General features: G+C 55.6%; 50 protein-coding genes (2 of these 50 only partly in view). 12 read left to right on the top strand and 38 right to left on the bottom strand.

What is annotated here, in order from left to right; all coding sequences use genetic code 11:
• The 26 genes from ACMVME_RS09655 to ACMVME_RS09530 form a co-directional block, all read right to left on the bottom strand.
• A protein-coding gene (locus tag ACMVME_RS09655; RefSeq protein WP_414743416.1) for a hypothetical protein crosses the window boundary here: on the bottom strand, positions 1-282 show its 5' portion. 168 nt of this gene lie to the left of the window's left edge; 282 of the gene's 450 nt are visible here — the first part of the coding sequence; it begins with the start codon at positions 280-282; the stop codon falls past the left edge of the window.
• Between the two features lie 329 nt (positions 283-611).
• Positions 612-1,373 (bottom strand): ankyrin repeat domain-containing protein, encoded by a 762-nt coding sequence (locus tag ACMVME_RS09650; RefSeq protein WP_074439206.1) that lies wholly within the window; start codon positions 1,371-1,373, stop codon positions 612-614.
• Positions 1,370-2,836, bottom strand: a complete 1,467-nt coding sequence (locus tag ACMVME_RS09645) for a hypothetical protein (protein WP_025203897.1) — start codon at positions 2,834-2,836, stop codon at positions 1,370-1,372. Before ACMVME_RS09645 ends, ACMVME_RS09650 begins: the two co-directional genes overlap by 4 nt.
• 36 nt (positions 2,837-2,872) lie before the next feature.
• The gene (locus tag ACMVME_RS09640) at positions 2,873-4,309 is read right to left on the bottom strand and encodes a serine/threonine protein kinase (RefSeq protein ID WP_414743415.1); all 1,437 of its coding nucleotides are present in this window, start codon (positions 4,307-4,309) and stop codon (positions 2,873-2,875) included.
• A gap of 24 nt (positions 4,310-4,333) precedes the next feature.
• Complete coding sequence (tssH, locus tag ACMVME_RS09635) at positions 4,334-6,949, bottom strand: type VI secretion system ATPase TssH (protein WP_068794714.1); 2,616 nt, start codon at positions 6,947-6,949, stop codon at positions 4,334-4,336.
• Positions 6,950-6,983: 34 nt separating this feature from the next.
• Positions 6,984-8,027 carry a type VI secretion system baseplate subunit TssG gene (gene tssG / locus ACMVME_RS09630; RefSeq protein ID WP_025203894.1) on the bottom strand — a complete coding sequence of 348 codons (1,044 nt, stop codon included), beginning with the start codon at positions 8,025-8,027 and terminating at the stop codon, positions 6,984-6,986.
• Complete coding sequence (gene tssF, locus ACMVME_RS09625; protein ID WP_020883467.1) at positions 8,024-9,895, bottom strand: type VI secretion system baseplate subunit TssF; 1,872 nt, start codon at positions 9,893-9,895, stop codon at positions 8,024-8,026. The genes tssG and tssF overlap by 4 nt, the downstream gene beginning before the upstream one ends.
• Before the next feature lie 2 nt (positions 9,896-9,897).
• Complete coding sequence (gene tssE, locus ACMVME_RS09620) at positions 9,898-10,461, bottom strand: type VI secretion system baseplate subunit TssE (protein ID WP_010432861.1); 564 nt, start codon at positions 10,459-10,461, stop codon at positions 9,898-9,900.
• Positions 10,454-11,266 carry a type VI secretion system accessory protein TagJ gene (locus ACMVME_RS09615; protein ID WP_063215222.1) on the bottom strand — a complete coding sequence of 271 codons (813 nt, stop codon included), beginning with the start codon at positions 11,264-11,266 and terminating at the stop codon, positions 10,454-10,456. Before ACMVME_RS09615 ends, tssE begins: the two co-directional genes overlap by 8 nt.
• Before the next feature lie 9 nt (positions 11,267-11,275).
• On the bottom strand, positions 11,276-12,262 hold the full coding sequence (locus tag ACMVME_RS09610; RefSeq protein WP_020883465.1) for a hypothetical protein: 987 nt from the start codon (positions 12,260-12,262) through the stop codon (positions 11,276-11,278).
• A gap of 16 nt (positions 12,263-12,278) precedes the next feature.
• Complete coding sequence (locus tag ACMVME_RS09605; protein WP_014170545.1) at positions 12,279-13,076, bottom strand: PP2C family protein-serine/threonine phosphatase; 798 nt, start codon at positions 13,074-13,076, stop codon at positions 12,279-12,281.
• Positions 13,073-14,857 carry a type VI secretion system-associated FHA domain protein TagH gene (gene tagH / locus ACMVME_RS09600; protein ID WP_063156541.1) on the bottom strand — a complete coding sequence of 595 codons (1,785 nt, stop codon included), beginning with the start codon at positions 14,855-14,857 and terminating at the stop codon, positions 13,073-13,075. The genes ACMVME_RS09605 and tagH overlap by 4 nt, the downstream gene beginning before the upstream one ends.
• Before the next feature lie 89 nt (positions 14,858-14,946).
• Positions 14,947-15,363, bottom strand: a complete 417-nt coding sequence (locus ACMVME_RS09595) for a hypothetical protein (protein WP_032680802.1) — start codon at positions 15,361-15,363, stop codon at positions 14,947-14,949.
• Positions 15,357-16,346, bottom strand: a complete 990-nt coding sequence (locus tag ACMVME_RS09590) for a hypothetical protein (protein WP_047955750.1) — start codon at positions 16,344-16,346, stop codon at positions 15,357-15,359. Before ACMVME_RS09590 ends, ACMVME_RS09595 begins: the two co-directional genes overlap by 7 nt.
• 71 nt (positions 16,347-16,417) lie before the next feature.
• Positions 16,418-16,900, bottom strand: coding sequence for an Hcp family type VI secretion system effector (locus ACMVME_RS09585; protein WP_014884229.1), 483 nt, complete (start codon positions 16,898-16,900; stop codon positions 16,418-16,420).
• 180 nt (positions 16,901-17,080) lie between these two features.
• On the bottom strand, positions 17,081-17,506 hold the full coding sequence (locus ACMVME_RS09580) for a T6SS amidase immunity protein Tai4 family protein (RefSeq protein WP_032678401.1): 426 nt from the start codon (positions 17,504-17,506) through the stop codon (positions 17,081-17,083).
• Positions 17,503-18,009, bottom strand: coding sequence for a type VI secretion system amidase effector protein Tae4 (locus ACMVME_RS09575; protein ID WP_020883459.1), 507 nt, complete (start codon positions 18,007-18,009; stop codon positions 17,503-17,505). The genes ACMVME_RS09580 and ACMVME_RS09575 overlap by 4 nt, the downstream gene beginning before the upstream one ends.
• A gap of 65 nt (positions 18,010-18,074) precedes the next feature.
• Positions 18,075-19,574, bottom strand: a complete 1,500-nt coding sequence (gene tssC, locus ACMVME_RS09570) for a type VI secretion system contractile sheath large subunit (protein ID WP_014170549.1) — start codon at positions 19,572-19,574, stop codon at positions 18,075-18,077.
• Positions 19,575-19,577: 3 nt separating this feature from the next.
• Positions 19,578-20,102: a type VI secretion system contractile sheath small subunit gene (gene tssB / locus ACMVME_RS09565; RefSeq protein WP_008502644.1), complete on the bottom strand. Its 525-nt coding sequence runs from the start codon at positions 20,100-20,102 to the stop codon at positions 19,578-19,580.
• Positions 20,103-20,177: 75 nt separating this feature from the next.
• A complete protein-coding gene (gene tssA, locus ACMVME_RS09560; RefSeq protein WP_020883458.1) occupies positions 20,178-21,194 on the bottom strand; it encodes a type VI secretion system protein TssA in 1,017 nt (338 codons plus the stop codon).
• A gap of 11 nt (positions 21,195-21,205) precedes the next feature.
• On the bottom strand, positions 21,206-21,922 hold the full coding sequence (tagF, locus tag ACMVME_RS09555; protein ID WP_020883457.1) for a type VI secretion system-associated protein TagF: 717 nt from the start codon (positions 21,920-21,922) through the stop codon (positions 21,206-21,208).
• Between the two features lie 16 nt (positions 21,923-21,938).
• Positions 21,939-25,559 (bottom strand): type VI secretion system membrane subunit TssM, encoded by a 3,621-nt coding sequence (gene tssM, locus ACMVME_RS09550; protein ID WP_068794715.1) that lies wholly within the window; start codon positions 25,557-25,559, stop codon positions 21,939-21,941.
• Between the two features lie 2 nt (positions 25,560-25,561).
• Complete coding sequence (locus tag ACMVME_RS09545; protein WP_014170554.1) at positions 25,562-26,800, bottom strand: DotU family type VI secretion system protein; 1,239 nt, start codon at positions 26,798-26,800, stop codon at positions 25,562-25,564.
• A gap of 17 nt (positions 26,801-26,817) precedes the next feature.
• Entirely contained in the window at positions 26,818-28,161 is a 1,344-nt protein-coding gene (tssK, locus tag ACMVME_RS09540) for a type VI secretion system baseplate subunit TssK (protein WP_020883454.1), read from the bottom strand.
• A gap of 28 nt (positions 28,162-28,189) precedes the next feature.
• Entirely contained in the window at positions 28,190-28,693 is a 504-nt protein-coding gene (gene tssJ, locus ACMVME_RS09535) for a type VI secretion system lipoprotein TssJ (protein WP_014170556.1), read from the bottom strand.
• A 23-nt stretch (positions 28,694-28,716) separates the two neighbouring features.
• The gene (locus ACMVME_RS09530; protein WP_014170557.1) at positions 28,717-29,211 is read right to left on the bottom strand and encodes a hypothetical protein; all 495 of its coding nucleotides are present in this window, start codon (positions 29,209-29,211) and stop codon (positions 28,717-28,719) included.
• Positions 29,212-30,213: 1,002 nt separating this feature from the next.
• On the opposite strand from ACMVME_RS09530, the gene ACMVME_RS09525 reads away from it, so the two are divergent.
• Both ACMVME_RS09525 and ACMVME_RS09520 read left to right on the top strand, forming a co-directional pair.
• Complete coding sequence (locus ACMVME_RS09525) at positions 30,214-32,502, top strand: FdhF/YdeP family oxidoreductase (RefSeq protein WP_068794716.1); 2,289 nt, start codon at positions 30,214-30,216, stop codon at positions 32,500-32,502.
• 23 nt (positions 32,503-32,525) lie between these two features.
• A complete protein-coding gene (locus ACMVME_RS09520) occupies positions 32,526-33,428 on the top strand; it encodes a LysR family transcriptional regulator (protein ID WP_068794717.1) in 903 nt (300 codons plus the stop codon).
• A 17-nt stretch (positions 33,429-33,445) separates the two neighbouring features.
• On the opposite strand, the gene ACMVME_RS09515 is transcribed toward ACMVME_RS09520, so the two are convergent.
• Entirely contained in the window at positions 33,446-34,198 is a 753-nt protein-coding gene (locus tag ACMVME_RS09515) for a phosphate/phosphite/phosphonate ABC transporter substrate-binding protein (protein ID WP_068794718.1), read from the bottom strand.
• Entirely contained in the window at positions 34,191-35,162 is a 972-nt protein-coding gene (locus ACMVME_RS09510) for a fatty acid desaturase (RefSeq protein ID WP_068794719.1), read from the bottom strand. Before ACMVME_RS09510 ends, ACMVME_RS09515 begins: the two co-directional genes overlap by 8 nt.
• 165 nt (positions 35,163-35,327) lie before the next feature.
• Between ACMVME_RS09510 and ACMVME_RS09505 the strand changes: the two genes are divergently transcribed.
• Together ACMVME_RS09505 and gap are read left to right on the top strand one after the other, a co-directional pair.
• Entirely contained in the window at positions 35,328-36,308 is a 981-nt protein-coding gene (locus tag ACMVME_RS09505) for a GlxA family transcriptional regulator (RefSeq protein WP_014170563.1), read from the top strand.
• Positions 36,309-36,386: 78 nt separating this feature from the next.
• Positions 36,387-37,397, top strand: coding sequence for a type I glyceraldehyde-3-phosphate dehydrogenase (gene gap / locus ACMVME_RS09500; RefSeq protein WP_068794720.1), 1,011 nt, complete (start codon positions 36,387-36,389; stop codon positions 37,395-37,397).
• A gap of 70 nt (positions 37,398-37,467) precedes the next feature.
• Here the strand turns inward: gap and ACMVME_RS09495 are convergent, their stop codons facing one another.
• The gene (locus ACMVME_RS09495) at positions 37,468-38,655 is read right to left on the bottom strand and encodes an MFS transporter (protein WP_032678410.1); all 1,188 of its coding nucleotides are present in this window, start codon (positions 38,653-38,655) and stop codon (positions 37,468-37,470) included.
• A 114-nt stretch (positions 38,656-38,769) separates the two neighbouring features.
• On the opposite strand from ACMVME_RS09495, the gene ACMVME_RS09490 reads away from it, so the two are divergent.
• Both ACMVME_RS09490 and ACMVME_RS09485 read left to right on the top strand, forming a co-directional pair.
• Positions 38,770-39,726 carry an AraC family transcriptional regulator gene (locus ACMVME_RS09490; RefSeq protein ID WP_044858527.1) on the top strand — a complete coding sequence of 319 codons (957 nt, stop codon included), beginning with the start codon at positions 38,770-38,772 and terminating at the stop codon, positions 39,724-39,726.
• Positions 39,727-40,088: 362 nt separating this feature from the next.
• Positions 40,089-41,774, top strand: a complete 1,686-nt coding sequence (locus tag ACMVME_RS09485) for an alpha,alpha-trehalase (RefSeq protein ID WP_068794721.1) — start codon at positions 40,089-40,091, stop codon at positions 41,772-41,774.
• 72 nt (positions 41,775-41,846) lie between these two features.
• Here ACMVME_RS09485 and ACMVME_RS09480 read toward each other — a convergent pair whose 3' ends face one another.
• Both ACMVME_RS09480 and ACMVME_RS09475 read right to left on the bottom strand, forming a co-directional pair.
• Positions 41,847-43,949, bottom strand: a complete 2,103-nt coding sequence (locus ACMVME_RS09480; RefSeq protein WP_068794722.1) for a TonB-dependent siderophore receptor — start codon at positions 43,947-43,949, stop codon at positions 41,847-41,849.
• 111 nt (positions 43,950-44,060) lie between these two features.
• Positions 44,061-44,315 carry a GlsB/YeaQ/YmgE family stress response membrane protein gene (locus ACMVME_RS09475; protein ID WP_010432765.1) on the bottom strand — a complete coding sequence of 85 codons (255 nt, stop codon included), beginning with the start codon at positions 44,313-44,315 and terminating at the stop codon, positions 44,061-44,063.
• 207 nt (positions 44,316-44,522) lie between these two features.
• Between ACMVME_RS09475 and ycgR the strand changes: the two genes are divergently transcribed.
• Positions 44,523-45,254 (top strand): flagellar brake protein YcgR, encoded by a 732-nt coding sequence (gene ycgR / locus ACMVME_RS09470; RefSeq protein WP_020883443.1) that lies wholly within the window; start codon positions 44,523-44,525, stop codon positions 45,252-45,254.
• A gap of 37 nt (positions 45,255-45,291) precedes the next feature.
• Here ycgR and emtA read toward each other — a convergent pair whose 3' ends face one another.
• Positions 45,292-45,903, bottom strand: coding sequence for a membrane-bound lytic murein transglycosylase EmtA (emtA, locus tag ACMVME_RS09465; protein ID WP_014170571.1), 612 nt, complete (start codon positions 45,901-45,903; stop codon positions 45,292-45,294).
• Positions 45,904-46,010: 107 nt separating this feature from the next.
• On the opposite strand from emtA, the gene ldcA reads away from it, so the two are divergent.
• A complete protein-coding gene (ldcA, locus tag ACMVME_RS09460) occupies positions 46,011-46,925 on the top strand; it encodes a muramoyltetrapeptide carboxypeptidase (RefSeq protein WP_025203877.1) in 915 nt (304 codons plus the stop codon).
• A gap of 96 nt (positions 46,926-47,021) precedes the next feature.
• Entirely contained in the window at positions 47,022-48,755 is a 1,734-nt protein-coding gene (locus ACMVME_RS09455) for a potassium/proton antiporter (RefSeq protein ID WP_014170573.1), read from the top strand.
• 60 nt (positions 48,756-48,815) lie between these two features.
• Here the strand turns inward: ACMVME_RS09455 and dadX are convergent, their stop codons facing one another.
• A complete protein-coding gene (dadX, locus tag ACMVME_RS09450) occupies positions 48,816-49,886 on the bottom strand; it encodes a catabolic alanine racemase DadX (RefSeq protein ID WP_040017760.1) in 1,071 nt (356 codons plus the stop codon).
• A gap of 9 nt (positions 49,887-49,895) precedes the next feature.
• Positions 49,896-51,194 carry a D-amino acid dehydrogenase gene (locus ACMVME_RS09445; protein ID WP_020883441.1) on the bottom strand — a complete coding sequence of 433 codons (1,299 nt, stop codon included), beginning with the start codon at positions 51,192-51,194 and terminating at the stop codon, positions 49,896-49,898.
• 321 nt (positions 51,195-51,515) lie between these two features.
• Between ACMVME_RS09445 and ACMVME_RS09440 the strand changes: the two genes are divergently transcribed.
• Positions 51,516-53,048 carry a SpoVR family protein gene (locus ACMVME_RS09440; RefSeq protein WP_020883440.1) on the top strand — a complete coding sequence of 511 codons (1,533 nt, stop codon included), beginning with the start codon at positions 51,516-51,518 and terminating at the stop codon, positions 53,046-53,048.
• 67 nt (positions 53,049-53,115) lie between these two features.
• On the opposite strand, the gene fadR is transcribed toward ACMVME_RS09440, so the two are convergent.
• Entirely contained in the window at positions 53,116-53,835 is a 720-nt protein-coding gene (fadR, locus tag ACMVME_RS09435; RefSeq protein ID WP_025203875.1) for a fatty acid metabolism transcriptional regulator FadR, read from the bottom strand.
• 201 nt (positions 53,836-54,036) lie between these two features.
• Here fadR and nhaB point away from each other — a divergent pair, with 201 nt between their 5' ends.
• Positions 54,037-55,575, top strand: a complete 1,539-nt coding sequence (gene nhaB / locus ACMVME_RS09430; protein WP_020883438.1) for a Na(+)/H(+) antiporter NhaB — start codon at positions 54,037-54,039, stop codon at positions 55,573-55,575.
• A 143-nt stretch (positions 55,576-55,718) separates the two neighbouring features.
• Positions 55,719-56,249 (top strand): disulfide bond formation protein DsbB, encoded by a 531-nt coding sequence (gene dsbB, locus ACMVME_RS09425; protein WP_020883437.1) that lies wholly within the window; start codon positions 55,719-55,721, stop codon positions 56,247-56,249.
• Between the two features lie 27 nt (positions 56,250-56,276).
• Here the strand turns inward: dsbB and ACMVME_RS09420 are convergent, their stop codons facing one another.
• The 3 genes from ACMVME_RS09420 to ACMVME_RS09410 all read right to left on the bottom strand — a co-directional run.
• Positions 56,277-56,720: a YcgN family cysteine cluster protein gene (locus tag ACMVME_RS09420; protein ID WP_020883436.1), complete on the bottom strand. Its 444-nt coding sequence runs from the start codon at positions 56,718-56,720 to the stop codon at positions 56,277-56,279.
• A 93-nt stretch (positions 56,721-56,813) separates the two neighbouring features.
• A complete protein-coding gene (locus ACMVME_RS09415; RefSeq protein WP_020883435.1) occupies positions 56,814-57,473 on the bottom strand; it encodes a fumarylacetoacetate hydrolase family protein in 660 nt (219 codons plus the stop codon).
• Positions 57,474-57,520: 47 nt separating this feature from the next.
• Positions 57,521-57,671, bottom strand: partial view of a YcgL domain-containing protein gene (locus tag ACMVME_RS09410; protein ID WP_163304973.1) — the 3' portion only. It continues 125 nt past the right edge of the window; the window shows 151 of its 276 coding nt (coding positions 126-276); the start codon falls outside the window, past its right edge; it ends in the stop codon at positions 57,521-57,523.

Below are 57,671 nucleotides of genomic sequence, written 5' to 3'. Positions count from 1 at the left end.
GAGCAGCACAACTGTGACCTTTAAACCCCATACGCACAGAAAAGACATAGAAAAAATGATCGAATATTGTTTGGCCGTTGCGATAGAAAACAATGACATCGACTGAGAAAGCCATTTAAACGTAAAGCCAATGACAACTGTGGTTACTAACACCAGAACCAACATCATCCCCGCCAGGAGCCACTTTTTCTTGTTAAAAAAATCTTTTCCATTCCAGATAAGCGCTAGTGTCCAAATCATAAAGAAAATAAAGAAAAACCAATGCATTACAATATTTCCCATTTATCCTCTTTAATCTTTTGTCTAAAGGGCAACACACTCAGCAATAACCATTAATCCCGCCATCTGCCTGAGCGGAAATTACGGCCAGCTCAACCCTCACTATCCAAATATGAAAACAATTACAAGAAAGTATCTTCAGGAGCCCTGTCGAATAATTCACCTGCCATTCTGGCGATACGTTCGTGTTGTACCTAAATCAGAGTGCAGATCAATCATTATAATTCCTTATACGTAAGCGCATTTTTACTACCAGAATCAACACGCTCAGTAACCTCAAATTTGGTCCCTGGCTCGAAAAGCACTCTGTTGTTTTAATGGAGATTAAATAATTATTTAGAGGGTTGAGGAGGCCATTTACCCCCCTTCTGGATGAGTTTCTCTTTTATCTCGTTTAATTTTTCGTATTGCTCACTGCCTTGTTCAAGCCCACTCAGCGCATCCGCAAGCGCATTGCTCATCGACCAGCCATTTTTAGCCTTAATTGACGGATCCGCGCCACGATCGAGCAGTAATAAAACATGATCGTATGACTGATTATCCAACGCATCAAACACCAGCGTTTTACCCAGTGAATTGGTTGAATTTACGTCAGCACCACTATTGAGCATTGCTTCCAGCGTCTCTGTATTTTTCGCTTTAATCGACTGGAAGATGATTGGTTCGTGGAAAACTTTATCTTTCACATTGGGTGAAAGACCACCGTCCAGCATCGCGTTGATCCAGTCAGCACTGTCCCCCTTCAGGGCGAATTCAGCAGGACTGCTTTTTCCCTGGGGTCGAGGCTGGAGCGGATCTGCGCCAGCCTTAACAAGCAACGTAATGATCTGCAAATGGGGTAATGTTTTTTTATCATTAATTGCGTTGCCCAGGGCCCAGAAAAGCAGGGTCATATCCTGCTTTCCGGGTTTGTTAAGGTCGCTGTCTGGTGCAAGCGTCTTCACCACATCGACATTGCCTTCTTCAATCGATTTCGCCAGTTCAAGCTGCTGACCGCTGAAGTAATCCTGTGGATTGAGTTCCATATCCTGCTTACACCCCTGAATCATGATTAAAAAACATAACGCCACGAAAGCCATCAAACGTTTTTTCACAACCGACTCCCGATTATCGAAATATCCTCATCCTTCTGTTGCTCAATGCAATCAATCGCCTGATTAATCCCATGGCGATCCAGCGCGCTTCCGGTTCCACCAGCAAGATCGTGGGGTATTCCCGCAGCATTAGGACTCAGCGCAGATATTTCCTCTTTGAGGATCCACGAAGGGACATGCCCTTTCATCATTTTCAGATCTTCCCAAGGGTTAACTTCCTGAATCCTGGTCAGCAGTTCACCATCAACACGATACGCCTGGATATTATCCGTACTGCCTAATATCTTGCCGCCGTATTTTTCTACCGTACCGGCGTTAAGGCCCGAGGCATTGAATGTCCATCCCGCTTTCCCACTAGCCATGGAGGTTGCAGAGGCCAGCCCGCCACCCAGCGAATGTCCGGCAATATCAATATTCTGACCTGACCTTGCCAGCTCCTTACCGATACTCACAGCCTTTTTATAATACTCTGAAGCCATCCCCATACCCTGGGAAAAGTTATTCGACCAGTCAGCACCGTTTTGTACCGGAGCCAGTTCCCCTTTTGTCACCAAGGAGTAAACATTATCAGAGAATGATGCAAAGCCCGGCTCACGCGACCCACGGAACACCACAGTAGGGTTCATATCAGTACCGAACACTTCCGGCTTCGGTTGATAGACACGCGCCAGAAAATTGGGAGAAGTGTCATCGTCAAAGAGCATCGATTTGTTCAAACCATACTTGCCCAGTAGCGCGTCATCATTACTGATATCCTTCCAGCCCTCTGGCACCCCCGGCGTTGTCTCCAGCGGATTCACTGTCTTATAAACATTCTCAGCAAGCTTCGCTTTCTCCACCGCAATATTATTCGCCGCCAGTCGTTTAGCGGCGATCTGCGCATCCGGGTAAAGGCTGTTGCTGCCCTTCGCGATCAGATCCTTACGCGCCTGCCAGCGTTCCGCCTTGGTCATCTGCTGTAGCTGCGAAGCATAGGTTTTACCGTCTTTGCCCGGCGTGGCCTCATCCGGCACCTGTGCCGCTTTGGATTTCACCACCTGCTTCGGCAGTACCGTCGGCGCAGGACGGGCACCGTAGGTTCGCACCATGGTTTCGTAGCGATCGACGATTGTGCTTACCGGATACCAGCCCAGACCGGTAAGCGAGGCCGCCTGCAGTCGGCCATCGGCATTGATATAAAATATCTCCGTTACCGATGACCAGTTACGGAAACTCTCGTCGATGGCAACGATCCTGCCGATATCGAGATCCTGCACGATCAGCTTACGGGTATCGCGTCCTGACTGATAGGGATTCGCCCCGGTGATGGAATGCAGCAAATCGTAACGCGTAAACAGCGAGCGCAGCGAATTGTCGGGAACTGACATTATCCACTGCCCGGCTACGGACGGGCGGATAATTTTCGCGAAAAGCGCTGGCGAGACATTCTCGCTGAAAAGATAGACAAACTTGAGGTTATACATTCGCTCCGTCCTGTTACCAGTCCCTGCTTACCTTACTTACGGATTCACCAGCCAGGTGCCAGGCTTCGCGATATCCAGCGTCTGGGTACGCGTTTTCCCGTTGCCCTGCAGTTCAATTCTGGCCTCGCCCGCAGGTAGCTTGAGCGATGCATAACCGTTATTTGCCGGACGCAGTGTTTTTGGCTCACCGTTCACTTTCAGGGTCTCACCGTCAAGAATACGGATATAGACCAGTGCAACCGGGCTGGCATCCACCGGCGGGGTGGCCGGTTGCGCTGTCGCAGTCGGTGCAGTCTGTTCACTGGCTTTCGCCGTTTCCGGTTTCACATCCGGCGCGTTCGATGCGGTTTCAACGGGGCGTGTCTCAGCAGGGGCCTGCGCCGCCTGCTCTGGCGCATCATGGTCGCCACCGCTAAACAGCATCGCTCCGGCGACGACGCCAACCAGCACGCCCGCGGCAACCATTGCCGGGATTTTGTACCGGTGCCAGTCCAGTGCAGAAGCCGGTGCCTCTTCCTCTACCGGTACCAACATCGTGCCCGGTTTTTTCGCGCTCAATACATCGTCGATACCCGCTACCGGCATCTCAATCAGCGCCGCGAATTCATCGATGGACTGCGGTCGGTCTTCCATGTGCAACGCCAGCGCCCGGTCGATGGCCTGCAACAGCGAGAGGGAATAGCCCTGTGGCTGCAGTTCCACCAGCGGTTTGCAGGTGTCCTGAATTGAGCGCACCACGCTGACCGGCGGCGGTGAGCCGACAATCAGGGTATGCAGCACGGCGCCGAGGGCATAAATATCCGTCCACGGGCCCTGCTCGCTTTCGTTGTCGTCAGTGTACTGCTCGATCGGCGCAAAGCCCGGGCGCAGCATGGTTTCCGTCTCATCAGAGAGATTACCAATGGTGCGGCGCGCAGAGCCGAAATCGAGCAGAACCGGCAGGCCGTTGTCCTGAATCTGGATGTTATCCAGAGAGATGTCGCGGTGCAGATAGCCTTCGTCATGAATTGTCTTAATGGCACCGAACAGCATGGGCAGCATACGACGGATCCAGGCTTCGTTAATCAGCTCCGGCTTTTGTTCGCGCAGACGGGAGAGCGTGGTACCGCTATAGAACAGCGTTCCCATATAGGCCGTATCGTTTTGCACCCAGAAACGCAGCACGTGAAGCAGGTTCGGGTGGTTGAAGCGCGCCAGCAGGCGGGCTTCCTGAATGAAGCTGTTCAGGCCGGCGGAAAACGCTTTGCCAAAACGTTCGCTGCGCAGTACCAGCGTCATATCGTCGCCGCGCACGGCGAGCGAGGCAGGCATAAATTCTTTGATAGCGATAGTGCGTTCGAGCTGATGATCCCACGCGCGATAGACGATGCCGAACCCGCCGCCGCCGATCACCTCTTTAATTTCAAACTCGTTGAAGCGATACCCGACCGGGAGCGCGTTTGGGACAGTCCGATTGTTATCATTATCCGTCATCTTTTACAGTTCTCTTGATGATTATTACGCGGCAAACTGACAGTGAAACTCGCCCTGCTCACAGGTGACGTGCAGACGTCGGTACTGCTCATCGCTGCGGCTGGCGGTAAGTAATATCTGGCTCATCTGAGGCAGCAAGGTGTTTGTCAGAATAGCGTCCACCATGCGGCCGCCAGACTCCACCTCGGTACAGCGCTGAACAATTTGTTCCACCACGCTGTCATCAAACTCGGAAATAATATTGTGATTCTCTAGCAGACGACGCTGAATGCGTTTGAGCTGCAGGCGGACAATCTGCCCCAGCATCTCGTCGCTCAGTGGATAATACGGCACCACCAGCAGACGGCCCAGCAGCGCCGGCGGGAAGACCTCCAGCAGCGGCTGACGCAACGCGCCGCTTAACGCCTCAGGCTCAGGCATCAGTTCCGGATCGGCACACATGGCGCTAATCAGATCGGTGCCGACGTTGGACGTCAGAATAATAATGGTGTTACGGAAATCAATATGGCGGCCCTCGCCATCTTCCATCCAGCCTTTATCGAAGACCTGGAAGAAGATTTCATGTACATCCGGGTGCGCTTTTTCAATTTCGTCCAGCAAGACCACGCTGTACGGGCGACGGCGAACGGCCTCGGTTAACACCCCGCCTTCACCATAACCCACGTATCCTGGAGGCGCACCTTTTAAGGTGGAAACGGTGTGGGCTTCCTGGAATTCACTCATGTTAATGGTGATAACGTTCTGCTCACCACCATAAAGCGATTCCGCCAGCGCCAGTGCGGTTTCCGTTTTCCCCACGCCGGACGGGCCACAGAGCATAAATACGCCAACAGGTTTGTTCGGATCGTCGAGTTTTGCCCGCGAGGTTTTCACGCGACGGGCAATGAGATCCAGGCCGTGACGCTGGCCGATGACGCGCTGGTTGAGGGTGTCAGCCAGGTTGAGCACCGCATCAATTTCGTTTTTCACCATCCGGCCCAGCGGGATACCGGTCCAGTCAGAGACCACCGCCGCCACCACGTTTTCATCCACCGCCGCAAACAGCAGCGGCTCGTCGCCCTGTAAAGCGTTGAGCGCCTGCTGCTGCGCGTTAAGCGCGCTGCGCAGTTCGCCGGTCTCGTCATCACCCGCGGCAAACAGCGCGGCACGCAGGCGGATGATTTCAGTCACAAGAGCACGTTCCTCTTCCCAGCGCTGGGTCAGGGCTTCGCGCTTTGTTTCGTATGTATCGCGCTCGGCGGTCAAGGCTGCGACGCGCTCCGGATCGCCGGCACCCACGCGCGCTTCGCGTCCGGCAATCTCGATCTCCACATCCAGGGCCGCGAGATGGCGCAGGCAATCTTCCAGCTGTGCCGGTGGCGCGCTCTGGCTGACCGCCACGCGGGCACAGGCAGTATCAAGCAGCGCAACGGCTTTATCCGGCAACTGACGCGCCGGAATATAACGATGTGACAGCTTGACCGCCGCGCTGACCGCTTCGTCGAGAAGCAGTACCTGGTGATGCGTCTCCAGCGGTGACACGGTGCTGCGCAGCATCAGAATCGCTTTGGCTTCGTCCGGCTCGTGAACCTGTACCGTCTGAAAACGACGGGTCAGCGCCGGGTCTTTCTCGATGTATTTTTTGTATTCCGCCCACGTGGTGGCACCGATGGTGCGCAGTTGCCCGCGCGCCAGAGCCGGCTTTAACAGGTTAGCGGCATCACCGGTACCCTGCTGGCCGCCTGCGCCAATCAGGGTGTGGATCTCATCGATAAACAGAATGACTGGCGTAGCGCTGGACTGCACTTCATTAATCAGGGCCTGTAGACGCGCTTCGAACTCGCCTTTCATGCCTGCGCCGGCCTGCAGCATGCCAATATCCAGCAGCCAAAGCTGAATATTCTGCAGCGGTGCCGGCACGTCGCCTTCGGCGATACGCAGCGCCAGCCCTTCCACCACCGCCGTTTTGCCAACGCCAGCTTCCCCGGTCAGCAGCGGGTTATTCTGGCGACGGCGCATCAGAATATCGACCATCTGGCGGATCTCTTCATCGCGCCCGACAACCGGGTCAATCTTCCCTTCACGGGCGCGCGCGGTCAGGTCCTGACCATACTGGGCCAGCGTCCCTTGTGCGGCTGGCACCGTACCGGCTGGCGTATCCGCGGCAGCGGCCGCCTGCTGCGTCTCTTTGCTCTGAGCGCAAATCGCATCAAACTGCTCGATCAGCACGTCGACGTTAAGGCGGGTGAACTGCGCCGAGATGCTTTTCAGCACGTTAGCCAGATTCCAGGTTTTCAGGATGCCAATCAGTAAATGTCCGCCGCGAATACGGCTGACGCCATACTTCAGCGAGCCAAACACCCACGCGCGCTCCACGGCGCTGTCGATATGTTCTGACAGATCGGAAACAGAACTCGCGCCACGCGGCAGCGCATCCAGTGCGGCCACGATATCGCGCGTCAGCTGCTGTTCATCGAGGGCAAAATGACGTATCACCTGTTGCAGATCGCCATCCTGCTGCTGCATCAGCTGATGCAGCCAGTGCACCAGCTCAACATAGGGGTTGCCGCGCAGCTTGCAGAACGCGGTGGCGCTTTCCAGTGAGGTAAATAACAGCGTATCCAGTTTGCCGAAAAGCACGGCACGGCTGATTTCTGACATGTTCGGTTCCGTTGATAACAATGCGTTAGAAAAATTATCGCTCTGCGCGATACACCAGATCGCCACGTGGGACAGGCTGAGGCTGAAGGCCCAGCCAGGTGTTGTAACCTAACCGCCCGGCGCTACCGAGCGAGGCACCCTGCACCGCGTCGGCGCGCAGAATAACCCGAGTTTCCCATTCAAATTCTACCCCTGCGTACTGGCGTACCCAGTCGCGCAGTTCAGTGACCCACGCTTCGCCTGGCAGGAAGCGGTTGTACTCTTCCGCGCTCAGTGGGCCGATTTCGATACGAAACTTGTGCTGCACGTCGCGCACCGCAACGCCGAGAAAAGCGGATTCTCCCATCCGCGGCAGTCGACGCCCTTCACCCAACTGCGCCTGTTCCCGCGGCGAAAGCGGCATCCACTGCGCCACGTTCGTGACCAGTTTTACCGGGGCGTGAAAATAGTTGCGCAGGATCTTCTCCAGCCCTTCCGGATCCCGAGCGTGACGTGTCAGGTGTCCGGCGTGAGTAAAACGGGCATGTGCGCTCAGGCTGCCTTTGGTCATCTGCCCCGGCTGGCCCATGCCGATCAAGGATGCCAGGTACCCCTCAAAGCGTTTGTTGTCCGCGCGGTCAAGAGAGACGGCGGGCTGCGCATCAGCCCAGGCACGGTAAAACAACAGCGTCAGGCGATGATGGAACAGATCGGCAAACGCGCTCAGGCTGGTGTCCTGATGATGATGAATACGCTCCCGGGCGTACTCTGTCATATGGACGGGCAGCGGGCCATTTGGACCAAACAGACCAAAGCTGAGGATAGACACCTCGTGCAGCCCGTTCTCTTCACGCTGGCGCACCTGCGCGAGGGTTGACGGCGCAAAGCTCATCGATGGCTGCTGACCGATACGTAACGGTTCAAATTTCGGCAGCGGCGCGCGCCCCAGCGGATAACGTTCACCGCCCTGGGCATCAATGCGTCTTAATAGCTGGAACAGATCGTAGCGCCACGGCGTCTCGCGAACGCCGCGCCAGAAAGCGTCCGGCAACGGCGTCAGGCGATGGACACGCAGCGGCGCGGAGGCGACTTCGCTCATAGTAGTGCCCTTTTCCCCATACGCGGTGCCCAGTAGCCAATCTCACCGCGCTGCTGACTCTTCAGCGTGAATTCAGTAAAGCTGTTGATGGACACCAGACGGGCAAACAGGCGTTCCAGCACGCTGCCGAAAAGCCAGGGGCTGGCGCCGGAAAACGCACGCTCATCCACCGTCAGAGTAATGCCGATCCCGCGCGCAAAGACCACCGGACCCGGCTCCGGGACGCGACGGTGAACCGGCTCCAGCACGCAGTGGCGAACGCCCTCAACCTGACGTGCAACCGGCGTCTCCGCCAGGTTAGCATACAGCCCCAACAGCTGACGCAGGGCGGCGGCGCCCTCTTCGTTTTCGCTGTCCATCAGGCTGAGATAGTTCATCTGCAGCTGGCTGATCAATCGCCAGGTGCTAAACCCTTCGGCCAGAGCCGGACGCGGCGGCGTTGGGCCTTTTCGCAGGGTCAGGGATTTCACCGGCATGGAATCGGCCATGATGAACTGTCCGAGCTCCTGCTGAAGCATCAGCGGCAGGTCGCGGCTGGTGCACAATACTTCCGCGGAGATATAGCGCAGATTTTCCTGCCAGGGTGCATGCTGTTCATCCACCAGCGAAACAAAGACTTCGGAGCCGATATAACCGGTTCGGGTGCCGTAGCGCAGGGCATGTTCAGAGAGCACTCGCTGCTCACGGCGCAGGGAAAAATAGGCGCCGTAGTTGCCCGCATCACCGCTCCAGGTGCTCCAGAAAGGTCGGAATGTCTGGTCATCACGCTGGCCGTCGGCACTGCCGAAGATTTTGTTTACCGCATAAATTTCATAATCCAGGGGACGGATGTTATCCACCACCAGATGATATTCATGCTGGCTCTCGCTCAGCTTCTGCCGCGCCGCCACTTTCGGGAAAAGGTTGATCACCGGCGTGCAATGCATCGCAAGATGGCTGGCATCAACCACCCGCTCCAGCTGCTCATCGCTTTTATCCAGCAGGATGAAAATATCGAACGCTTTTTCATTTTCACAGTGCTGGATAAGCTTGCCCAGACCGCTGAGGCTGATAAAGCGGAACCGTGCCGGAAACGCAAAGTATTCCTGCAGCAGACGATAGCCGTCAAAGTTGCGCAGGTCATCCGGAAGCAGCGCCTGGTCCGGCTCAAACCCTTCCTGTCGTAAGGCATCCGCAGAGAGCAGCTGTCGCTGCGGGTGCTTGCTGACGGTCTGGCAGACAATCCCGGCGTGGTGCTCCATGACCAGCTCAAGCAGCTTGAGCGCTTCAATATCCGGGCCGCTAAGGAAAAACTCCAGACGGTCAAAATCCAGATGCCCAAGATGCTGCGGGCCATCACAGGCAATGCGGATCCGTAACGCGCTGTTGATCCCCCGCTGGCTCAGGCCCAACTGCGCCAGCGGCAGATCGGCAGGCACACCGCCCAGCTCGACCTTATCGATTTTCAGCGGCAGCAGATTAACTTCATGCGCCGTGGTGTAGCTGCAGGTGACCCCGGTCTTTTTCAGCGCCAGGCTGTCCATCATGGTGCCGCGCGGCACCTTAAAACCGTTGCTCAGATCGCCACGCGTGCTGTCGGGCTGGATTTCAGCAATCGCCATTGAGGGGGTTGGCGCGAGATAGTTTGGCGCAATCATTTCCAGCAAACGCTGGGAGAAGCGCGGGAACTCCGCATCCATTTTCATTTGCACGCGGGAGGTCAGGAACGCGAACCCCTCCATCAGGCGTTCGGTATACGGGTCCGCCACTTCGATGCCGCGCATGCCCAGTCGACCCGCGACTTTGGGATAGCGCTCGGCAAATTCAGCGCCCATTTCACGCAGATAGGCCAGTTCACGGTTGTAATATTCGAGCAGTTTACTTTCCATGATCACCCCGCATCTTTCAGTTCAAAATGGCCGTTTTCCAGATCGACATCGGTGCGAAACAGAAACTCCAGCGGGTACGGCACACACCACAGACGCCCTTTTATCTCAATGGACAACACGTTGTGCAGATCCAGTGACGAGGTGTCTGACACGCAGCGGACCTGCAGTCCCTGCGGCAAAATACGCGGTTCAAAGTTAATGATGGCCTCGGTAAGCTTGCGCTGAATGTCGTGCCATTCAATGTCTGACATTCTTTTCCCGGCCAGCGGCGCGACGCCAAAATTAACCACCGAGCGGTTCACATGCGGCAACGCGCTCAGGTCACCGGATGCGTCATGGTTGATGGTGTTAAACAACCACTGCAGATCCCGCAGCACGTTACGGCGCAGGGCGGCGTGGGTAATCAGATTACTGTTGGCGGACTCGCGTTTTTTTTCCGGATCGTTATCGGTGAGGCGATCCAGCAGCGAGGGCTGCATTTTATCGCGCGCCCCCACCTTCTCCTGCTTGCTGCGGGCTTGCCAGCCGCTGCGCAGCAGATCGCCTTCGCCAGCGGGATTACTCATGGGCTCCATCCGCAGCAAACGTCACCAGGTTCAACGACAGCAATGGGCTTTCGCTTTGCTCGCTAAGCCAGGCTTTCTGCCCCATGCCTTCATACAGCGTGCCGTCATTGTCGAGCGGCAGCCACTCGGTGGTGCGCGCGAGCTTAACCGCGTCAGACGCATCCGCTGCGAAAGGATAGCGCGCCGGGATCTGGCAAACCTGTTCGGTACCGTCCGTCAGGCGCACCAGCGCATGACGCCACACCAGGTCAGTCACGCTGGCAGGGGCCTGGAAACGGATCTCGGCGATGGCGTTAAACGGCAGCCAGAAATAACGGCCGTTGACGATGGTTTCACACACGGGCCCCAGACGAGCATCGCCGTCCATCAGCCATGCGAATGCCTGCGTCTCGTCATTCTCAAGCGTGATTTGACCCGCCGTTGCCTGCGCCTGCTCAAGGGCTTCCAGACGCAGCGCCTGAGCACGCTCTCCCGCGTCATTAAGCGCGGCGGCAAGCGTGGTAAGCCACGGCCACTGCGTTTCAGGCATGGCAGGACGAGCCTGCCCCGCCATCACCTGCGCGCGCTGCAGCTCCCCCTGGATGGACTGCTCCAGCAGGGTAACGGTTGGTTTAGCCTGGGGCTTAAGTGCCAGCCAGCTTTTCAGCTGAGTCAGGGCACGCGTCCAGTTACCACTGAGGGTCAAAAACTGCACAAACGCGGCGCGGAGATCGGCATCGGCCGGACGGACTTTGATCTCAGCTTCAAGACGCACCAGCGCGTCACTCAGCGATTCACCCGCCAGGTGTTGATAGAGCGTATTCATAGCCATTCCTTAGTTTGCCGCGCGCCAGGCGCCGACTGCCGGATCGCGCAGCTGAGGGCGCAGGGTGTCAATCAGGACGATATTGAGCGTTGTGCCAGGGGTAACCCAGGCGCCCCAGATTTTTTTCACCGCGGCGATACGCGCCTGCAGTTTTGCATCGTCGCTGGCGGTCTCTCGTGAAATCTCCACGGCCACCGTGCCGTTGCTTTTCCAGCCGTTGAGGCTGCTGTCGTAAGGCAGGATCATCCAGCTCTGGTCGCTGTTGGAGGTGCTGAAAACCATGCGCTCTTTGTTGACGGAGGTGATCAGCGCGTTTTCCGGGTCGGCACTTTGATTCAGTCCCATGACCGGGAAGCCGTGAATGTAGGTCACCGGTATCTCTTTTTGTCCACCATTACGGGACTGTGAGATAACCGTGTGACCACTCAGCCAGCTCCCGTTTCCGCAGCGGGTGGTGTCTGAATCCGGAATAAAGAGCGCCGGAGCAGACGAGCCCCCTTCCCAGAAGGTACGCAGATGGCAGCCGTCCTGAAGGGTAAATTCCTGCCACGGCGTGCGATCGGCAGCAACCGTGTGGGTTTCCGCGTTCTGGTCCGGCGGCAGCAACGCACCGCTGGCCGGAGTACTCACTGGCGCAGTCTGCTGCTGTTTTACCACCAGCGCCCAGTCCTGCGCTTTGCCTGCTGTCCCCTGCGCCAGCGTCGTCCCGGACGGATCGTTCAGCGTCCAGCTCAGTTTACTGACTTTGCTGCACTGGTGTTCCAGCAGCGAGCCCAGACGCGGGACAAAGTTCTCCAGAACCGAAACGTCTTTGTTGCCGTTCGCCACGATACGCAGCGCAATCTCTGACTTACACCAGCTCTGTGGGGTGTTGTCTTTGATGTTATCAATCCAGATATCCAGCTTCTGCGCAGGAGACTGCACAATGCGGAAATTCTCAGCCTGCGCGGTGGACGCCACCGCCAGAAGTGCTAAACCCGATAGCCAAAGTTTCATATCGTTCCTTGTGTGTCTAATCAGTTCCGCAGGGAAGAAATTGTGCTGCGTCAGAAAGCGTATGCAGCAAAGTGGTGTCCTGAGGGTTGCCCATCCATACCGCCAGGGCGGTATAGTTATCCTGAGCATTCCCCTCTTGTTCGCCATTCTTTTGGATGATTTGGTTCATTAAGGTCAGCCACTCTTGTGGCGTGTTAACCATGTGCAGCGACTGTTTCATCTGTTCTTCGCTGACGCCGTGCCAGAAACCGTCTGTACAGAGTAGAAATGCATCTCCGTCTTCGACCTGCACCACATCGCTGTAGCTCGCTTCTGGCCCACCGTTTTCAATACCCAGCGCCAGATAGAGCAGATTGCTGTTGAGGTTATCGGTGTCGTGCCCTGCATCTTTCATCTGCTGAACCAGGCTGTGATCGGTGGTGACATGCCACAGCCAGCCCCGGCGAAACAGATACAGGCGACTGTCCCCGGCATGTGCCCAGTAGGCCAGCCGGTAATCTCTGTCGATAAACAGACTGACCAGCGTGGTGCCCATCCGACGATAATCCTGAACCGCCTGCTGTTCGCTGAGAATGGTGCGATTCGCCGTTTGCACATAGTCGCGAATATGCTGCGCGTTCAGGTGCTTGTCGCCATCAAAACGGGAGATAATACTGTTGCGGGCCAGTTCAGCGGCCACCTCACCGCCCGGCAGACCAGCGATACCATCACAGACGACAAAGCAGGCTGAACGTTCCCCTATGGTTTCTCCCGTCTGATCCTGGTTGCTGGCGCGCGTCCCCTGGCGGGAGAGAGAAGCCGTTGCGATATTCATTTTTCTTCCGATCCGCTCTGTGAGTCTTTGTACTGATTTACCTCCATGTCATAAGCATGAAGGAAGGCTTCGCCAAACAGGGTGTGGAAGTCATCCTCAATCTCGCCTGCCGTTTCACCATAGCTGCGGACAAAGTAGTCCCACAGCGCGGCTTTGCGACTGCCCGGTAGCGCCAGTCGGGAGGTCATCCCGTTCTGCTTCGCCTGCTCTTCCAGCTGTTCCGGGTTGAAGGATTGCAGCATGGCGGCAATGATGGCGCGGATACCGGAGATCATACCCAGCTGATGCGCCTGCAGATCGATCAGCGCGTCACGCACGGATTTTGTCGGCGGCATAAAGCCCGGCATTGGCGTACCGAACATCTGGATCAGAACGGTTTTCCCGGTCGGCAACAGTTTGAACGGGTTGTTGGCATCATCAAGTACCATGGTCATATCGGCTTTTACGCCGCGCTTGAGAATGGAGCGCGAAGAAAGCAGCGCCACGGTGCCCTGAGAGAACATGCCCAGAATTTGCCCCAGCTGACGCATATTTTCACGGTCAAACTGCGGGACGGGCTGCATTTCGCTGAGCCCCATCCCTTCCAGCAGTGCCTCAAGTAATTCGCCCTGCAGTACTTCACCCTTTTCGCCATTATGGGCTGCTGGCGACGCCGCGTTTTTGACCGGGTCAATACGCAAACGCCCTTTAGGTGCCTGGGCATTACTGCGCGCCACGGCCTGCGGGGTTGGCATGGTGAAGCCGGCATAATCCGGTCGCGCCGGCTCTTCTTCTTCCGCGCGCGGCGGCACCTGCGGCTCAGGAGCAAACAGCGGAGAAGCGGCAAGGACGTCCTCTTCCTGTTCTGCTTGCGGCTCTGGCGTCAGTTCTGGCTCAACGACGGTCTCTGGCTTATCGCCGACAATCTCATCCGGATGGGTTAACGGTGCCCCGCCCATCAACCCGAGGGGGTCATCATTTCGTGCGGCAGGTGCGCTGGCACTACCGCCAAACAGTGCCAGCGGATCGAGTTCATCCGTCTGCTCTTCTTGTGGCTGCGCAGGTTTAGCTTCATTGGGCGGCACCAGCGTAGACGGGGTGACGTCGTCAAAAATGCTCTCTTTTTTGAACAACGCTTCGTCACTGAACAGCGTATCCGGATCCACGTTCTTACGCTCAAGCTTTGGATCGCTGTCATTGAACATCGCCAGCGGATCTTCAGCGTTACGCTCAGGTGCGACAGGCTGGGAGAACGGATCGTGCGACGCTGCCGGCTGCGGCTTCGCCCGAGAACTGGAAATGCTGTCGGAGATAGAGAACTCCTGCATCAGGCTATCCCAGATTTCCGACGGCACAGCAGTCGGTTCCGCCTTCCCGCGCGGGGCGGCGCTCGCAGGCTTTGGCTGCGGGGCTGCCGCAGGGGCCGCGGCTGGACGCGCCTGCTGCTGCATGGTCGCCGCCATGCGGCTGACTGGCTGCGTATCATGAATCAGTTCGGTCACTTCGATGCGGTAATCATCAATACCGAGAATGTCCCCATCCTGCAGCTCTACCTGGCGCCCGCGCTCAAGCGGAATGTCATTCAATACCACGCGGGTGACGCTGCCACGGTTAGTGACGCGGCATTCGCCCTGGGCGTCAACGTGAACAATGGCCTGCAAACGCGAGATGGTGCGGTCATTGTCCGGCAATACCAGATTGTTATCCGTACCGCGCCCAATGGTGCCGCCCGGGGCATAAAAATCACAGCTGCTCTGCGGCGGCTGATGACCGGGTTTTGTAGAAATAATCGTGAATCGCATGGCGTATTCCTGCTGGTATGATTAGCGCTCAAACGCTGCCGCTCTCGGGGCGAGAACGGCGGCGTTTGAGGAAGAGAATATCAACAAAACTATTTAATGAAATTTACAAAAAATAATCCAACAATGAGCCATAGAGTGAATATTAATGCCTGCACTTTATAACGACGATGCAGTTTTAGCATCCAGGCAATTTTTTCATCTGGTAATGATTGAATATATTTATAAGCTTCTTCCTGCACCAGCCTGTCGCGAGTAAACTTCATCTTCACGCCCTTATGAAGACGAATAAACCAGATTATTTTTTGATAGTTTGCCAGTGATCCAAAAAAAGAAGCGTAATTTGTTACCAGATCGAGATCATAACCTTTGCGTCTGTAGTCAGAAAGGAGCTGATTATAGTCAGCCTCGTGTTTTTTAAAATAACGAGAACTAAACAGATCCATAATTACAACAACGAGAAACAAACCCACAGTAAGCAATAAAAGTAAATTCTCGAGATTTACCATAATTTATCCATCATATACTCTGTTGCTCCACCTGCTATTTCGCTACCAGCGTATCCACCCGCAGCCGCACCGACAATAGAGCATGCGAGCAATCCTACACCGCCAGTTGCAACTCCCAGCGCAACGCAAACTCCCGCCCCGGCTATGGCACCATATTTGCCACCGTAAATGCCACCAGCAAGACCTGCACCAAAGCTACTGTATTTTTTTACAGCAACTTTTGAGCAACTCTGCTCTCGTCCAACGGTACACGCATTGTAAACTTCATTGGTCGTATTTGCACCTGCAAAGCCTATTGCAAGCCATCCCCCCATTTTAAGAAAACGAGCGGCCTTTGAAGCATTATCAATGTATGTTGAATAACCCCGAATAGAACCAACACCGGCAGTGCTCCATTCATGCACAATTGATCTGCTCGATAAACCTAATGCATGTCTGAGTTCATTATAAGGTTTCATTTTAAGAGTTAATCTGGAAAGTTTATTTAATAAAACATCTAACTCAGAGAACAATCGTTGACGCTCAACAAAAAACTGTTGCCCTATTAATGTCCCTTGCGTTCTGTACTGATTTTGATAGGCCAACTCAATGGATTTTAATTTTTTTTCGATTTCACTGAAGTATTTGTCACCCGCATCAGAAACCACACCAAGGGACTTATCCATAAAGTTTGTGACTGCGGCAATTGTGCCATAGTGCTGAGAGAGGAAATTAGCCTCACCTGAATTAAGATCCGCCAGAGAACTATTAACTTTCTGTTTTGCGATTTGCAGCTGTTTAAGTTGCACTGCATTATTGTTTCCTGGATCATTGACAATTAACATTTGACCAGGTTTGGACCATTGAGTATCGCTATTAATTTGCATAAAATGACGCGCTGCATCGCTATTAGGATTATTAAACAGAAGCCTCGCCTGAAAATCCAACGTCCCGGGCTGCTGAACAATACAATACCCAGGTGCAACCATTGATTTTACGCTCATTACTCGATCTCTTTGCAAAGTTTTGACTAATACGTAGGGCCAGGGAAAAACTCCCCTGGCCACATACGCAATTACGCTTCTTTGTTTTCTTTGATGTTCCAGCCAGCGCTGCTTTCAGCACCTTTACCACCAGCAGTGGTCTGCTCCCAGTACTGCTGTTTCACTTTCGCAGCCTGGAATGCATAGGTCACACCAACGGTGTCGCCGTTGTCTGCACCGGTGTACTGAACAGAAGTTACCAGCACATCTTCCAGCGTGATGCGGGTATATTCAACTTGCTGACCACCCGCTTTGCACACGGACAGTTCAACTTTAGTCAGGTGCTTACCGCTTGCGCAGTGTTTGAGAATTGCTGTAGTGGATTTGTCGATCAGAGCGTTAACGTGCAGATCGTTAAAGTTAACTTTACCGGCACCGCCGCCGCCACCAACACTCATATTACCTGGCTGGGAAGCGCCCCAGGAGAAGGAGGTAATATCAGTCCAGCCGGTGTGGTTAGAATCTTTAGATTCGCCCGTAACACCCTCGACCTTCAGAAACATATCAATAGCCATAATATCTACTCTTCGTGGATGAACAATATTGCTTTCGAAAAAGCACTTATATGGCAAACAGGAAAGCATGGGGCTGAATAAAACCGTCCATATTTTACCTCTGCCTCATATCAAATGACCCGTGTCATTTGACAGTCTTGACATTCCCCCTGAATGCAAGGAAAGAATGTAAAGTCTTTACTACTGCGGATTATCCTGAAGCCAGGTACGGTCAGGATTGCCTATAATTAATTGAGGTACAAGTTTATTAAGTTCGTCACTATGATAAAGACGTAGACAATTTAACGTTACGCCTTTGACATCGGGTTTTATCTCAGAATGAAAGGCATTGGTTGCGCCTTTATATTTATCAATAAGGGCATTAATTTTGTCATTGCCATTTTCAATATCGAAAGGCACCCATTCCAGTAATGCACTACTGCTACGGGCTGCATCCAGAGAAAACTGGCTTTTATCATCTGAAACTTGTGCCAGACAGCGAGAAAAAACAACGTCTTTAACAACTTGCTTATAAGGCATTTTTTTGACAAACAACACCGGATCGTCGGTTGCATAAACAGAGGCGGAACTGGTAAGCAACAGTAGACTGGCAATTATTTTTTTCATGGCAACTCCCAAAAATTGGCTTTGGTCGTCGTGTAATTCGTCTCCGGTGCATTGAAATAACAATGATCCGAACAGGTTAAACCATTCCAGAATGTGGCATGACCTGCGGCGTCACTCCAGCCCTGTACCTCAAACAGAATTACGCCCTTTTTGTTGGCTAATTGTTGAACGGGTAAGGAAGGATAACTCACGACCATGTCAGGTTTACCCCACTGACGCGTCAACCAGGCAATAACATCCTTTACCCGATAGAAGTACCATTTATTATCAGCACCGGATACCGTGAGATTTGCAATACGCGGGACGGGATGCCCGGTATAGTTCAGAACATAACTCATGCGTACGGCACAACTATTTGACCACCCACCCTGATCTTGCGGTATTTCGAAGTTGTGCTTAACCTTGCCGCCGATAATTTGCTTAACTTTGCCGATAGAATCATTTGCATCGTAAATACGTGTTGCCGCCGCCCAGGCAGCAACAAACGAAGGTCTCGCGGTCATATTTCCTCTCACATTTCCATGCTATAAAGCAGGCGCCGGGTAAGGCCTCCCGGCGGCAATCATCATCACGCGTCTTTCGTCTTCAGTGACGGCAGTTTAGAAACCAGACGCAGAGAAACGGTCAGACCTTCCAGCTGGTAGTGTGGACGCAGGAAGAATTTCGCGGCGTAGTAGCCTGGGTTATCTTCAATTTCCTGCACCTGCACTTCGGCAGCCGCCAGCGGTTTACGGGACTTGGTCTCCTGTGAGGAGTTAGCCGGGTCGCCGTCCACATAGTTCATCACCCAGTCGTTCAGCCAACGTTCCATCTCTTCACGTTCACGGAAGGAGCCAATTTTGTCGCGCACGATGCACTTCAGGTAGTGGGCAAAGCGGCAGCAGGCGAACAGGTACGGCAGACGGGATGCCAGACGCGCGTTAGCGGTCGCATCCGGGTCGTGGTACTCAGCCGGTTTCTGCAGAGACTGCGCGCCGATGAAGGCGGCAAAGTCAGAGTTTTTGCGATGAACCAGCGGCATAAAGCCGTTCTTCGCCAGCTCGGCTTCACGGCGATCGCTGATGGCGATCTCGGTCGGGCATTTCATGTCCACGCCGCCGTCGTCGCTCGGGAAGGTGTGACATGGCAGGTTTTCAACCGCCCCGCCGGACTCCACGCCGCGGATTGAGGTACACCAGCCGTACTCTTTAAAGGAGCGGTTGATGTTGGCAGCCATGGCATACGCGGCGTTCGCCCAGGAGTAGCTGTTGTGGTTCGCGCCATCGGTCTGCTCTTCGAAATCGAAGCTGTCGACCGGGTTAGTGCGAATACCGTACGGCAGGCGCGACAGGAAGCGCGGCATCACCAGGCCAAGGTAGCGTGCATCTTCGGATTCACGCAGTGAACGCCACGCGGCATACTCGGTGTTCTGGAAGATTTTGGTCAGGTCGCGCGGGTTCGCGAGTTCCTGCCAGGACTCCATCTGCATCACGCCCGGTGCGGTACCGGTGATAAACGGACAGTGGGCCGCCGAGCCGATACGTGCCATCTCGCCCAGCAGTTCAACGTCCTGCGGACTGTGGTCGAAGTAGTAGTCGCCGACGATGCAGCCAAACGGCTCGCCACCAAACTGACCGTACTCCTGCTCGTAGATTTTCTTGAAGATTGGGCTCTGGTCCCAGCCCACGCCCTTAAAGCGTTTCAGGGTACGACCCAGCTCCTGCTTGGAGATGCTCATAAAGCGGATCTTCAGCATCTCGTCGGTTTCAGTGTTGTTCACCAGGTAGCTCAGACCGCGCCAGGCGCTCTCCAGCTTCTGGAACTCTTCATGGTGAATAATCTGGTTCACCTGCTGAGACAGCTGCTCGTCGATACCGGCAATCAGGTTCTGAATGGTGCGGTAGGTGTCACTGGAGAAGGTAACGGTATTTTCCAGCGCCTGCTGCGCCAGCGTTTTTACCGCACTTTCCACCGCGGAGCGCGCCTGATCGGTTTTCGGGCGGAACTCTTTGTTCAGCAGCGCGCTGAATTCATCCTGGCTGAACGCCTGACCACTCTGCTGCTCGTGTTGTTGAGTCTGGTTGCTCATCGATTATTCCTCGCTACCTTTCGCGCTTTCGTCATTTTTCGGCAACTGGCTCAGAGATTTGAGCAGCGTCGGATCCTGCAGAATTTTAGCGATCAGCTCTTCCGCGCCGTTTTTGCCATCCATATAGGTCAGCAGGTTGGAGAGTTGAGTACGTGCTTCCAGCAGCTTGTTCAACGGTTCAACCTTGCGGGCTACCGCGTCCGGCAGGAAGTCGTCCATGCTGTCGAAGGTGAGATCAACGTTGAGCTTACCTTCGCCGGTCAGCGTGTTATCCACCTGGAACGCCACGCGAGGTTTCAGCGCTTTCATGCGCTCGTCAAAGTTATCAATGTCGATTTCGAGGAATTTACGCTCATCGACTGCCGGCAGGTTTTCCACCGGTTTGCCGACCAAATCGGCCATGACGCCCATCACAAACGGCAGCTGAATTTTACGTTCTGCACCGTAGATCTCTACGTCGTACTCGATCTGCACGCGGGGGGCACGGTTACGTGCGATGAATTTCTGCCCACTGTTACTCATTGCCATGATGTTCTCCATCAAAGATGCGCGGTGAAGGTGAAACGGCAGGCTCCATGCCTGTCGTCATAATGCCAGGACGCGTTATTCGCGGCGTCCAAAGATGTTTTCCAGTTGGTTAACGCCGTCTGGCGCCAGGTCGCGAATAATGTCCATAAAGTTAAGTTCTGACAGCCGCTGCACCCGTTCAATCATCAACGGTGCGGGGTGGCTCGGTTCGTACTGCGCAAAATACTGTTTGGCTTTCTCCAGCATCAGCTGTGCATCGGCGCGGCTGGTGACCTGCACGCTGCGCCAGTCTGTAACCTGCTGAACGGGTTGTGCGACCGCCGGTTGAGGTTCAGCGCTGAGCTCAGCCTGTGCCTCCCGGTTGGGCAGCAGCTTGCTGATGTCGGTCACCTGACAGGCGCTGGCGACCAGCCCGACGGTTTTCAGCAGCTGTTCCATCTCCGGAACGCCGCTTTCACCAAGATGGCCGGTGAGCAACTCACGAATGGCCAGCAGCCGTTCGTTAATCACTATCACCGCCGACGTGCCCGGCTGATCGCCGCGGGCCAGCTCGTCAATCAGTCTTGGACGGCCACCGGGGTAATCCGGACATTCGGTTTTACTGCCATCCAGCAGTGCCTGAGCGTCGCGAAGTGAAATTTCATCGCCATTTGATCGCAGCAGCGAGGCGTTACGCACGGCGACGGTCAGGTCAGACTTATCACTCAGCCCGGCCAGGGCGTTAATGCGGTAAAACGGGTCGGTTTCGCCATACTCTTCCAGCAGCGGATAGAGCGGCTCCCAGTAACGCGTGATCGCCTCCTGCACCAGTAACAGCCCGTCGGCGTAGCCCGCAAGGCCGCGGCGACGTGTCCATGCATGCGTTAACGCCAGCATGACGCGCAGATCTTTGGTGCGGCTCAGCAGGCTGGTGGCGAATTTTTCCACCGTATTCCAGTCAGCAGGTTCTGCCGGAATGATGGTGTCGCCAAACTGCTGCTCTGCTTTGCCCTGGCTGGCCTGATTCATGAGCTGGAAATCAGCGTCATACTCCAGGTTTTCGCCACAGGGCTTGTCGGGGCTTATTGGCGCGAGAAATTCTTCGATATTCATAAGATCCCTGCTTATTCAAACATGGGCGGATAGAGACCGTGACGGCCCGGACGGGCGCCACCTGCCGGGTCGAACAGCAGCGTAAAGAGCTGCCCGGTGAAGTTGCCGCTGTGAACATGGGTGTAGAGCGGGTAGCCGTCGCAGCGGTTGGTCCACCAGTAGCTGGTCTGGCGAAGCGGGTCAAAGCACTCTGCTGCCTGAGGCCAGCCCAGCGTGCTCTGGCCGTCTTCGTCATAACCAATCACGTCGAGAATATCTGAGCGCTTTTGCGGCTCGACGGGCTGCGGCGCCGGAATGGACATCAGCATGTCATCGAGCTGTGAGGCCGAAAAACTGTTACGTACCGCATGCAGGCCCAGACGGCCAATCTGCTGATACCAGCTTTCAGCCTGACTGAGCAGACGTGATGACCAGTCCGCGGGGGCAAAGCTGAGCTGAATGCAGACCGGATATTGTCGACCAACGCTGTCACGTCCCGGCAGCAGGCAGCCCATCTGAATCATCTGGCTGCCCAGCATCGGCGGTACGACAAAATTCCAGACCGGCGCTTTGTTAAACGGGCGCTCACCGCTGCGCTGCTCTTCCTGCTGCCAGGCCAGCAGGCCGACCTGGAACCAGTGCGACCACTGGCGTTGCAGGGTGTCAGGAAAGCGACGCTGCAAAAAATCTCCGGCGCTGGGCAGTTTGCCATACCAGCTGTAGCGGTTCATCGCAGGGGTATTCGTCATACGGCTGTCCTTGCGGTTATGGGCATGAGAAACGGGGAAGCTGGAACGGGTTACGAATACTGTTTGGCGCAAATTCCAGCGTAACCTGATGTCCGTCTACGTTAAAGGTCGCCTGGCGACTCAGACTTCCCGCCCCGGGGCTGGTACGCGCTTTATCGAAAAAGCGGTTCAGCGCCCAGGAACCGTTCGTCACCAGCGTAGCCGTGCTGCCGTTAGCCAGACCCAGCTGCATACGCACCTGGTTAGTCCCGCCCGGCCCCGGCCAGTTCATGATCTGCACAGCCTGTGGACCGTGGCTGTAGCGCAGCAGTTGACCGTCAACATCCAGCGTCAGGTTAAGGATTGTGTTATCCATTCTGACGGTGCGCACCGTCACTTTGTAAGATGGCGTGGTGGCACCGTTAGCAAAGAAAGCATCGCGAATGGACTGCGCCTGCTGGAACGGTCTCAGGAGCCCTTCACTTCCCGGCAGCGTTTTTCCATCAATGCCCGGCATAAAGCGCCAGTTCGCCTGCGTGGTATCAACTTTATTGGTCAGGTTGTCACGAAAGAAGGTGTCCATCAGCCCGGTGCCTGGCGCAAACATGCGCGCGAGATCGTCCGGTGTGGCCTCCGTACTGGCGCTGCGCACCAGCGGGTAACGGCCAGCGATTGCCTGACGGCAGAAACCACCGACTTCGACGTTAATCCGCTTACGCACGTTTTCGAGGTCGCGACGCTGGGTATCACTGCTGGCCCCCACCGCCATATTGCTGAACATGGTTTGCAGACCGCCCGGCAGACGACCGGCACTGGCCTGCAGACGGCTAATCGCCTCGCCTCCCGGAGCAGGCATGCCGCTGTTGGCCGCGTCCTGAACGGCAGTCAGGTAGCGGTAAAGTTCATCGACCTGCTTGAGAAAATCATCAAAGACGATGGTCTTCCCGCCCTTCTCCAGCGGCTGCGCCAGCTCAATCATTGGAGCATAGTGATCGGTTACCAGCTGTTCAGGTGCCTGAGTGACCACCGCGGCCTGCGTCGGGGCATTGTCATTATTACTGAATAACGCTTCGAGCGTGCGGGTGGCACGGTTGCTTTGCGCTTGCGCTTTACCGGCATCGTCCGGGGCTGGCGCATTACGTGAAAGCGTCAGGACCTGGCTCAGGTTCAGCACCAGACGGCGCAGCGGCGAGTTTGCCCCGGAGAGCAGACGCGCGGTATTGATGCGCTGGGAGAGATCGGCGCTGTTATTAAGCTGAATGTCGGCGAGGAAGCGATCCCAGTTGGCGATAAAGTCGCGCATGTAGAGCTGGCGCACGGCGTTATCGATCTGCTGTTTATCTTCCTGGGCTGAGGTCGCCCCCAGCACCCACGCATCGTCTTCATGCAGGGCAGTGGTGACGCTGTCAATCTGGCCGTTGAAGCTTTTCCAGTAACCGTCCGGGGTATAAAGACCCGGTACGCCTTCACTCACCGGCTTGCCGCTTTTGCGTGAAAACACCAGCTCGCTCTGCGGACCGCCCAGGTCGGAGAGCGACACCGGTTTCAGGTTTTCATCATGCTCCAGCAGACGCTTCAGACGACCATACACCCGGGTGGAAAGTGGCTGCTGGTTGATTAGCGCCCTTTCACGCGCGACCAGGGATTCATCCTGCGCGTACGGCGAGGCCTGAATTTTCGGTTCAAGCAGCTGAGTCAGGTGCCACTCAAGCTGCTGAAGCTGCGCCTGAGTCACGTTCTGCGGCAGGTTACGCTGCAGATTAAGCATTACCCAGGAGTGCAGGAATTTGCCGTCGTAGTGCTTCGGCTGATAGAGCATCTGGTAGGCCTTCAGCGCTTCATAGCTGTATTCCACATCGCTGCCGTTATCGTTGCGCAGCCAGGTGGTGATATGCATCGCCACGGCAGGGAGCAGCATCTGGTCCAGCGCTTTCTGGTACAGAGACTGCGATGCATCGCTGACGTCATCGCCACGATAGAGCCCCATACGGCGTGAGACAGGCGGATCGTTAACATCAAACGCGTCACTTTTCGGCAGATCGACCAGGCCATTCAGCAAGGGCAGAAGGTCAAACAGATCGCGCTGAGGCTGATTCTGCAGCGCCTTGCTCTGCTGATCCAGCAGCGGCACCTTTGCGTCCACCTCTTCCAGATAAGCCTTGTTTCTGGCATAGCTGGTCAGCCACAGTCCACCGAGGATCACCAGTAGGGCCAGCAGCGCCGCATAGCCGGACCAAATGACGGCGCGGTTACGCAGTTCCCACCAGCGGTTTTCCCCGGCGATGCCGGCTTCCTGGAAAATGACGTTTTGCAGCAGGTTCTTGATGAAGAAGCTCTGCCCTTTCGCCCCCGGGATCGGAGCCTCTTTGCTGACGGAATCCCAGCGATTTCCCTCTTCACCTTCCGGCAAGGAGAGCGCACGGTTAAGTTCGCCCATCACCCGGTCAAACGGCATGCCTTCCTGGGTACCACTGGCGAAATAGATCCCGCGCGGGGAGAATTCGGTTTCAAAGTTAGAGCGGGCAAAGACCGTGCTCAGGTAGTCAGCCAGCAGCGGACGCAGTGCGGCAAACTCCTGCGGGAAGAGATATGCTTCCGCGCGCGCTTTTGCGTCATGCTCCTGCAGCAGAGTTTCCGGCAGTCCGGCATCCAGGCGCTGCTGTAAGAGGGAAAATTCCTGCTGGAAGTTACCCATCAGGTCGTAATCAGCGTGTTTGGTTTGCTCCCACGGCAGCGTGAAGCCCCAGATCTGGTCGCGCTGCGCTTTGTCGTAATCGGCAAACCAGGCACGGAAGCCTTTAAGCAGGTCAGCTTTGGTCACCATGACATACACCGGGAAGCGAATACCCAGTTGCTCATGCAGCTCAGAGAGACGCTGGCGCAGGTTGACCGCCTGCTGGCGTGACGCTTCAGGCGAGAGCGTCAGCAGGTCAGAAATGCTGATGGTAATAATCACACCGTTGATCGGCTGGCGACGGCGATACTTACGCAGTAACCCCATAAACTCAAGCCATTCACCGGCGTCCTGAACCTGTTCGCTCTCCTGGGTGGTATAGCGACCCGCGGTGTCCAGCAGTACGGCTTCGTTGGTGAACCACCAGTCGCAGTTACGCGTGCCGCCGATCCCGCGCAGCGCGGTCTTACCGAAACGGTCGGCCAGCGGGAATTGCAGTCCGGAGTTGACCAGCGCCGTGGTTTTACCGCTGCCCGGCGCGCCGATGATGACGTACCACGGCAGTTGATACAGATATTGCGTGCTAAAGCGCTGCGTCCACTGGGCACCCTGTCCCGCTTTGCTGAAGTGCGCTTTTTTCAGCATCTGTGCGGCTTCGTCAAAACGGCTGGCGAGGATCTGCTCCTCGTTGTTCAGTCGCTTCTGCGGATCCGCTGCTTCCGGGCTGGTGGTGTTCTCATTGAGTTTGTCCATCAGCTTGCGGTTCAGCCAGGCATTGTACAGCCGCGGCAGAATGTGGCCCTGCGCCCAGAGCAGATAAACCACCGCAATACTGATGATGCGGTTCTGTTCAGATTCGAGCGGTCGGGTGTCCACGATGGACAACAATGGGCCAATCATCCAGATAACCGCCGCAAGCGCAGTGACGCCCAGGAAGCTCCACAGAATGCGATTGGTCAAAATGGAAAGAAGAGTAGTCAGCATCCTTAGTTTCCTTGCGGCAATCCGTTCAGCTCAGCCTGGGTATTTTCAGGCGACACCAGCAGAGTAATTTCCACCCGGCGGTTACGGGCACGGTTTTCCGGCGTATTGTTAGGTGCCACTGGATTAATCTCGCCGCGGCCTTCCGCTTTCACACGTTCAGGTTGAGAGAGGCTTCCCTGCAGCATTTTCTGAACTGACCGGGCACGTTCCAGCGACAGTTCATAGTTAGAGGCAAAGCGCGCGCTGCGAATTGGCACGTTGTCGCTGTAGCCCACCACCAGAATTTTACCGCTGACGTTATTCATGGCCTGTGCAATACGGTTTATCACCGGCTCATAACGGTCACGTACCACGGTTGAGGCGGAAGCAAACAGGCCGTCCCCTTTCAGGATCACCACGCTACGGTCCGCTTCATCTTTTACCGCAACCAGACCGGCTTCAATTTCCGGCTTCAGGAAACCACGCAGGTTCAGCACCGCAGGCAGCTGGCGGGCAGGTTGCTGGATAGTCGTTTCGGGAAGCTGTGACTGATAAATTTTTGCTAATACCGGGTTGGTACTATCGCCAAGCCGCCAGTTAAGCACGATATAGAACAGGCAGGCGATAAACCCGGCCAGCGCCACACAGGCCCACAGAGGTACCATGGGTCGCCATAGCTTGCGCAGTACCGGACGATCTTCCGGATGCGGAGAGAGCTGTGGCGGGTAACTGCCACGCACGCCGCGAATCATCTGCCACAGCCGTTGCTTGATGGTTTCAAGCTGGGTGCGGCCATTATCCAGCACCCGATAGCGCCCCTCGAAGCCGAGCAGCAGGCAGTAGTTGATCATCTCCAGCAGCAGAATATGTTCGCGCGGGTTTTGCGACAGACGCGCCAGCAGCTGGAAGAACTTTTCGCCGCCCCAGGTTTCGTTATGAAACGTCACCAGCAGACCATTGCTGGACCAGACGCCGCTGCTGCCCCAGGGGGTGAGCGCGGCGGCCTCATCAAGTGCCGTACACAGGCAGTAACGTGCCCCGACGATCACCTCATAGGCCAGACCGGCCTGCTGACAGCGCACTTCGAACCGGCGGATCTCATCGATCAGGCGCTGGCGCAACGCCACCTGATCGTCATGTGATACCGAATGACGGATTTGCGGAATCGCATTGAGCAGCGGATTGGCGGCCGCCACCAGCTGATTGTTGCTACTGGCTCCGGTAAACGCGGCATCACTGCCGGTATCCTGTCGTTCCTGCATATTAAGCGCTCGCTTTATTATTCAGTCGGGCTACGGATGGCCCAAAACTCCATATCAAGTCCCGGGAACTCGCCTGCGAGATGCAGGGCGAAAGCGCCGGACTTATCCATCTCGTGCCACAGTTCGCTCCCCTTCTCCAGCTCGAAGTAGCTGTAGCCTGCATGCCAGGGGATCTGCGGCGGTGCGACCGGCATGGCGCGCAGCATAATGCCAGGCAGTTGCAGCTGAACCAGATCGCGAATTTTCGAGACCGGCGCCACTTTCATCTGGGCAGGGAAATGGGTTTGCAGGTGTTCGCCCGGCACGTTGGCTTTGACCGCCAGCACGAAACCGAACTCACGCACCATGCTGGTTTCCGGCACGGTCGCGATGTTCAGACCGTGAGAACGCTCGTTAAGCGGCAGCTGAATGGCATGGTCTTCCATCACCAGAGACAGCCCCTGACGCAGCAGCATCATCAGTTTGCTGAAGCAACCCGCGAGGTCGTCGTGATCGTAAATCGGCAGCACGCTTTCAGCGGTACGCTGAGACGCCCAGGTAGCGAGCTCGGTCGCAAACGGCAGCCAGCTGCGCCAGAGTGTTTCCGGATGCAGCAGCGGAAGCGTTTTTAAATGTGAAACCTCGCCCAGATGGCGGTTCACCAGTGAGAGCAGCGTGAATTCAATCAGTTCCGAGGTATTAAAGCGGCCAGGCTGGCGCAGACGACCGCCAATTTGCTGGCTGCGCTGCACCAGTAAGCCGTGCAGATCGTTAATCATGCTGTAGATCTGCGGGCTGTTATTGGCGTTCAGCATCGGCGGAATGTAGCTGCTATCGAGACGCACGTGGTTATCGTTGCGTTTCTCGGTCACAAACGCCACGCCGATAGCGGTCCACTCTGCCGTTACATCTTTTTCCAGCATCAGGGTCAGACGCAGGCGGCCAAACTGTACGGTGGCATCGCCTACCGACATGGCGTTGTCGTCTTCCACCTCTTGCTCAAAGGCGATGAAGCGCGCCAGCGAGGCCGGCTCTTCACTGAAGATCACCTCTTCTCTCTCTCCACGGCGAACCGGCAGTGCGAGCACCACCTTTTCATTGGTGAGATTGTCAGGGATTTTCAGCGGCACCGGACCATTGCGGCCGTTGCGCACCTGGAAAAAGGTTCCGTCAGGCAGCAGTCCACTGCAGTAGCTCAGGGCAATGCATCCCTGGCGCAGCATCGCTTCGTCCAGCTCAACGTCGAGAAAGCCCCAAAGGTATGAACGCTGCAGCGCACCCCATTCACGAACGTGGTTGAGCAGATAGCTTTCAGTCCGCTGAAAATGGTGTGGGCGCAGGAACATGCCTTCGGTCCAGACGACCTTTTCTGCTTTCGTCATGATGATGTAATTCCTGTTATGAAGCGCGTTACTGGCTGATGACCCGGATGCCATTCACGTCGAGAAACACGTTGGCCTGGAGTTCATCCGCTGACCATTTCCAGAACTGGTAGATATGGTTTTCGCCTGGCACAGGCAGAGGGAGTGAAACGCGCCATTTTTTGCCATCCAGCATCTGATATTCCGCCATCACACCAATGTAGCGGGCGTCGGGAGAGCTCTGTCCACTCAGGGTTTTCGAGAGCTGACCCGGCATCAGGAAGAAAACATCGCTGTTCAGCAGATTCGCGCCAAGCGTGGCTGACGCGTTGTTCTGCAGGGAATAGAAGTCGCTGGACATGAAATCCGCATCGGATTTCAGCAACAGCACTCTGACTTTTAGCGGCGCAGATTCATTGATTTGTGGATGAGCCTGAAACTGCAGATTGTAGCGGGAAGGGTCGCTGTGTGAAGACGACGTACAACCACTGACAAGGGCGAAAATCGCCGCGTAAAAGACGGACCACAACCAATGAAAATTTTTATTATTCATAAAAATACGCTCAGGGACGCGGTTTAGTTCAGGATCCAGGTACCGTTAGCGCTGTCTTTGCAGGCTTTGCTGTTACCGTCCACATCAACACAGGTTGCCTTCTTACGCACTTTCGCACGCTGGGCCTGCTTACGGACCGTCGCTTCGTACTGATCGGCTTTGATCACTGCGCGCATCGGGACGTAGCCAATCAGCTGATCATTTCCCTCATCGGCAAGCGCCATCCAGTAGTGCTCAACCTGACCCAGGACCACATACGTTTTACCGGTTTCCAGGGTACGGATAACCTTTCCGCCGAAGTCAGGACGGCTCATCAGCGAGGCCGGATACATGGCACGATACGGCTCATTGAGCTGAGTAAACTCTGCTGGAGGTAAAACAGCATGACGATGGGTTAACGTGACGCCATTGACCTGGCTGGTCACGATCGTGTCGTCGTTGATCACAGGTTTCTGCGGCGCTTTACAGCCCGCCACCGCCATTACAAACAGAAGTGAAAACAGTACGCGCATTTTCATATGCTTTTCCGTAGCGATATTTCGATGATGGAGATAAAGGGGATGAAGTTTGACTTAGGTGCTATTGTTAAAATAGTCAGTATATTTTCGGGGCGTTACTATTTAAGGGCATAGCTACCGCACGAGCCCTTCAGAATAAGGCCCAGCGTCTTCCTGACATATTTTGACAAACGGTAAGCAAGTTTACATGAGCTTGCCACCAATTCAATATTTACCGCTTCATAACTGATGGTTAATGAAGCACTCGAGACATTATAGGATTAATCTGAGAAAAAAATACGATTTAGCTAAAATCGTCTATTCCCCTCAAGCCAAAATCACATATCCATCTGATTTAAAATGAAATTCCACAAAAGAGAATCACTTTCATTAACGCAATAACCCTATTACTGCTACTACCATAATTAGTAGAATCTGGCTTTATGCGGGGCGAAGAAAATATATCCAATATGAATTATTTGTTGCATTATCGAGATAACTTTCAATTTCAGACAGACCTGTCTCAATATATGAAATTGTTTCAGGGAAACTGAGAAAAGTTAATTTTACACCTCAAAATAAGTTTGTCTTTTAATCTCCCTTTCGGATTTAATCTGGTAATTTTCCGCTATTAACAATTAAGCACAGCTACATATTCCTGGTTAAAGCGACGATTAATTTGCACCGATTCCTCCTGCCTGCAGGGGTCTTAGTCGCCCTGCCCTTCAGCCACCTTCATCTGAAATTTAACGCTGACTTCATCATCGCTTCGCTTTCGCCATAGCGCAGAGTGAACAGGTGATAGATAAGATTTATTATAAAAATGATAAAATTTCGTTATAATTTCTTTAAATGTTTACGCCGATTAGCTTGTAAGCCACTGTAAAATATAGCCATTAAATTCAATGCATTTAACTTTGCTCTGGCCTCTGGTAACAGACGCCATCATTGTTTTCGCTTATTGGCAAACCCGGTGGTTTATGGGCGCAGGTGATGTCATGACCGCACAAGTCAGGAGTTGGTATGAATAAGAAAAGACGCTCAGTTCCCGGTATCAGGCACTATGACGGCCCAGCCGGTGGCTGGGGGGCGTTAAAGGCGACGGCCATTGCGGTACGTACCCAAATGGATACGCTGGATGCCCCCGCAACTCTGCTGCGCACAAACCAGCCTGACGGTTTTGACTGCCCTGGCTGTGCGTGGCCCGATAAAGAACACAAATCCACGTTCCAGTTCTGTGAGAACGGGGCGAAAGCCGTCACCTGGGAAGCCACCAATAAACGCGTCACCACGGATTTTCTCGCCAAAAACAGCGTGTCCTCGCTGCTGGCGAAATCTGACTTTGAGCTGGAAGGTTACGGTCGTCTCACCCATCCTCTACGCTATGACCGGGCAAGTGATACCTTCCAGCCAGTGGAATGGGACGACGCTTTCCAGCGTATCGGTGAGGTGCTGCGCGGTCTTGAACCTGACCAGGTCGAATTTTATACCTCCGGCAGAGCCTCGAACGAAGCAGCGTATCTGTTCCAGCTGTTCGCCCGCGAGTACGGTACCAATAACTTCCCCGACTGCTCGAATATGTGCCATGAAGCCACCAGCGTCGGTTTACCCCGTTCCATTGGTATCGGGAAAGGGACCGTCTCACTTGATGACTTCGATAAAACGGAGCTGGTTATCTCCATTGGTCATAACCCTGGGACCAACCATCCGCGGATGATGGGCACGCTGCATGAGCTGGCTCGCCGCAACGTACCGATTATCGTTTTTAATCCCCTGCGCGAGCGCGCGCTGGAACGTTTCGCGGATCCGCAAAGCGTTATTGAGATGGCAACCTACAGCTCTACCGATATCGCCTCCACCTATTTCCAGGTGAAAGCCGGGGGCGATGCCGCTGCGTTAAAAGGGATCGCAAAACACCTGCTGGAGATGGAGAACGAACGCGGAAACGTGCTCGATCGCGCCTTTATTGCTGAACACACCCAGGGCGTTGAGGCGTTTACTGCGGATATTGCGCAAACCGACTGGGAGGCCATTGAGCGTGAGTCCGGGTTGAGCCGGGCAGCGCTCAAATCCGTGGCCGAGGCCTACGCAAAATCGAATGCCACCATCATCACCTACGGGATGGGCATCACCCAGCATAATAAAGGCACCGCGAATGTCCGCCTGATCGCTGATCTGTTGCTGCTGCGCGGTAACATTGGCAAACCCGGCGCGGGGATATGCCCTCTGCGCGGCCACTCGAACGTTCAGGGTAACCGCACCGTGGGTATAAGCGAGAAACCGACACCGGCATTTCTCAACCGCCTGAAGGAGGTATTCGGTTTTGAGCCCCCTGCCCACCACGGCCATGATGCGGTGCAGGCAACGCAGGCCATGATCGACGGACGTGCAAAAGCGCTGATCTGTCTGGGGGGAAATTTTGCGGTGGCGATGCCCGATCACGAGAACGGTTTTCCGGCAATGAATACGCTGGATCTGAGCGTGCACATCGGTACCAAGCTCAACCGCACCCATTTGCTGGTGGGTAAAAAGACCTTTATTTTGCCGTGCCTCGGTCGTACCGAGCTGGATATCCAGGCCACCGGACGCCAGTCCATTACCGTGGAGGACTCCATGTCGATGGTGCATGCCTCTTCCGGCAAGCTGAAACCCGCCTCTCCGCGCCTGCGCGCTGAGCCGGCCATTGTCGCCGGAATGGCGCAAGCCACCCTGCGGGAGACCCGCGTGGACTGGATGACGCTGGTTGAGGATTATGACCGTATCCGCAACCTGATTGAGCAGACCATTCCGGGCTTCGAGAATTACAATGAACGGATCCGCATTCCCGGTGGTTTTCGCATGCCGCTGCCGCCCACAGAACGTATCTGGCCAACGGCGACGGGCAAAGCGATGTTTTCGGTTTTCGACGGCGTCAATGAGAACGCCAGTGGTGAAGGCGATAATGTGCTGCGCCTGATCACGCTGCGCAGCCACGACCAGTACAACACCACCATTTACGCCCTTGATGACCGCTACCGCGGCGTCTTTGGCCGTCGCGATGTGCTGTTTATGAATGAAGATGATATGGCACAGTCAGGCCTGGAGCATGGCGATCGCGTGGATATCGAAACCGCCCTGCCGGGGAGCGTTCAGCGTCTGGAAGACATTACCGTTGTGGCCTACAGCATTGCGCCGGGTTCCGTCGGAGCCTACTACCCGGAGGCCAACGTACTGGTTCCGCTTGATTATCTGGATAAGGACAGCGGTACGCCGTCTTATAAATCGGTTCCGGTCCGCCTCATCCTGCGTTCGAAAGAGATCCGCGTGCTGTAAGGCTTTCAACGCAGAGAAATACGATGGATATAAAACAGTTAAAGTACTTAATCGCACTCGATCAGACCCGGCATTTTGGTAAAGCAGCCTCGCAGTGCAACATCACCCAGCCGACCCTCTCCATGCGTATTCGCAGCCTGGAAGAGGAGCTGGGGCTGGTGCTGATTACTCGCGGGCAACGTTTTGAAGGCTTTACGCCCGAAGGCGAACGCATTCTGGCATGGGCGCGCGCGGTGCTGGCCGCTCACGACGGCCTGCAGGCCGAAGCCTCGCTGTGCAAAGGGCAAGTGGTGGGTGAATTGCGTCTGGGAATGGTGCCGCTGGCAAGCGTAGATCCGATGATCTTTATCCGCCAGCTGACACAAAAATACCCGGAGCTGACCTACAGCCTCTACTCAATGTCCTCGCAACAAATTGCCGACGGCGTCAGCCGGAATCAGCTTGAACTGGGGATTTGCTACCTGAACAGTATCGACACCCGTCCGTTTGACATTATCCAGCTGCCAAAAACCGAAATGGGTTTGCTGCACGATATCCGCCATTTCCAGCTGGATCAGGAGACGCTGACCTGGCAGGAACTGATGGCATTTCCGCTGGGGTTTCTGACCAAGGGGATGCATTATCGTGAGCATATGGAGGTGAGCTTTAAATCTGCCGGCATTAATCCCGAGTCTGTCTTTGAAAGCGATTCCACTTTCCAGATCATTCAGGCGGTACAAAGCGGCGTGTGCTGTGCCGTGATGCCGCTGAACAACGGGCTGGAGAACCTGAACAACCACTTCCGGATAACCCCAATAGCCGACTCGAACATCGAAGCCCCGATCGGCCTGATCATGCGTCGACAGGCTCCCGTCTCCTCACTGGCACTGCGCTGTTTCACCGACGCGCAGGCGCTTTATCTTGCAGAGAACAACGGCATTGAGTGAGGTCATGTGATAACGCGTCAGTCGAGCAACACCGAATAAGACTGACGCGTCACCACACTGAACCCGCCAATCAGCACCGCCTTGCAAACGTCCTGGTATTGCGGGGCATTCACCAGCGTGTTCAGCGCATCACGGAGAGCGTTAAGCGTTTCAGGGGATGTGTTGTGCGCGGTAATCAGCGGTAACCCGGGTGTCAGGGGAGTACTGTCGATCGCCGCCAGCCCGTCGAGCAACGCCGGTTCATGACGCTGCAGTAGCGCGTACGTCACACAGTCGATAGCGGCGATATCGCCCTTACCCTCTTTTAGATCAATTATCGACTGGCGATGGCTGCCGCTAAAGGTCGTCCGGGCAAAATAATGGCCATCGGGTACAAGTGGTGCCACTTTTTTTCGCAGCGCGTGATAACCGGACTGCGAATCCGCAGAATTGCATACCGCCCATCGGCCGCGAAAATCAGCCAGTGTCAGGGGGCGCTTCTGGGCGCGCGTCACCAGAAGGCTACGGTAATAAAACGCTTCGCAGCCCGGCGCCTGGTAGTGAAAACAGCCCACGACCTGTACGTCCGGCAATTGCGTCATCAGCGGGTAGCCGCAGGTCTGGCTGAGGACAAGCCCGGGCTGCTGCCAGTGGGCCAGCAGAGAATCATCGGGTACGCCTTCGCTCACCGGCACGCCGCGTTCGGCAAGCAGGTGCTGTACCGCTCGCCAGAGGGCATCCGTGTCGGCGCGATTGATGGCATACATCGGAAACGCCAGCGGGTTACTCATGACTTCCCTCGTGTTGACGCCCTGGGTGAGCGGTGACGTTGACCGCCCGCCCCCAAAACTGTCGCATCCATTCACTATAACCCCTGACCACAAAACCATGGTTACGCTTCTGGTACGCCGCCCGGTTTTGCAGATAGACGCTTTTTAGCCCATACCACGGAACACCCGGTAAATCGTGATGGACTGAATGGTAGTTAAGATTTAAAAACAGCACCCGCCAGAACAGCCCTGCTTCGTTGATGACAGAACGCGCCAGCGGATCATCCGCCGCGCGATGTTCATAAAAGGAGCGCACTTTGGTCAGCGCCAGCGCCGGATAACTTACCGCCAGCACAAACCAGACGGGTGAGAAACCGTTGTGCATCATCCAGGCAAACAGCGCTGCCAGCAGCGCCGCGTGGACGAGCCACATTGCCATTGCGCGCAGGTGAAGATGGCGAAACGCCGTTACGGCGCTGGCCAGCGTCTGCAGGATATCCAGCAGCGGTGCCAGCAACAACCGGCCGCAGAAGGTATTCCGTGCATGGATCACGCGCTTGTGCCAGGGCGAAAAACGTGCCCAGCTCTCCTCGGTAAAATAGTACGACTCCGGGTCATCCACCGGGATCGTCAGGCTATCGTGGCGATGATGGGCAAGATGAGAGTCCCGGTACAGACCATACGGATACCACACCGCCAGCGGAAGCGTGCCAAACAGCGCGTTAAGCCAGGCAAACCGCGTGGGATGGCCGTGGATCAGTTCATGCTGGAGTGACATATACCAGGTGGTAAATCCGATGAGCAGCAGCGTGGCGGGCAGCAATCCCAGCGTTTTCCAGTACGCCAGCGTGGCAAACCAGCCACTGTAAAGGGTGATGATGACGATCCACGTGGGCAGTTCGCTTCGCCACAAAAATCCCGAGGCGAGGTGGTGAATTTGATCGCGTTGTTGCGGATGTAAATAGAGGGAGCTTCGTTTACCCATGCCTTCAGACGCCGTTTCGCCAGAGAGAATGCCCTGACGATCGGGGAAAATGCCTGAAATAACAAAGAACTTATATCGCTTTGCTTTGCCAGAAACGCGGGCAGCGCGAGATCTCCCTCTCGTTCGCAACTTGACTTATTTTGCAATAAAGGTACTTTTCAGGACATGAAGAAGATCCTGATTATCGTCCCTGACGGCGGCATGCTGTTTGAAGCCGCCGGTATCGCAGACATTCTGATGCAGGCGAACCGGCTGCATCCGGAAGGCCTAGCCCATCCCTGTTACCGCATTATCATCGCCACCACCCAGCCTCACCAGGTGATCCACGGCCAGTCCGGCCTGAATCTGCTGGCGGATTATCGCCTGCCGGAGCTGGATCCGCGTGAACCGCTTGACACGATTATTATCACCGGCCGCGGAATGAACGAGCAGGAGAGCACGGCGGTGGTGGACTGGCTGCACCTGGCTGCGCCACACGCGCGGCGGATAGCCTCCATTTGCGGCGGCGCGATGCTGCTGGCCCAGACCGGCCTGCTTGATGGACGCCGGGCGACCACCCACTGGCGGCTGCTGGAGACCCTGCAAACCCAGTACCCGGCCATCCATGTGGAAGGTGGCCCGCTGTATATTCAGGACGGTCCCATCTGGACCTCCGGTGGGGTTAGCTCCGGGTTTGATTTGACCCTGGCGCTGGTGGAAGACGATTACGGTTTTACCCTCGCTCGCGAGGTGGCGCAGGATATGGTGATGTATCTGCGCCGCCCCGGCGGGCAGCTGCAGTTCAGTCGCTATAATCTTCAGCAGCCCGGCACCTCCGGCCCGATAAGCGACCTGCAAACCTGGATCCTGGAGAACCTGACCGCTGACCTGTGCGTGGAAAATCTGGCGCAAAAAGCGGCGATGAGCCCACGCAATTTCACCCGCGTGTTCACCCGTGAAACGGGCGCCTCTCCGGCGCGTTATGTCACCGAAGCACGCCTTGCCGCCGCCCGGCAACTGCTTGAACAGACCAGCGACCCTCTCGAACGCATTGCTGAGCAGAGCGGGTTTGGCAGCAGCATCAATTTGCGTCGCGTCTTTGAGAAACAACTCCACCTCACGCCTGGCGAGTATCGTCAGCGCTTCCACTGTCGCAAAATGGCATAATGTGATCCTTTTTTGTCGTTTACGCCATCCGGCCTGACGCCTACAGTGACGCCAGACAACAGAGATAAGGAGTGCACTATGGTTAAGGTCGGCATCAACGGTTTCGGCCGTATCGGACGTAATTTCCTGCGCGCGGCGCTGGGTAACCCGGATGTGCAGATTGTGGCAATTAACGATCTGACGGACAGCAAAACCCTCGCCCATCTGCTCAAACATGATTCCCTTCTCGGCACGCTGCCGGCTCCCGTTGAAGCCGCAGACGGTGCGCTGCAGGTCGATGGCCAGCGGATCGTCGTCTTTAGCGAACGCGATCCGGCGAATATCGCGTGGCGTGACGCCGGCGTTGACGTGGTTATAGAAGCCACAGGCTTCTTTACGGAACGGGAAAAAGCAGCCGTGCATATCACGCGCGGTGGGGCTAAGCGCGTCATCATCTCCGCTCCCGGCAAAAACGATGACCTGACGGTGGTCATGGGCGTCAACCATGAACAGTACGATCCGGCTCAGCATTACGTAGTGAGTAACGGCAGTTGTACGACCAATGGCCTGGCCCCCGCCGCTCAGGTTTTGCATCAGCAGTTCGGTATTGAGCATGGCCTGATGAACACCACGCACGCTTATACCAACAGTCAGGCACTGCACGATCAGCCAGAGAAGGATCTGCGCGGTGCACGTGCGGCAGCGCTGTCGATTGTGCCTTACTCCAGCGGTGCGGCGAAAGCGCTGGGGAAAGTGATCCCCTCACTTGACGGTAAACTGACCGGGTATTCCCTGCGCGTGCCGGTTCCGGTGGTGTCGATTGTGGATTTGACGGTAACCCTGAGCCGTGACGTTACCGTCGAGGAGGTGAATGACGCCTTCCGGAAAGCCGCTGCCAGTGGCCCCCTGAAAGGCATTCTGGGTTACAGCGATGAACCGCTGGTTTCCAGTGATTATCAGGGCGACCCGCGCTCGTCAATTATCGACGGGCTCTCCACCCTCGTGATTGGCGGCAAAATGGTGAAGATCCTGGCGTGGTATGACAACGAATGGGGATTCTCAAACCGTCTGGTGGATCTGGCGGTGCTGATGGATAAGAAAGGGTTGTAACCTTCCCCCCGTTCCCACTCTGAGTGGGTGTCGCTGCCCGGTAGCCTTTCGCTGACCGGGCACGCGTTCGTCACTCTGCTTTGACTTTCACGCCCATAAACACAATTACCATGGCCGTCACCAGCAGGAAGCCGCTGCCCGCGAAGACGCCGCTGGCACCGTTGAGGTCGAATACCGCCCCGCCCACTGCCGCACCGGCGCTTATCGCCAGCTGGATAGAGGCCACCAGCAGACCACCCGCACTTTCGGCTTCATCCGGCACGGTGGTGGCAAGCCACGTTGACCAGCCCACCGGTACCAGACCAAACGCAAAGCCCCACAGCGCAACCAGTAACCCGTCCAGCATCGCCAGATGACCAAACGCCACCATGGTGAGAGCAAGCACGCCCATCGCGAACGGTACCAGTGCCAGCGTCAGGCGCAGGTTACGCGCCAGCAGATGCCCGGCGACGGAGGTGCCGATGAAGTTGGCAATCCCAAAGCCCAGCAGGATCAGCGAGATGCTCTCCACGCTCGCCTGCCCCACCGTTTCAAGGAACGGACGCAGGTAGGTAAAGAAGGCAAAGTGGCCGCTGAAGATAAGAATGGTCGCCAGCATGCCGCCAATCATCCCCGGACGACGCAGCACGCGGAACAGCGTACTCAGGCTGCCGCTGCTTTCTGGCTTCATGGACGGCAGTACCCAGAGCTGCCACAGCAGCGCCAGCATGCTCGGCAGAATGCAGAGAATAAAGACGTTACGCCAGCCAATCAGGCTACCCAGATAGCTTCCCAGCGGCGCCGCCACCACCGTCGCAATCGAGACGCTGGAGAAGATCACCGCCAGCGCTTTCGGCACTTTATCGGCGGGCACCAGGCGCATCGCCGTGGCGGTCGACATCGCCCAGAATCCCCCGATCGCCACACCCAGCAACAGCCGGCCCATCAGCAGGACGTGCAGCGTGGGCGCAAAAGCCACCAGCAGGCTGGAGATGATCTGCAGCACCGAGAAGAACATCAATACCCAGCGACGGTCGATATTTTTGGTGGCCGGCGTGATGAGCAACCCGGTGACCAGCGCCACCAGCGCAGTGGCCGTCACCGCTTGTCCGGCCATCCCCTCGGACACCCCCAGGCTCGCGGCCATCGGCGTCAGCAAACTGGCGGGCAGGAATTCTGCTGTGATCAGGCCGAATACGCCGAGCCCCAGTGAGTAGACGGCTCGCCAGGCGGGTTTTGCAGGCGTGACCGCCTCTCTCGCCACGACACATGAATTCATCTGTTGTTCTCCCGTTATAAAATGTGACAACTGTCGCAAAAGCATAGTGGGTTCACCCTGGACGATCTATGACATATAATCTCCACTTATTGATTATTCGTCCGGAGTTGCGTCATGACCGTTCAGTCACCCGATTTGATCAGCGAACTTTTGCGCGGCATGCGCCTGTCAGGCGTGAAATACCGTCGGATTGAGGCCAGCGCGCCGTTTGGCGTGGCGTTTCACCAGGCGCCCGGCAAAGCCCAGTTCCATTTTGTCAGCCACGGCAGCGCCCTGTTGCGTATGGAGAGTGGCGCCACCTTCACGCTGAATGGCGGCGACGCCCTTTTTATCCCGAACGGCAACGCCCATGCCCTGCTCTCTGACGAGCACGCCAGCATTACCCCGGTCAGTGCATTCCCCAGCGAGCCTATCTGCGGTTCGGTCTGCGCGATCACCTGTGAGCCGTGTCCGGAAAGCGAGAACACCATCATCTTCAGTGGATGCATGGATTTTGAACTGGGTGGGATGCAGCCGCTGATCAAGGCGATGCCGGAAGTGATGATGGTGAGCCGGCTGATGTCCACATGGCCGGAAATTCATCCGCTGCTGGCAGCGATGGAGCGGGAATCAATGACCCGCCAGGCCGGATTCGCCGGGATCCTCGCGCGACTTGCCGACGTGGTGGCCGCGTTGATCGTGCGTGGCTGGGTTGAAGGAGGCTGCGGCAAAGCTACCGGCTGGGTGCAGGTATTGCGCGACCCGCGTTTGAGCCGGGCCATTTACGCCATGCATCAGCAGCCAGGCCTGAACTGGAGCGTGGCGGATCTGGCGAAAGAAGCGGGCACTTCCCGCTCCGTGTTTGCTGAACGTTTTCTGGCGGCCACGGGAACCACACCGGCAAAATATCTCAGCGAACTGAGGATGCGGCTGGCCATTCAGTACATCCGCCACGAAAATCAGCCCATTGAAACCGTCGCGTTGCGTCTGGGGTACGGTTCACTGGCCGCGTTCAGTCGGGCATTTAAGCGCATTATTGGGCATGCGCCGGGCACGTTGCGCGAGACCAACCAGACCCCGGAAGAGGTCTGAGCCAGGCGTTATCGCTGCGTATTTTTTGCCAGTCGCCTTTCGCGATTTAATTATGGGGCGTGCTAAGGGAGCACCTTGCGCTATTACGGAATAAAAGAGCATTCCGCGCATATTATTATCGCGCCATGATTTGCGCCCATTGATTAAATTAAAAGCAATATAATTATTTATCATAAAAAAGAATTATCTTTCATCGAGATAGCAAATTCTCCCAATCCCTTCCGGCGCATAACCAGACGGTAAATTGTCTGGTTATGCGCAAAATGGGATATTCGACACGCGAAGCGGCCAATATTCGTCTAAGGTTTTCAGGTGATTGATAACAGCGGCAACGCTGCTCAGCGAATACAGGAGATGAACCGATGATAAGACCTCGTACACTACGCCCTGCTCTTTTGCACCTGGCTTTGGGCGGCGCGTTACTCGGTGTGACAACATGGGGTTATGCGGAAGAACAACTTACCACCCAGACAAGCTCCCCCGATATTTTACTTGGTCCTCTCTTTAATGATGTGCAAAGTGCCAAACTGTTTCCCGATCAAAAGACCTTTGCTGACGCCGTGCCGAAAAGCGATCCGCTGATGATTCTGGCGGATTATCGTATGCAGCGCACCCAGTCTGGCTTCGATCTGAAGCACTTTGTGGAAATGAACTTTACGCTGCCAGCGGAGGGTGAAAAATACGTCCCGCCTGCCGGGCAAAGTTTACGCGCGCACATTGATGACCTCTGGCCCGTGCTGACCCGCACCACCGATAAAGCGAGTAATAAGTGGGATTCCCTTCTGCCGCTGCCTAAACCCTATGTCGTACCTGGTGGACGTTTTCGCGAGGTCTACTACTGGGACAGTTATTTCACCATGTTAGGTCTGGCTGAGAGTGGCCACTGGGACAAAATCAGCGATATGGTGGACAACTTCGCTTACGAGCTGGACAGCTGGGGACATATCCCGAACGGCAACCGCAGCTACTACCTGAGCCGCTCCCAGCCTCCGTTCTTCGCGCTGATGGTCGAGTTACTGGCGACCCATGACAGCGATGCGCTGAAAAAATACCGTCCGCAAATGGAGAAAGAGTACGCCTACTGGATGGAGGGGGCCGACACGCTGCAGGCCGGACAAGCCAACAAACGTGTAGTGAAGCTGGACGATGGCTCAGTACTCAACCGCTACTGGGATGACCGCGATACGCCGCGTCCTGAATCCTGGCTCGACGATATAACCACCGCTAAAAGCAATCCTAACCGACCGGCCACGGAGATCTACCGCGATTTACGCTCAGCGGCCGCCTCGGGGTGGGACTTTAGCTCCCGCTGGATGGACGATCCGCAAAAACTGGGCACGATCCGCACCACCAGCATTGTGCCTGTCGATCTTAACGCCCTGATGTTTAAGATGGAAAAACTGCTGGCCAGGGCAAGCCAGGCATCCGGCGATACCTCCGCTGCCAGCAAGTATGACGCGCTGGCGACCGCGCGTCAGAAAGCGATCGAGAGCCATCTGTGGAATGATAAAGAGGGCTGGTACGCGGATTACGATCTTAAGAGCAAAAAGGTGCGTAATCAGCTTACGGCAGCCGCACTTTTTCCGCTCTATGTGAAGGCGGCTTCGCAGGATCGCGCTGATAAGGTCGCTGCAGCGGCATCGTCACGCCTGCTCAAACCGGGCGGCATTTCCACCACCACCATCAACAGCGGCCAGCAGTGGGATGCACCTAACGGCTGGGCACCGCTGCAATGGGTGGCGACGGAAGGGTTGCAGAATTACGGACAGGATAAGGTGGCAATGGATGTGACCTGGCGCTTCCTGAAAAATGTTCAGCATACCTATGACCGCGAACAGAAGCTGGTAGAGAAGTATGACGTTTCGAGTACCGGTACAGGGGGCGGTGGCGGTGAATATCCGCTGCAGGATGGCTTCGGCTGGAGCAACGGCGTGACGCTGAAAATGCTGGATCTGGTCTGTCCGAAAGAGAAACCGTGCGACAGCGTGCCGGAGAATCAGCCGGCAGCAAACGATGCTGTCGCACCGGCGAAAAGTACGGCGCAATAAAGCGGCCGCATTCCCTCACCCTCTCACGCCAGGAGAGGGTGAATGGGCCGTCTTACGGGGTTTAACAGGGCATCAGAAGCTGTAGCTCGCGCCTAACTGATAGGTTCGGTCACGTCCAATCCAGCAGTTGGTCGCATCGTAACAGGTCAACGTCTCTTTATTGGTGATGTTCTGCGCGCTCGCTTTCAGGGTCAGCCCTTCAAGCGAAGGCAGAATTTCGCCCATCCGATAGGATGCCGCCAGATCGTACTGCGTGGTGCCACCGAGTTTACCCGCGTCGTTCGCCGGTGAAATCTCCATCGGCCCGGTGTAGCGCGCCCCGGCCCCCAGCATCAATCCTTTCAGTGGCGTATTCTCAAAGGTGTAATCCCCCCACAGGTTGAATGCATTTTCCGGCACCTGCGTAGGGCGTTTGCCCTGATACTTATCGTCCTGCGTATTGATGGCGTGAGTGTATGCGTAGTTGGCAATCAGGTTCAGATTGTCTGTCGGACGGCCAATCACAGACAACTCCGCCCCTTTAGACTCCACTTCGCCGGTCTGACGATAGTTCAGGAAGCCGGGATCGGAGGTGACGACATTCTTCTGGCGAATACTAAACACCGAGGCGGTAAAGGTGGTGGCGTACTCTGCCAGCAGATATTTCACCCCGCCCTCCACCTGCTTGCTGGTGGTCGGCTTGACCTCTTTCGCCGTCAGGGTTCCCTGCGGCGAGACCGGGGCAAACCCTTCTGAATAGCTGATAAACGGAGAGAGACCGTTGTCGAAGGCGTAGAGCGCGCCCAGTCGTTTGGTAACGCGATCCTGCGATACCCACGCCTTGTCGCCGTTATGCAGATAATCGGTGGTGACGGAGCGATAATCATCATAGCGCAGGCTGCCCAACAGATTTAAGCCGCCAAACTCCACCTGATCCTGCAGGTAATACCCATTCTGCTGATAGCTCAGACGGTTTTTCTGCGCGGTATACAGCCCCAGCGCATCCTCATGGACCTGTGAATAGTCCGGATTGCGCATATCAATCCCCGGTGTTGTCGAGGCATAGCGGTAGTGGAAGTGGGAATTCAGCTTTTGGTAATCAAACCCGGCCAGCAGATGGTGTTTCCACTCACCCAGCGCAACGGTTTTGGTCACCTGATTATCAATGTTGACGCTCCGGAGATCTTCATCCGTGGTGTAGGCAAAGCGGTTAAGCTGGTTGACTTCACTGCCCGGCCCGGTTGCATAAATACTGCGCTGGTGGGTATCGATGTCAAAATAGCGTGCCTTCTGGTTAAAGCCCCAGCCGCTGTCAAATTCATGTTCAAAGCTGTAACCCAGCATCCACTGGCGCTGTTTAAACCCGCTCCATTCGTCGCCGGCATAATCCCGCTTGCCCGCATATTTCGAACGCAGCCAGGCGAGCGGTAGCGGGTTAGACGGCGTCAGGCTTGGGGAGTTTTGCGCCAGCGCATCAAGGGTGAGACGCGTTTTGTTGTCCGGTTGCCAGGTGACAGACGGCGCAACCAGGTAGTTTTCATACCGGGAGGTGTGCGGCTGATCGTCACTCTCCGTCGCTTTCCCCAGCAGACGGTAGTTCCAGTCGCTATCGGCAATTTGCCCGGTCGAATCCAGATACCCCTCTTTCAGGTTACGGTTGCCGGTGTTAAAACCCAGTTCGGTCCGGGCGGCTTGTTGCGGTTTTTTACTCTGAATATTCACCAGCCCACCCGGCGAGGCACCGCCGTACAGTACCGATGAGGGACCTTTGAGAATATCAACGCTTTCAACCAACAGCGGATCGATACGGGCTTTGGTATTGCCGGTGACGTTATAGGGTAACTGCAGCCCGTTGTAGAACTCCTGATCGACGGTAAATCCGCGAATTTTATATTCGCTCATGTAGGAGGTGTTTCCGCGCACCTCGGTCGACACACCCGGTGCATAGCGCAGGATCTCATTCACGGAGTTCGCGTGACGCTTATCGATTTCCTGTGCCGACAGGGTATTGATCACCTGCGGGGTTTTACTCTCGGCAACGGCTGATTTGGTTGCGCTGTTCGTCCAGTCGGGCAGTACGCTGCCCTGCTCTGAGCCCGTGACTACGATGGTTGATTCTTCGGCAAACGCCTGTACCTGCAATGCCAGCGTCACGGCTCCTGCCAACGCGCATAACGTGAAACGAGAGGGGTTCATAAAGTCGTCTTGTGATTAAATGTAATCAGGAACGACAATTATTATCATTTCGATTAGCAAATCAATATGCACGTAAAAAAACGGCCCTCCTTGAGAGCCGTTTTAGTGAAGTTATGCCCGTCGCAGTAACCTGAAAATGCCCAGCACCACAATGGCACCCACGACAGCCACCAGGAAACTGTGCAGGTCAAAACCGCTGATGCTGCCACCAAAGCCAAACATCGTCGCCAGCCAGCCGCCTACAACCGCCCCCACGACACCGAGCACACACGTCAGTATGAAGCCGCCGCCATCATTTCCCGGCATGATAAGTTTAGCGATAGCGCCAGCAATTAGACCAAAGATAATCCAGGCGATAATACCCATAGCGATGCCCTCTTGCAGGTTTAATGCATGCGCAGAAAACCTTCTGCGCAGGTAACTTAAGTATAGGTCATCCCTGGAAAACTAATTTCATCTCACCGACTTATCTTCTCTGCAATCTGAAAAAAAACTCATCGGTTTGTATTAAGTTTCATTGTGCAGTGCCGATAACGCAAAGACAGTCTGTCATCTATCAAGGAGCCATCCGGCGTGAGTAATTACAGTGAGCAGTTCCTCAAGCAAAATCCGCTGGCTGTATTAGGGGTATTGCGTGACCTGCAAAAAGGTGAAGTGCCGCTGCGCATCAGCTGGTCAAACAATCAGTTCATCAGCAAGATCCTCGACGTCTCGCAGGAGCGACTGGTTATCGATCTGGGCAGTCAGGAGTATGAAAACCGCGCCGCACTGAAAGCAGAGAAACTCGCGGTGATGGCAGAGACCCACGGTGCAAAAGTGGAATTTGTGCTCCCGCGCCTTGAGATGAGCGAATACCAGGGTCTTCCCGCATTTGTCACACCGCTGCCTGCCAACCTTTGGTTTGTGCAGCGCCGGGAATATTTCCGCATCAGCGCCCCCCTTCACCCTGCCTATTTTTGTAAGGCTAAAATGCCGGACAAAAAAGAGCTCCGCTTCCGCCTCTTCGACCTGTCGCTGGGCGGTATGGGCGCGCTGATGGATACGCCGAAACCTGACGGACTGGTCGAAGGCATGCGATTCTCGCAAATTGAACTGGATATGGCCGGCTGGGGACGGTTTTATTTTGATGCCCAGTTGATTGCCATCAGCGAGCGTAAGGTGGTGGACAGCAAAAACGAAACGATTACCACGCCACGTTTGAGTTTCCGCTTCCTGAACGTCGGACCCGGTTCAGAGCGCGAACTGCAGCGCATTATCTTTGCACTGGAGCGCGAAGCACGGGAACGTGCGAATAAAGTTCTGTGAGGAAAACGGGCAGCGTGACCGCCGCCCGCCTGCGGCATTACATGGCATCCATCGCTTTCTGTACTTTCCAGATATAACGCGGAGCCTGTGGTGCCGGATGATTTTTCGCCACATGTTCAACGAATTCATCTTTGTCCATGCCGTTAATCTCTTCTATCGCCTCTTTACGGTCAGAGGAGAAGGTTCGCAACAGCGCCCCGGCCCCGTTGACGTAAGAGACCACCAGCGCGTATTGCATCACTTCCGGGTCGTCGATGCCCTTCAGTACGCCATGCTCCAGAATGCTGAGATAGGCTGTCCCCATGGAGATATTACGCTCCGGGTTCTTCAGCTCGCTGGTCGACGGCTGACCGCTCCAGCCCATGTAGCGGTAGACCTCTTTACCTGCGGTAGACGCTTTAAGCTGCATCAGCCCCACTGCGTTTGATTTGCTGACAAGCGTGGGATTACCGCCGGATTCAACGGCAATGATTGCGGTGATAAGACGCGGACTGACGCCCCATGCCTTCCCGGCTTGCTCGCTGATCGGCATCCACTGCATGGCCCGTTTCACCGGCACTTCCGGGTTCCAGGGCGGATTTTGATAGTCATGTCTGGAACTACAGCCCGCAAGCAACACAATCAAAAAAGCAAACCATCTCAATTTCACGTCATCTATCCTTATAGCCGGTCATCGCAGTGCGCCGCCCCTTGAAGCGGGCAGCGTATAAGCGGCATGATATAGACAATTAGTTTCTCATTCAGCAAGGAATTGCCATGTCTCAGTTTCATCTTATCGCACCGTCGGGCTACTGCATCAATCAGGACGCGGCACAACGGGGCGTTCAGCGCTTACTGGGCTTCGGCCACCAGGTAGAAAATCAGACGATTATCCCTCGCCGCCAGCAGCGTTTTGCCGGAACCGAGGCCCAGAGACTGAATGATATCAACAGCCTGGTGAACCTGAAGGGTGAGGATCGGATCGTGCTTGCGGTGCGGGGGGGCTACGGCGCGAGCCGGTTACTGGAGAGCATTGACTGGCAAGGTCTGGCACAGCGTCAACAGCAGAATCCGCTGCTGATATGCGGCCACAGCGACTTCACGGTGATCCAGCTTGGGCTGCTGGCGCTGCATAACGTCATTACCTTCAGCGGCCCGATGCTGGCCGGAAATTTTGGTGCACCGGCGCTCGATGCGTTTACCCTTGAGCATTTCTGGCGCGCCCTGCGAAACCCAACCTACAGCATAACGTGGCAAGGCCAGGGGCCGCACTGGGCCTGTGAAGGCCAACTCTGGGGCGGTAACCTGGCAATGCTGGTCTCGCTCATCGGTACGCCGTGGCTGCCGGACATCGAAGACGGCATTCTGGTGCTGGAAGATATTAACGAACATCCGTTCCGCGTCGAGCGCATGTTATTGCAGCTTTATCATGCCGGGATCCTTGAACGTCAGTCAGCAATCGTGCTGGGCAGTTTTAGCGGTGCGGCACCCAATGATTACGACGCCGGTTACTCCCTTGAAACGATGGTTGATTTCATCCGTTCCCGTCTCGATATCCCGGTTATCACCGGTCTGGATTTTGGCCATGAGCAACAAACCGTAACCCTTGCGCTGGGGGCACATGCGTCCCTGATACATGATGATTCAGGCAGTCGGTTAACAATAAGCGGTCATCCGGTCATAAAGGCATAAAAAAGCCGTTAAACCCCTTAATAAAACGCTGTTGCCGTGGTTAATATGTTAGGGTTTTAGTAACAGCGTTAACATTGAGGTGGGAGTAAGACAACATTGGATGCCGCAGCGATAATCAGCCTTTTCATTCTGGGTTCTGTGCTTGTAACCTGTAGTATATTATTAAGTTCATTTTCATCGCGTCTCGGCATACCTATTCTCGTTATTTTCCTTGCTATCGGCATGCTGGCTGGCATCGATGGCATCGGCGGTATTCCTTTCGATAACTACCCTTTCGCCTACATGGTGAGTAACCTCGCGCTGGCAGTGATCCTGCTGGACGGCGGGATGCGCACTCAGGCGAGCTCGTTCCGCGTCGCCCTAGGGCCGGCGCTGTCGCTCGCGACCGTAGGCGTATTAATCACATCCGGCCTGACCGGGATGATGGCCGCCTGGCTGTTCCATCTCAATATCATGGAAGGCTTGCTGATTGGCGCTATTGTCGGTTCAACCGATGCGGCGGCGGTCTTTTCCCTGCTTGGCGGTAAAGGGCTTAACGAACGTGTTGGCTCCACGCTTGAGATTGAATCCGGCAGTAACGATCCCATGGCGGTGTTTCTCACCATCACGCTGATTGAGATGATCCAGCAGCACGAAAGCGGGCTGAGCTGGATGTTTGCCTGGCATATCCTGCAGCAGTTTGGTCTGGGGATTATTCTTGGCCTCGGCGGCGGCTATCTGCTGCAGCAGATGATCAACCGGATTTCACTTCCCGCCGGGCTTTACCCTCTGCTGGCGCTGAGCGGCGGCATTCTGATTTTTGCCGTCACCACCGCGCTGGATGGCAGCGGCATTCTTGCCGTCTACCTCTGCGGCTTCCTGATGGGTAACCGCCCTATTCGCAACCGTCACGCCATTTTGCAGAACTTCGACGGACTGGCCTGGCTGGCGCAGATTGGCATGTTCCTGGTGCTTGGCCTGCTGGTTACCCCTTCAGACCTGCTGCCTATCGCCGTGCCGGCGCTGATGCTGTCGGCGTGGATGATCTTCTTCGCCCGTCCACTGTCGGTGTTTGCAGGCCTGCTGCCGTTTCGCGGCTTTAACCTGCGCGAGCGAATCTTTATCAGTTGGGTGGGTCTGCGCGGCGCGGTGCCGATTATCCTTGCCGTGTTCCCGATGATGGCGGGTCTCGATAACGCCCGGCTGTTCTTCAACGTCGCATTCTTCGTTGTTTTGATTTCACTCCTGTTCCAGGGCACGTCACTCGGCTGGGCGGCGAAAAAGGCAAAAGTGGTGATCCCCCCCGTTGGCTGGCCCGTCTCCCGGGTGGGGCTGGATATTCATCCGGAAAACCCGTGGGAACAGTTTGTGTATCAGCTTAGCGAAGACAAATGGTGCGTGGGCGCGTCGCTACGCGATCTGCATATGCCCGCCGAAACGCGGATTGCCGCGTTGTTCCGCGACAATGTTCTGCTTCACCCTACCGGCAGCACCCGTCTGCGTGAAGGGGATATTTTGTGTGTGATTGGCCGCGAGCGCGACCTGCCCGCGCTGGGTAAATTGTTCAGCCAGTCGCCACCGGTGGCGCTGGATCAGCGTTTCTTCGGCGATTTTATTCTGGAAGCGAGCGCCAAATTTGCGGATGTTGCCTTGATTTACGGTCTGGATGAAGGGCTGGAGTATCGCGATAAGCAGCAAACGCTGGGGGAAATTATCCAGCAACTGCTTGGCGCAGCACCCGTTGTCGGTGACCAGGTCGAGTTTGCCGGGATGATCTGGACGGTGGCCGAGAAAGAAGATAACGCGGTACGCAAAGTCGGCGTAAGGCCGATGGAAGAAGAGTCAGAGTAGTTTAGGTTTCGTGTCTTACTGGCCGGGGAAGGCGTTATCGCCCCCCGGCACATCGCATAGTTACACCGTCACAACCGGTACGCGCGGCGCCAGAGCGCACATCAGCTCATAGCCAACGGTCCCTGCAGCAGCGGCAACATCGTCAATTTTAATTTCATTTCCCCACAGCTCAACCGGTGAACCAATCCCCGCCTGCGGGCACGGCGTGAGGTCTACCGCCAGCATATCCATTGAAACCGTCCCCACGGTACCCGTGCGAACGCCATCCACCCACACCGGCGTGCCGGTCGGAGCGATACGCGGGTAGCCGTCGGCATAGCCTCCCGCCACAATGCCAATTCGCTGTTCGCCTGTCGCCCGGTAACGGCTGCCGTAGCCCACCGTGGAACCGGCCTTCAGCGTTTGTACGCCGATGATTTCGCTGCGCAGGGTCATCACCGGTTTCAGGCCGCTGTTGGCAATATCCTGCCACTGCCCTGACGGTGACGCGCCGTACAGAATGATCCCCGGGCGTACCCAGCTGTAGTGCGCCTCCGGGTGCCACAGCGTGGCCGCCGAGTTAGAGAGCGAGCGCGAACACGCCAGACCTTCAGCCGCCTGCTCAATCCGCACCATCGCCTCGGCGATGCCATCGGGTTTTTCCGCGTCGGCAAAGTGCGCCATCAGCGTCATTTCGCCCACATTCCTGATGCCGCGCAGCTGTTGCCATACCGTATGTACCCGCTCGGGCTGGAAGCCCAGGCGGTTCATGCCGCTGTTCACCTTGAGATAAATGTCAAGCGGGGCATGCAGTCTGGCGTCCTGCAGGGCTTTAACCTGCCAGTTGCTGTGAATGCTGGTGGTCAGCCGGTACTTATCCAGCAACGGCAGATCGTCGGCATGGAAGAACCCTTCCAGCAATAAGATAGGGCCTTTCCAGCCGCGCTCGCGCAGCAAAATGGCCTCTTCCAGATTCAGTAACGCAAAACCGTCGGTCGCGCTGAGCGCGCTCCAGATGCGGTCAATACCGTGGCCGTAGGCGTTCGCTTTCACCACCGACCAGACGCGTGAACCTGGCGCAGCACGGCGAACAATCTGCAGGTTATCCTTCAGGGCCTGCAAGTCCAGCTGAGCCAGAACAGGACGGGACATGACAACTCCTTAGTTATGCGCGCCGTGCAGGTGCTGTGGACGCGAGGGGGTGAACCCAGATTGATAGCGCGCGGCACTTAAATCGTCAAACGGAATTGCCGGGGTGCGCCCGGAAATCAAGTCGCTCAACAACTGACCTGAGCCACAGGCCATTGTCCAGCCGAGGGTGCCGTGTCCGGTATTCGTCCACAGGTTTTTGAACGGAGTGCGGCCCACAATCGGCGTGCCGTCTGGCGTCATTGGACGCAGACCGGTCCAGAACGTGGCCTGCTCGACAAAACCGCCGCGCGGGAAGAGATCGCCCACAACCATCTCCAGCGTTTCACGACGCGGCTGCAGCAGCTCGGTGTTGAAGCCGACAATCTCCGCCATGCCGCCTACGCGGATACGGTTATCGAAGCGGGTAATGGCGATTTTATAGGTTTCATCCAGAATGGTGGAGACGGGTGCACCGCTGTCCTCTTTCACCGGGATGGTCAGGGAGTAACCCTTCAGCGGATAGACCGGAATGTCCAGAATGCCCTTCAGCATGGCGGTGGAGTAAGAGCCAAAGGCCATGACGTAGGCATCCGCTTTGATCACCTCTTCGCCGCACTTCACGCCGTAAATATTACCGCCTTCCGACAGCAATTTATCGACGGGCGTGTTAAAGCGGAATGTTACCCCTGCCTGCTCGCACATCTGCGCCAGACGCTGGGTAAAGAGCTGACAGTCGCCGGTTTCATCGTTGGGTAAACGCAGGCCGCCCGTCAGTTTGTGGGACACCTCCGCCAGCGCCGGTTCAACCTGTCCCAGCTGACTGGCCTCGAGGAGTTGGTACGGAACACCGGCATCTTCCAGCACGGCGATATCGCGGGTGGCGTTTTCGTACTGTTGCGCCGTGCGGAACAGCTGCAGCGTACCGCCCTGACGGCCTTCGTACTCGATGCCGGTGGTGGCGCGCAAGGTTTTCAGGCAGTCACGGCTGTATTCCGCCAGACGCACCATACGCCCTTTGTTTTCCATGTAATGGCGGGTGTCGCAGTTGCGCAGCATCTGCCACATCCACTTAAGCTGGAACTGCGTGCCGTCGAGGCTAATGGCCAGCGGCGCATGGCGCTGGAACATCCATTTAATCGCCTTCAGTGGCACGCCGGGAGCCGCCCACGGTGCCGCATAGCCCGGAGAGATTTGCCCGGCATTCGCCGCGCTGGTTTCCAGCGCAGGGCCTGGCTCACGATCGATAACGGTTACGTCATGCCCCGCCTGACTTAAATACCAGGCGCTGGTTACGCCAACCACACCACTTCCCAGTATGACAACACGCATAGCCACTCCATAATGTGCAAAAGAACAATCTTCTAATTACAGATTGATAACCTAGTTGAAAATATTATTCAACATACGACTTTTTTATGGTGACTTATCTCACATCTTCCCCTACTGGCGGGGAAAGGACTTATTTGGGATCTCCTGCTGCGCGTTATTTTTAACCAGCATAAAACTCTGCGTGAACCGCTTTATTTACCGTATTGAAAACGGGAAATCGTAAAGAAAAAATTTCTGCTCCAGCACGCTTTTTAACACGTTGATCTATGCTTGAAAGGAGGCTCTCCAGACAGAGAGAGCACCCACAACGAGGGCGCGCTAATGGCTACTATTGATTCCCTGAACAAGGACAACACACGTCTCAGCGATGGACCCGACTGGACCTTTGAGTTGCTGGATGTCTACCTCGCTGAAATCGACCGGGTAGCAAAACTCTATCGCCTGGATACTTATCCTCACCAGATTGAAGTCATAACCTCCGAACAGATGATGGATGCCTATTCCAGCGTCGGGATGCCGATCAATTATCCGCACTGGTCGTTTGGTAAGAAATTTATTGAAACGGAACGGCTGTATAAACACGGCCAGCAGGGGCTGGCGTATGAAATCGTCATCAACTCCAACCCGTGTATCGCTTACCTGATGGAAGAGAACACCATTACCATGCAGGCGCTGGTGATGGCGCATGCCTGCTACGGGCACAACTCTTTCTTCAAGAATAACTATCTTTTCCGCAGCTGGACGGACGCCAGTTCGATCGTCGATTACCTGATCTTCGCCCGTAAATACATTACCGACTGCGAAGAGCGCTACGGCGTCGATGAAGTGGAGAAACTGCTCGACTCCTGCCATGCGCTGATGAACTACGGCGTAGACCGCTACAAACGGCCACAGAAAATTTCCCTGCAGGAGGAGAAAGCCCGGCAGAAAAGCCGCGAGGAGTATCTGCAAAGCCAGGTGAATATGCTGTGGCGCACCCTCCCTAAGCGTGAAGAAGAGAAAGCTGTCGCTGAGGCGCGTCGCTACCCGTCTGAGCCACAGGAAAACCTGCTCTACTTTATGGAGAAGAACGCGCCGCTGCTGGAGTCATGGCAGCGTGAGATCCTGCGCATTGTGCGTAAGGTCAGCCAGTACTTCTATCCGCAAAAACAGACGCAGGTGATGAACGAAGGCTGGGCGACATTCTGGCATTACACCATCCTCAACCATCTGTATGACGAGGGGAAAGTCACCGAACGGTTTATGATGGAATTCCTCCACAGCCATACCAACGTGGTGTTCCAGCCGCCTTACAACAGCCCGTGGTACAGCGGCATCAACCCGTATGCTCTCGGCTTTGCGATGTTCCAGGACATCAAACGTATCTGTCAGTCGCCAACGGAAGAGGACAAATACTGGTTCCCGGATATTGCCGGTTCGGACTGGCTGGAAACGCTGCATTTTGCGATGCGCGATTTCAAGGATGAGAGCTTTATTAGCCAGTTTATGTCGCCGAAGATCATGCGTGATTTCCGCTTCTTCACCGTGCTGGATGATGACCGTAACAACTTCCTGGAAATTTCAGCGATTCATAATGAAGAGGGATACCGGGAGATCCGCTCTCGCCTCTCTTCCCAGTACAATCTGAGTAATCTTGAACCCAATATTCAGGTATGGAACGTGGATCTCCGCGGTGACCGCTCTCTGACGCTGCGCTACATCCCGCACAACCGTGCCCCGCTGGATAAAGGGCGCAAAGAGGTGCTGAAGCATGTGCATCGCCTGTGGGGCTTTGACGTGCTGCTGGAGCAGCAGAATGAAGACGGTAGCGTGGAGCTGCTGGAGCGCTGCCCGACGCGGATGAATACGCTGTAGTGCCTGCCTGAACCGAAACGCCCGCGTCAGGGCGAAAAAAAACCTCTCAGCTGAGAGGTTTTTTCTTTTAGCGGGTCTGGATGGCCAGGTCACCCGGCAGCGTTTTTTGCATCCGGTGCCAGATTTCACCGGAGTCGCGACCGTAGCGGCGCACGGTTTCATACACCTGATCGTGCTGACCGGTGGAACAGAGCTCGCTCAACTTGTGGTAAAAGCCCAGCGCCAGACTGCGGGCTTCCGGATTGGCAAAGTAGTGACGACCGATACGGGTATAGAGCCCTTTCATGCCGTTAAGGATGAGGCCGTAAATCGGGTTACCGGAGGCAAACGCCAGGCCGCGGAAGATGTTGTAATCAAGGGTGGCAAACGCATCCGCATGGTCTTCCACCTGGTTGGCACTGGCCAGAACCTGGAGCGCATCTTCCGGGTGCTGACGGAAAGCCGTACGAATAAAGATGGTAGCGATATTGGTACGCACGGAGAGCAGATTATCAATCAGCTGCGGCACGCTTTCATGATCGAGGCGCGCCAGCGTTTCAAGAATATTCAGCCCGGAGGTTTCCCAGAAATTGTTTACTTTTGTTGGCTTGCCATGCTGAATCGTCAACCACCCATCACGCGCCAGTCGCTGGAGCACTTCCCGAAGCGTGGTGCGAGTGACGCCAATCAGTTCAGAGAGTTCGCGTTCAGCCGGAAGAATGGACCCTGCAGGGAAACGATTATTCCAGATGCTTTCAATGATGTACTCTTCCGCGAAACCCGCCGGGCTCTGCGCCTTAATGACCATAGTGAGATTTCCATTACACAGCTTTAGCAAATTGCACTCATCATACCAGAGGCTCGCAGAGGCAGATAGCGCAGCAGTGAGAGAAAAGAGGGATCGCCGTTTCATTTTTATGAAATTTACATTGCAGCCGAATCCCCCTCCAGGCCGTGATTTTTGCGTATACTGATGTTTTGTTTTACTTCACGGGGAAGAACGTCTGTCGTGGAAATTTCTTTTGGGCGCGCGTTGTGGCGCAATTTTTTAGGCCAGTCTCCCGACTGGTACAAGCTGATACTTCTGGTGTTCCTGGTTGTTAATCCTCTCATCTTTATTGTGCACCCGTTTATTGCCGGGTGGCTGCTGGTCGCGGAGTTTATCTTCACCCTGGCCATGGCGCTGAAGTGCTATCCCCTGCTGCCTGGCGGTTTGCTGGCCATTGAAGCGGTTGTCATTGGGATGACCAGCGCAGAGCATGTAAAAGCAGAACTGGCCTCAAACCTTGAAGTGCTTCTGCTGCTGATGTTTATGGTGGCCGGCATCTACTTTATGAAACAGCTGCTGCTGTTTATTTTTACCCGCCTGCTGCTGAGCATTCCTTCAAAAACGCTTTTGTCGCTGGCTTTCTGCGTGGCTGCAGCATTTCTTTCAGCCTTCCTGGATGCGCTGACGGTGGTCGCCGTGGTGATAAGCGTCGCGGTCGGGTTTTATGGTATTTATCACCGGGTGGCCTCTTCACGTCCCGGCGATGACCTGCTTGATGACAGCCAGGTCGATAATGACCACCGCGAGGTGCTGGAACAGTTCCGCGCCTTCCTGCGCAGCCTGATGATGCATGCCGGCGTCGGGACCGCCCTGGGCGGCGTGATGACGATGGTGGGTGAACCGCAAAACCTGATTATTGCTAAAGCTGCGGGCTGGCATTTCGGTGATTTCTTCCTGCGAATGGCACCGGTGAGCATACCGGTTCTGGTGTGCGGTCTGGCGACCTGTGTAGTCGTGGAGAAATTCAGCCTCTTTGGCTATGGTGCGCATATTCCGGCGCCCGTGCGTCAGGAGCTGCAGAAATTCGACCAGCAAAGCCGTAGCCAGCGGACGCGTCAGGAGACGCTGCGTCTTATTGCACAGGGCGTCATTGGCGTCTGGCTTATCGCCGCGCTGGCGTTTCATCTTGCCGAAGTCGGTTTAATTGGCCTGTCGGTGATTATTCTCGCCACCAGTTTTACCGGCGTGACGGATGAGCATGCGATTGGCAAAGCCTTTACGGAAGCCCTGCCCTTTACCGCCCTGCTGGCCGTCTTTTTTGCGGTCGTCGCGGTGATCATCGACCAGAAGCTTTTCGCGCCGATCATTACCTTTGTCTTGCAGGCGGCACCGGATGCTCAGCTTTCGCTGTTTTATCTGTTTAACGGGCTGCTGTCGTCTATCTCGGATAACGTGTTTGTTGGCACGGTCTACATCAACGAGGCCAAAACAGCCATGGAGCAAGGCGTCATCAGCGCCGGACAGTTCGAACTGCTGGCGGTGGCAATTAACACCGGGACCAACCTGCCGTCCGTGGCGACGCCCAACGGTCAGGCAGCGTTTCTGTTCCTGCTGACCTCTGCGCTGGCTCCACTCATACGTCTTTCTTATGGGCGAATGGTCTGGATGGCGCTTCCCTATACGCTGGTGCTCACGCTTGTAGGATTGCTTTGCGTCAAAATTACCCTTATTCCCTGTACGCAATGGTTGATACAAGCGGGTATACTTGCCGCGCAGTAAACCTGATATATCGGGCAGCTTGCTGCCCGTTTACCTTTTCGCACGATAAACATCCAATTACGTTTTATTTCGTCAGGTACAGGTGGCGCGAAAAACGAATTCGTTTACACTGCGCTTTCTAAGCATGTTCCAGGGAAATGATTATGTTGAGATTTTTAAACCAGTGCTCTCGCGGTCGCGGAGCGTGGTTGTTAATGGCCCTGACCGCCTTTGCGCTGGAAATGGTCGCGCTGTGGTTCCAGCATGTGATGGGACTTCAGCCTTGCGTACTCTGTATTTACGAACGCTGTGCATTGTTCGGCATTATGGGTGCGGGTCTGGTGGGCGCGATTGCCCCTAAATCGCCGTTACGCTATGCCGCAATTGCCATCTGGCTGTACAGCGCCTGGAAAGGTATTGAGCTCTCCTGGCAGCACACCATGATGCAGCTGCATCCGTCACCTTTTATGACCTGTGATTTCGCCGCCCGCTTCCCGAGCTGGCTGCCGCTTGATAAGTGGCTGCCGCAGGTGTTTGTTGCTTCCGGTGACTGCTCTGTGCGCCAGTGGGAATTCCTGAGCCTTGAGATGCCGCAGTGGCTGGTGGGGATTTTTGTGGCCTACTTCATTGTGGCGCTACTGGTGCTCATCGCACAGCCGTTCAAACCCAAGAAACGCGACCTGTTTGGCAGGTAAAAAAAACCCGCCTCGGCGGGTTTTTTCTTATCCACGGTTGGGATGATTCATGATGTGATCTTCCCAGTCCTGTACCTCTGACTCTTTCACCGCAATATGACGCACAGAGATGCGTTCACCGTGCATCGCTGCTTTGGAGCCCGTCAGCAGCGGGTGCCATTTTGGCAGGTCTTTGCCTTCCGCCAGCAGACGATAGGCGCAGGTATGCGGCAGCCATTCGAAGGTGGGCAGGTTCTCACGGGTTAGCTTGATGCAATCCGGCTCGTACTCGAAGCGACGCTCATAGTTGCGACACTGGCAGGTTTTGATGTTCAGCTGCTTGCAGGCAACGTTGGTGAAATAGATTTCGTCCGAATCTTCATCCATCAGTTTATGCAGGCAGCACTGCCCGCAACCGTCACACAACGATTCCCACTCCACGTCTGTCATTTGGTCGAGAGTTTTGCTTTGCCAGAAAGGAATGTTGTTCATCAGGATGTCCACACGTCAAAAGAGAGCGCACCTTATAACGAGTCTGGCACGTTGTTGCAAGTTTTGCCGCCCTCTTCAGGCGGCAAGATGCTTTTACAGCACGCGAGTTTTCAGTGACAGACCGTTAAAACTGACGTCCAGTTCGTCACCGGCCTGCAGCGGGCCGACACCTTCTGGCGTACCGGTGAGGATCACATCGCCCGGTTTCAGGGTAAAGAAGCGGCTCATGTAGGCAATCAGCGGCACAATTTTATGGATCATATCTGCCGTGGTGCCCTGCTGGCGGATCTCGCCGTTAACCTTCAGGCTGAGCGGGGTGTTCTGCGGATCGTCGGTAAATTCACTTACCGGAATAAAACCGGAGATCGGGCAAGCGTTATCAAACCCTTTGGCCTTTTCCCACGGCTGCCCCGCTTTCTTCATTTTGCCCTGAACATCACGCAGGGTCAGGTCGAGCGCGACACCGTATCCGGCAATCGCCTTTTGCACATGCTCTTCGGAGGCCTGACGCAGCGTCGCGCCAATCAGCACAGCCAGTTCCACTTCATGATGCACCGACCCCAACCCCTGCGGCAGCGCCAGCGGCTGGCGAATGTCGCACAGCGCGGTTTCTGGCTTGATGAACAGGACCGGCTCGTCTGGCGTCGCGCTGCCCATCTCCTGAATATGCTTGGCATAGTTACTACCTACGCAGACCACTTTGCTGACGGGATAATCCAGTAATGCACCTTGCCAGTTATGATGTTGATACATGTACGACCCCTAAACGGTTGATGTGTTAACCCCGAAAACAGCCGGGACTATTTTTTCCCGTTCACCTCAAGATGCTGTTTTAATAAATTCTCGGGTGGTGGCGGGAGTTGTAAATAATAGCCTTGCTCCGCTAATGCGATTTTCACTTTTTCCAGATCGGCGTTGACCAGTTTCTTACGGCCATCCAGCGGCAGCAGC

The organism is Enterobacter cloacae complex sp. 2024EL-00711 (assembly GCF_047529885.1).
Classification (GTDB): Bacteria; Pseudomonadota; Gammaproteobacteria; order Enterobacterales; family Enterobacteriaceae; genus Enterobacter; species Enterobacter ludwigii.
Note: the sequence above shows the minus strand (reverse complement) of the source record. Positions and strands in the feature narration are given on the sequence as shown.

Bases quoted from the DNA above. Each gene is read 5' to 3' on its own strand.
- ACMVME_RS09645 (WP_025203897.1), bottom strand. From the start codon at position 2,836: ATGTATAACCTCAAGTTTGTCTATCTTTTCAGCGAGAATGTCTCGCCA.
- ACMVME_RS09640 (WP_414743415.1), bottom strand. From the start codon at position 4,309: ATGACGGATAATGATAACAATCGGACTGTCCCAAACGCGCTCCCGGTC.
- tssH (WP_068794714.1), bottom strand. From the start codon at position 6,949: ATGTCAGAAATCAGCCGTGCCGTGCTTTTCGGCAAACTGGATACGCTG.
- tssG (WP_025203894.1), bottom strand. From the start codon at position 8,027: ATGAGCGAAGTCGCCTCCGCGCCGCTGCGTGTCCATCGCCTGACGCCG.
- tssF (WP_020883467.1), bottom strand. From the start codon at position 9,895: ATGGAAAGTAAACTGCTCGAATATTACAACCGTGAACTGGCCTATCTG.
- tssE (WP_010432861.1), bottom strand. From the start codon at position 10,461: ATGAGTAATCCCGCTGGCGAAGGCGATCTGCTGCGCAGCGGCTGGCAA.
- ACMVME_RS09615 (WP_063215222.1), bottom strand. From the start codon at position 11,266: ATGAATACGCTCTATCAACACCTGGCGGGTGAATCGCTGAGTGACGCG.
- ACMVME_RS09610 (WP_020883465.1), bottom strand. From the start codon at position 12,262: ATGAAACTTTGGCTATCGGGTTTAGCACTTCTGGCGGTGGCGTCCACC.
- ACMVME_RS09605 (WP_014170545.1), bottom strand. From the start codon at position 13,076: ATGAATATCGCAACGGCTTCTCTCTCCCGCCAGGGGACGCGCGCCAGC.
- tagH (WP_063156541.1), bottom strand. From the start codon at position 14,857: ATGCGATTCACGATTATTTCTACAAAACCCGGTCATCAGCCGCCGCAG.
- ACMVME_RS09595 (WP_032680802.1), bottom strand. From the start codon at position 15,363: ATGGTAAATCTCGAGAATTTACTTTTATTGCTTACTGTGGGTTTGTTT.
- ACMVME_RS09590 (WP_047955750.1), bottom strand. From the start codon at position 16,346: ATGAGCGTAAAATCAATGGTTGCACCTGGGTATTGTATTGTTCAGCAG.
- ACMVME_RS09585 (WP_014884229.1), bottom strand. From the start codon at position 16,900: ATGGCTATTGATATGTTTCTGAAGGTCGAGGGTGTTACGGGCGAATCT.
- ACMVME_RS09580 (WP_032678401.1), bottom strand. From the start codon at position 17,506: ATGAAAAAAATAATTGCCAGTCTACTGTTGCTTACCAGTTCCGCCTCT.
- ACMVME_RS09575 (WP_020883459.1), bottom strand. From the start codon at position 18,009: ATGACCGCGAGACCTTCGTTTGTTGCTGCCTGGGCGGCGGCAACACGT.
- tssC (WP_014170549.1), bottom strand. From the start codon at position 19,574: ATGAGCAACCAGACTCAACAACACGAGCAGCAGAGTGGTCAGGCGTTC.
- tssB (WP_008502644.1), bottom strand. From the start codon at position 20,102: ATGGCAATGAGTAACAGTGGGCAGAAATTCATCGCACGTAACCGTGCC.
- tssA (WP_020883458.1), bottom strand. From the start codon at position 21,194: ATGAATATCGAAGAATTTCTCGCGCCAATAAGCCCCGACAAGCCCTGT.
- tagF (WP_020883457.1), bottom strand. From the start codon at position 21,922: ATGACGAATACCCCTGCGATGAACCGCTACAGCTGGTATGGCAAACTG.
- tssM (WP_068794715.1), bottom strand. From the start codon at position 25,559: ATGCTGACTACTCTTCTTTCCATTTTGACCAATCGCATTCTGTGGAGC.
- ACMVME_RS09545 (WP_014170554.1), bottom strand. From the start codon at position 26,800: ATGCAGGAACGACAGGATACCGGCAGTGATGCCGCGTTTACCGGAGCC.
- tssK (WP_020883454.1), bottom strand. From the start codon at position 28,161: ATGACGAAAGCAGAAAAGGTCGTCTGGACCGAAGGCATGTTCCTGCGC.
- tssJ (WP_014170556.1), bottom strand. From the start codon at position 28,693: ATGAATAATAAAAATTTTCATTGGTTGTGGTCCGTCTTTTACGCGGCG.
- ACMVME_RS09530 (WP_014170557.1), bottom strand. From the start codon at position 29,211: ATGAAAATGCGCGTACTGTTTTCACTTCTGTTTGTAATGGCGGTGGCG.
- ACMVME_RS09525 (WP_068794716.1), top strand. From the start codon at position 30,214: ATGAATAAGAAAAGACGCTCAGTTCCCGGTATCAGGCACTATGACGGC.
- ACMVME_RS09520 (WP_068794717.1), top strand. From the start codon at position 32,526: ATGGATATAAAACAGTTAAAGTACTTAATCGCACTCGATCAGACCCGG.
- ACMVME_RS09515 (WP_068794718.1), bottom strand. From the start codon at position 34,198: ATGAGTAACCCGCTGGCGTTTCCGATGTATGCCATCAATCGCGCCGAC.
- ACMVME_RS09510 (WP_068794719.1), bottom strand. From the start codon at position 35,162: ATGGGTAAACGAAGCTCCCTCTATTTACATCCGCAACAACGCGATCAA.
- ACMVME_RS09505 (WP_014170563.1), top strand. From the start codon at position 35,328: ATGAAGAAGATCCTGATTATCGTCCCTGACGGCGGCATGCTGTTTGAA.
- gap (WP_068794720.1), top strand. From the start codon at position 36,387: ATGGTTAAGGTCGGCATCAACGGTTTCGGCCGTATCGGACGTAATTTC.
- ACMVME_RS09495 (WP_032678410.1), bottom strand. From the start codon at position 38,655: ATGAATTCATGTGTCGTGGCGAGAGAGGCGGTCACGCCTGCAAAACCC.
- ACMVME_RS09490 (WP_044858527.1), top strand. From the start codon at position 38,770: ATGACCGTTCAGTCACCCGATTTGATCAGCGAACTTTTGCGCGGCATG.
- ACMVME_RS09485 (WP_068794721.1), top strand. From the start codon at position 40,089: ATGATAAGACCTCGTACACTACGCCCTGCTCTTTTGCACCTGGCTTTG.
- ACMVME_RS09480 (WP_068794722.1), bottom strand. From the start codon at position 43,949: ATGAACCCCTCTCGTTTCACGTTATGCGCGTTGGCAGGAGCCGTGACG.
- ACMVME_RS09475 (WP_010432765.1), bottom strand. From the start codon at position 44,315: ATGGGTATTATCGCCTGGATTATCTTTGGTCTAATTGCTGGCGCTATC.
- ldcA (WP_025203877.1), top strand. From the start codon at position 46,011: ATGTCTCAGTTTCATCTTATCGCACCGTCGGGCTACTGCATCAATCAG.
- dadX (WP_040017760.1), bottom strand. From the start codon at position 49,886: ATGTCCCGTCCTGTTCTGGCTCAGCTGGACTTGCAGGCCCTGAAGGAT.
- ACMVME_RS09445 (WP_020883441.1), bottom strand. From the start codon at position 51,194: ATGCGTGTTGTCATACTGGGAAGTGGTGTGGTTGGCGTAACCAGCGCC.
- ACMVME_RS09440 (WP_020883440.1), top strand. From the start codon at position 51,516: ATGGCTACTATTGATTCCCTGAACAAGGACAACACACGTCTCAGCGAT.
- fadR (WP_025203875.1), bottom strand. From the start codon at position 53,835: ATGGTCATTAAGGCGCAGAGCCCGGCGGGTTTCGCGGAAGAGTACATC.
- dsbB (WP_020883437.1), top strand. From the start codon at position 55,719: ATGTTGAGATTTTTAAACCAGTGCTCTCGCGGTCGCGGAGCGTGGTTG.
- ACMVME_RS09420 (WP_020883436.1), bottom strand. From the start codon at position 56,720: ATGAACAACATTCCTTTCTGGCAAAGCAAAACTCTCGACCAAATGACA.
- ACMVME_RS09415 (WP_020883435.1), bottom strand. From the start codon at position 57,473: ATGTATCAACATCATAACTGGCAAGGTGCATTACTGGATTATCCCGTC.